54 protein-coding genes, 1 tRNA gene and 1 riboswitch (1 of these 56 only partly in view) are annotated in these 56,400 nt (G+C 65.6%); of the genes, 25 read left to right on the top strand and 30 right to left on the bottom strand.

Going from position 1 to position 56,400, the window contains the following annotated elements:
- From AC27VE_RS08845 to AC27VE_RS08905, 13 genes are all read right to left on the bottom strand, one after another.
- Positions 1-453 (bottom strand): biotin/lipoyl-containing protein (locus AC27VE_RS08845; RefSeq protein ID WP_488703628.1); only part of this gene is annotated, 453 nt, incomplete at its 3' end.
- A 1-nt stretch (position 454) separates the two neighbouring features.
- Positions 455-1,498 (bottom strand): alpha-ketoacid dehydrogenase subunit beta, encoded by a 1,044-nt coding sequence (locus tag AC27VE_RS08850; protein ID WP_006227340.1) that lies wholly within the window; start codon positions 1,496-1,498, stop codon positions 455-457.
- A 2-nt stretch (positions 1,499-1,500) separates the two neighbouring features.
- Entirely contained in the window at positions 1,501-2,733 is a 1,233-nt protein-coding gene (locus AC27VE_RS08855) for a 3-methyl-2-oxobutanoate dehydrogenase (2-methylpropanoyl-transferring) subunit alpha (RefSeq protein ID WP_006227339.1), read from the bottom strand.
- A 204-nt stretch (positions 2,734-2,937) separates the two neighbouring features.
- The gene (locus tag AC27VE_RS08860) at positions 2,938-5,331 is read right to left on the bottom strand and encodes a TonB-dependent siderophore receptor (protein ID WP_488703629.1); all 2,394 of its coding nucleotides are present in this window, start codon (positions 5,329-5,331) and stop codon (positions 2,938-2,940) included.
- A 61-nt stretch (positions 5,332-5,392) separates the two neighbouring features.
- On the bottom strand, positions 5,393-6,364 hold the full coding sequence (locus AC27VE_RS08865; protein WP_488703630.1) for a FecR family protein: 972 nt from the start codon (positions 6,362-6,364) through the stop codon (positions 5,393-5,395).
- The gene (locus AC27VE_RS08870) at positions 6,361-6,873 is read right to left on the bottom strand and encodes a sigma-70 family RNA polymerase sigma factor (RefSeq protein ID WP_006224076.1); all 513 of its coding nucleotides are present in this window, start codon (positions 6,871-6,873) and stop codon (positions 6,361-6,363) included. The genes AC27VE_RS08865 and AC27VE_RS08870 overlap by 4 nt, the downstream gene beginning before the upstream one ends.
- 99 nt (positions 6,874-6,972) lie before the next feature.
- A complete protein-coding gene (locus tag AC27VE_RS08875) occupies positions 6,973-7,566 on the bottom strand; it encodes a nitroreductase family protein (RefSeq protein WP_006224077.1) in 594 nt (197 codons plus the stop codon).
- Positions 7,567-7,653: 87 nt separating this feature from the next.
- Positions 7,654-8,637: a Bug family tripartite tricarboxylate transporter substrate binding protein gene (locus AC27VE_RS08880; protein ID WP_488703631.1), complete on the bottom strand. Its 984-nt coding sequence runs from the start codon at positions 8,635-8,637 to the stop codon at positions 7,654-7,656.
- 180 nt (positions 8,638-8,817) lie between these two features.
- Positions 8,818-9,633: an enoyl-CoA hydratase gene (locus AC27VE_RS08885; protein ID WP_488703632.1), complete on the bottom strand. Its 816-nt coding sequence runs from the start codon at positions 9,631-9,633 to the stop codon at positions 8,818-8,820.
- Positions 9,630-10,376, bottom strand: a complete 747-nt coding sequence (locus tag AC27VE_RS08890) for a FadR/GntR family transcriptional regulator (RefSeq protein ID WP_488703633.1) — start codon at positions 10,374-10,376, stop codon at positions 9,630-9,632. The genes AC27VE_RS08885 and AC27VE_RS08890 overlap by 4 nt, the downstream gene beginning before the upstream one ends.
- Positions 10,377-10,439: 63 nt before the next feature.
- Positions 10,440-11,621, bottom strand: a complete 1,182-nt coding sequence (locus tag AC27VE_RS08895; RefSeq protein WP_488703634.1) for a CaiB/BaiF CoA transferase family protein — start codon at positions 11,619-11,621, stop codon at positions 10,440-10,442.
- A gap of 162 nt (positions 11,622-11,783) precedes the next feature.
- Positions 11,784-12,218, bottom strand: coding sequence for a Cd(II)/Pb(II)-responsive transcriptional regulator (gene cadR / locus AC27VE_RS08900; RefSeq protein WP_006224078.1), 435 nt, complete (start codon positions 12,216-12,218; stop codon positions 11,784-11,786).
- A gap of 122 nt (positions 12,219-12,340) precedes the next feature.
- Positions 12,341-12,592 (bottom strand): hypothetical protein, encoded by a 252-nt coding sequence (locus AC27VE_RS08905; RefSeq protein WP_488703635.1) that lies wholly within the window; start codon positions 12,590-12,592, stop codon positions 12,341-12,343.
- A gap of 9 nt (positions 12,593-12,601) precedes the next feature.
- Between AC27VE_RS08905 and AC27VE_RS08910 the strand changes: the two genes are divergently transcribed.
- Positions 12,602-14,767 (top strand): heavy metal translocating P-type ATPase, encoded by a 2,166-nt coding sequence (locus AC27VE_RS08910; protein ID WP_488703636.1) that lies wholly within the window; start codon positions 12,602-12,604, stop codon positions 14,765-14,767.
- Positions 14,768-14,823: 56 nt separating this feature from the next.
- Here AC27VE_RS08910 and speG read toward each other — a convergent pair whose 3' ends face one another.
- Positions 14,824-15,408 (bottom strand): spermidine N1-acetyltransferase, encoded by a 585-nt coding sequence (speG, locus tag AC27VE_RS08915; RefSeq protein WP_006224082.1) that lies wholly within the window; start codon positions 15,406-15,408, stop codon positions 14,824-14,826.
- A 314-nt stretch (positions 15,409-15,722) separates the two neighbouring features.
- Here speG and AC27VE_RS08920 point away from each other — a divergent pair, with 314 nt between their 5' ends.
- A complete protein-coding gene (locus AC27VE_RS08920) occupies positions 15,723-17,219 on the top strand; it encodes a M81 family metallopeptidase (RefSeq protein WP_488703637.1) in 1,497 nt (498 codons plus the stop codon).
- 43 nt (positions 17,220-17,262) lie between these two features.
- Here AC27VE_RS08920 and AC27VE_RS08925 read toward each other — a convergent pair whose 3' ends face one another.
- The gene (locus AC27VE_RS08925; protein WP_006224085.1) at positions 17,263-17,967 is read right to left on the bottom strand and encodes a riboflavin synthase; all 705 of its coding nucleotides are present in this window, start codon (positions 17,965-17,967) and stop codon (positions 17,263-17,265) included.
- Positions 17,968-18,079: 112 nt separating this feature from the next.
- Positions 18,080-19,516, bottom strand: coding sequence for an aldehyde dehydrogenase family protein (locus AC27VE_RS08930; RefSeq protein WP_167390054.1), 1,437 nt, complete (start codon positions 19,514-19,516; stop codon positions 18,080-18,082).
- A gap of 272 nt (positions 19,517-19,788) precedes the next feature.
- On the opposite strand from AC27VE_RS08930, the gene AC27VE_RS08935 reads away from it, so the two are divergent.
- The 3 genes from AC27VE_RS08935 to AC27VE_RS08945 all read left to right on the top strand — a co-directional run bounded on the left by AC27VE_RS08935 (position 19,789) and on the right by AC27VE_RS08945 (position 22,034).
- Positions 19,789-20,592 (top strand): FadR/GntR family transcriptional regulator, encoded by an 804-nt coding sequence (locus AC27VE_RS08935; protein WP_488703638.1) that lies wholly within the window; start codon positions 19,789-19,791, stop codon positions 20,590-20,592.
- Positions 20,593-21,108: 516 nt separating this feature from the next.
- Positions 21,109-21,891 (top strand): exodeoxyribonuclease III, encoded by a 783-nt coding sequence (gene xth / locus AC27VE_RS08940; RefSeq protein WP_006224089.1) that lies wholly within the window; start codon positions 21,109-21,111, stop codon positions 21,889-21,891.
- A 67-nt stretch (positions 21,892-21,958) separates the two neighbouring features.
- Positions 21,959-22,034 (top strand) — tRNA-Ala (locus AC27VE_RS08945).
- Between the two features lie 69 nt (positions 22,035-22,103).
- Here the strand turns inward: AC27VE_RS08945 and AC27VE_RS08950 are convergent.
- Positions 22,104-23,555, bottom strand: a complete 1,452-nt coding sequence (locus AC27VE_RS08950; RefSeq protein WP_088588432.1) for a sodium:solute symporter family protein — start codon at positions 23,553-23,555, stop codon at positions 22,104-22,106.
- Positions 23,556-23,659: 104 nt separating this feature from the next.
- A riboswitch (TPP riboswitch) is annotated at positions 23,660-23,767 on the bottom strand.
- Between the two features lie 108 nt (positions 23,768-23,875).
- On the opposite strand from AC27VE_RS08950, the gene AC27VE_RS08955 reads away from it, so the two are divergent.
- Positions 23,876-24,658: a 3-oxoacyl-ACP reductase gene (locus AC27VE_RS08955; RefSeq protein ID WP_488703639.1), complete on the top strand. Its 783-nt coding sequence runs from the start codon at positions 23,876-23,878 to the stop codon at positions 24,656-24,658.
- Positions 24,659-24,663: 5 nt separating this feature from the next.
- Complete coding sequence (locus AC27VE_RS08960) at positions 24,664-25,950, top strand: LLM class flavin-dependent oxidoreductase (protein WP_488703640.1); 1,287 nt, start codon at positions 24,664-24,666, stop codon at positions 25,948-25,950.
- Positions 25,951-26,013: 63 nt separating this feature from the next.
- On the opposite strand, the gene AC27VE_RS08965 is transcribed toward AC27VE_RS08960, so the two are convergent.
- Positions 26,014-26,211 (bottom strand): hypothetical protein, encoded by a 198-nt coding sequence (locus AC27VE_RS08965; RefSeq protein ID WP_488703641.1) that lies wholly within the window; start codon positions 26,209-26,211, stop codon positions 26,014-26,016.
- A 163-nt stretch (positions 26,212-26,374) separates the two neighbouring features.
- Between AC27VE_RS08965 and AC27VE_RS08970 the strand changes: the two genes are divergently transcribed.
- Entirely contained in the window at positions 26,375-27,013 is a 639-nt protein-coding gene (locus tag AC27VE_RS08970) for a TetR/AcrR family transcriptional regulator (RefSeq protein WP_488703642.1), read from the top strand.
- Positions 27,014-27,025: 12 nt separating this feature from the next.
- Here AC27VE_RS08970 and AC27VE_RS08975 read toward each other — a convergent pair whose 3' ends face one another.
- Together AC27VE_RS08975 and AC27VE_RS08980 are read right to left on the bottom strand one after the other, a co-directional pair.
- Complete coding sequence (locus AC27VE_RS08975; protein WP_488703643.1) at positions 27,026-28,078, bottom strand: Lnb N-terminal periplasmic domain-containing protein; 1,053 nt, start codon at positions 28,076-28,078, stop codon at positions 27,026-27,028.
- Complete coding sequence (locus tag AC27VE_RS08980; RefSeq protein ID WP_006224096.1) at positions 28,065-28,748, bottom strand: MarC family NAAT transporter; 684 nt, start codon at positions 28,746-28,748, stop codon at positions 28,065-28,067. Before AC27VE_RS08980 ends, AC27VE_RS08975 begins: the two co-directional genes overlap by 14 nt.
- A 102-nt stretch (positions 28,749-28,850) precedes the next feature.
- Here AC27VE_RS08980 and AC27VE_RS08985 point away from each other — a divergent pair, with 102 nt between their 5' ends.
- Complete coding sequence (locus AC27VE_RS08985; RefSeq protein ID WP_488703644.1) at positions 28,851-30,233, top strand: lysozyme inhibitor LprI family protein; 1,383 nt, start codon at positions 28,851-28,853, stop codon at positions 30,231-30,233.
- Here AC27VE_RS08985 and AC27VE_RS08990 read toward each other — a convergent pair.
- Both AC27VE_RS08990 and AC27VE_RS08995 read right to left on the bottom strand, forming a co-directional pair.
- On the bottom strand, positions 30,230-31,615 hold the full coding sequence (locus AC27VE_RS08990; protein ID WP_488703645.1) for an amidase: 1,386 nt from the start codon (positions 31,613-31,615) through the stop codon (positions 30,230-30,232). The two genes, AC27VE_RS08985 and AC27VE_RS08990, sit on opposite strands and share 4 nt — an antisense overlap.
- Complete coding sequence (locus AC27VE_RS08995) at positions 31,612-32,961, bottom strand: MFS transporter (RefSeq protein WP_088588441.1); 1,350 nt, start codon at positions 32,959-32,961, stop codon at positions 31,612-31,614. Before AC27VE_RS08995 ends, AC27VE_RS08990 begins: the two co-directional genes overlap by 4 nt.
- A 141-nt stretch (positions 32,962-33,102) precedes the next feature.
- On the opposite strand from AC27VE_RS08995, the gene AC27VE_RS09000 reads away from it, so the two are divergent.
- Positions 33,103-34,146 (top strand): LacI family DNA-binding transcriptional regulator, encoded by a 1,044-nt coding sequence (locus tag AC27VE_RS09000; protein ID WP_035212922.1) that lies wholly within the window; start codon positions 33,103-33,105, stop codon positions 34,144-34,146.
- Positions 34,147-34,161: 15 nt separating this feature from the next.
- Here the strand turns inward: AC27VE_RS09000 and AC27VE_RS09005 are convergent, their stop codons facing one another.
- Together AC27VE_RS09005 and AC27VE_RS09010 are read right to left on the bottom strand one after the other, a co-directional pair.
- Positions 34,162-34,959, bottom strand: coding sequence for a class I SAM-dependent methyltransferase (locus tag AC27VE_RS09005; protein WP_315135031.1), 798 nt, complete (start codon positions 34,957-34,959; stop codon positions 34,162-34,164).
- Positions 34,960-35,145: 186 nt separating this feature from the next.
- The gene (locus AC27VE_RS09010; RefSeq protein ID WP_488703646.1) at positions 35,146-36,378 is read right to left on the bottom strand and encodes an MFS transporter; all 1,233 of its coding nucleotides are present in this window, start codon (positions 36,376-36,378) and stop codon (positions 35,146-35,148) included.
- Positions 36,379-36,486: 108 nt separating this feature from the next.
- Here AC27VE_RS09010 and AC27VE_RS09015 point away from each other — a divergent pair, with 108 nt between their 5' ends.
- The 3 genes from AC27VE_RS09015 to AC27VE_RS09025 all read left to right on the top strand — a co-directional run bounded on the left by AC27VE_RS09015 (position 36,487) and on the right by AC27VE_RS09025 (position 39,433).
- On the top strand, positions 36,487-37,440 hold the full coding sequence (locus AC27VE_RS09015; RefSeq protein WP_488703647.1) for a LysR family transcriptional regulator: 954 nt from the start codon (positions 36,487-36,489) through the stop codon (positions 37,438-37,440).
- A gap of 142 nt (positions 37,441-37,582) precedes the next feature.
- The gene (gene hutG / locus AC27VE_RS09020; RefSeq protein ID WP_006224105.1) at positions 37,583-38,386 is read left to right on the top strand and encodes an N-formylglutamate deformylase; all 804 of its coding nucleotides are present in this window, start codon (positions 37,583-37,585) and stop codon (positions 38,384-38,386) included.
- Between the two features lie 33 nt (positions 38,387-38,419).
- Entirely contained in the window at positions 38,420-39,433 is a 1,014-nt protein-coding gene (locus tag AC27VE_RS09025; RefSeq protein ID WP_006224107.1) for a LysR family transcriptional regulator, read from the top strand.
- A gap of 7 nt (positions 39,434-39,440) precedes the next feature.
- Here the strand turns inward: AC27VE_RS09025 and AC27VE_RS09030 are convergent, their stop codons facing one another.
- From AC27VE_RS09030 to AC27VE_RS09045, 4 genes are all read right to left on the bottom strand, one after another.
- The gene (locus AC27VE_RS09030) at positions 39,441-40,370 is read right to left on the bottom strand and encodes an electron transfer flavoprotein subunit alpha/FixB family protein (protein ID WP_488703648.1); all 930 of its coding nucleotides are present in this window, start codon (positions 40,368-40,370) and stop codon (positions 39,441-39,443) included.
- Complete coding sequence (locus AC27VE_RS09035) at positions 40,370-41,119, bottom strand: electron transfer flavoprotein subunit beta/FixA family protein (protein WP_315135037.1); 750 nt, start codon at positions 41,117-41,119, stop codon at positions 40,370-40,372. Before AC27VE_RS09035 ends, AC27VE_RS09030 begins: the two co-directional genes overlap by 1 nt.
- 62 nt (positions 41,120-41,181) lie before the next feature.
- Positions 41,182-41,694, bottom strand: coding sequence for a HutD/Ves family protein (locus AC27VE_RS09040; protein ID WP_488703649.1), 513 nt, complete (start codon positions 41,692-41,694; stop codon positions 41,182-41,184).
- Positions 41,695-41,698: 4 nt separating this feature from the next.
- On the bottom strand, positions 41,699-42,886 hold the full coding sequence (locus tag AC27VE_RS09045; protein ID WP_424625253.1) for an NAD(P)/FAD-dependent oxidoreductase: 1,188 nt from the start codon (positions 42,884-42,886) through the stop codon (positions 41,699-41,701).
- A 266-nt stretch (positions 42,887-43,152) separates the two neighbouring features.
- Between AC27VE_RS09045 and AC27VE_RS09050 the strand changes: the two genes are divergently transcribed.
- The 11 genes from AC27VE_RS09050 (at position 43,153) to AC27VE_RS09100 (ending at position 53,975) form a co-directional block, all read left to right on the top strand.
- Positions 43,153-44,166 carry an aliphatic sulfonate ABC transporter substrate-binding protein gene (locus AC27VE_RS09050; RefSeq protein ID WP_167390041.1) on the top strand — a complete coding sequence of 338 codons (1,014 nt, stop codon included), beginning with the start codon at positions 43,153-43,155 and terminating at the stop codon, positions 44,164-44,166.
- Between the two features lie 18 nt (positions 44,167-44,184).
- Positions 44,185-44,955, top strand: a complete 771-nt coding sequence (locus AC27VE_RS09055; protein ID WP_035212924.1) for an ABC transporter permease — start codon at positions 44,185-44,187, stop codon at positions 44,953-44,955.
- Entirely contained in the window at positions 44,943-45,731 is a 789-nt protein-coding gene (locus tag AC27VE_RS09060) for an ABC transporter ATP-binding protein (RefSeq protein WP_167390042.1), read from the top strand. Before AC27VE_RS09055 ends, AC27VE_RS09060 begins: the two co-directional genes overlap by 13 nt.
- Before the next feature lie 199 nt (positions 45,732-45,930).
- On the top strand, positions 45,931-47,112 hold the full coding sequence (locus AC27VE_RS09065; RefSeq protein ID WP_488703650.1) for an ABC transporter substrate-binding protein: 1,182 nt from the start codon (positions 45,931-45,933) through the stop codon (positions 47,110-47,112).
- A gap of 12 nt (positions 47,113-47,124) precedes the next feature.
- Positions 47,125-47,982 carry a branched-chain amino acid ABC transporter permease gene (locus tag AC27VE_RS09070; protein ID WP_488703651.1) on the top strand — a complete coding sequence of 286 codons (858 nt, stop codon included), beginning with the start codon at positions 47,125-47,127 and terminating at the stop codon, positions 47,980-47,982.
- On the top strand, positions 47,979-49,001 hold the full coding sequence (locus tag AC27VE_RS09075) for a branched-chain amino acid ABC transporter permease (RefSeq protein ID WP_488703652.1): 1,023 nt from the start codon (positions 47,979-47,981) through the stop codon (positions 48,999-49,001). Before AC27VE_RS09070 ends, AC27VE_RS09075 begins: the two co-directional genes overlap by 4 nt.
- A complete protein-coding gene (locus AC27VE_RS09080) occupies positions 48,998-49,753 on the top strand; it encodes an ABC transporter ATP-binding protein (RefSeq protein WP_488703653.1) in 756 nt (251 codons plus the stop codon). Before AC27VE_RS09075 ends, AC27VE_RS09080 begins: the two co-directional genes overlap by 4 nt.
- Positions 49,750-50,457, top strand: coding sequence for an ABC transporter ATP-binding protein (locus AC27VE_RS09085; protein ID WP_488703654.1), 708 nt, complete (start codon positions 49,750-49,752; stop codon positions 50,455-50,457). The genes AC27VE_RS09080 and AC27VE_RS09085 overlap by 4 nt, the downstream gene beginning before the upstream one ends.
- Positions 50,454-51,692, top strand: a complete 1,239-nt coding sequence (locus AC27VE_RS09090; protein WP_488703655.1) for a thiolase family protein — start codon at positions 50,454-50,456, stop codon at positions 51,690-51,692. The genes AC27VE_RS09085 and AC27VE_RS09090 overlap by 4 nt, the downstream gene beginning before the upstream one ends.
- Positions 51,693-51,720: 28 nt before the next feature.
- On the top strand, positions 51,721-53,250 hold the full coding sequence (locus tag AC27VE_RS09095; RefSeq protein ID WP_488703656.1) for an AMP-binding protein: 1,530 nt from the start codon (positions 51,721-51,723) through the stop codon (positions 53,248-53,250).
- A complete protein-coding gene (locus tag AC27VE_RS09100; RefSeq protein WP_088588458.1) occupies positions 53,247-53,975 on the top strand; it encodes a GntR family transcriptional regulator in 729 nt (242 codons plus the stop codon). The genes AC27VE_RS09095 and AC27VE_RS09100 overlap by 4 nt, the downstream gene beginning before the upstream one ends.
- A 16-nt stretch (positions 53,976-53,991) precedes the next feature.
- Here AC27VE_RS09100 and AC27VE_RS09105 read toward each other — a convergent pair whose 3' ends face one another.
- Together AC27VE_RS09105 and AC27VE_RS09110 are read right to left on the bottom strand one after the other, a co-directional pair.
- The gene (locus tag AC27VE_RS09105) at positions 53,992-54,507 is read right to left on the bottom strand and encodes a DUF4952 domain-containing protein (protein ID WP_488703657.1); all 516 of its coding nucleotides are present in this window, start codon (positions 54,505-54,507) and stop codon (positions 53,992-53,994) included.
- Positions 54,504-55,493 (bottom strand): LysR substrate-binding domain-containing protein, encoded by a 990-nt coding sequence (locus tag AC27VE_RS09110; protein WP_088588460.1) that lies wholly within the window; start codon positions 55,491-55,493, stop codon positions 54,504-54,506. Before AC27VE_RS09110 ends, AC27VE_RS09105 begins: the two co-directional genes overlap by 4 nt.
- Before the next feature lie 93 nt (positions 55,494-55,586).
- Between AC27VE_RS09110 and cydC the strand changes: the two genes are divergently transcribed.
- Positions 55,587-56,400, top strand: the start of a protein-coding gene (gene cydC / locus AC27VE_RS09115; RefSeq protein WP_488703658.1) for a thiol reductant ABC exporter subunit CydC. The gene runs 2,801 nt beyond the window's last position; only the first 814 of its 3,615 coding nucleotides appear in the window; it begins with the start codon at positions 55,587-55,589; the stop codon falls past the right edge of the window.

A 56,400-nucleotide genomic window follows, 5' to 3' on the forward strand; every position in this document is an offset into this window, starting at 1 on the left:
TATTTTTATAAGAGACAGGGCCGGAGGAGACGCGGCCTGCGGCTTGGCCGGCGCCGGACTAGCCGGCTGCGACACGGATGCCGCGATCTGGCCGGCGATGCCGCCTGCAGCCGCCTTCGCGGCCCCGTCCTGCTTGGCAGGCGCGGGGGCATCGGCAGCGGCAGGCGCCGCCTTCTGCGGCGCCGCCGAACCGGCGCGGACGTTGCCTTCGCCTTCGACTTCCAGGCGGATCAGTTCTCCGCCCACGGCCATGACCTGTCCTACGTCGCCACCCAGCGCGACCACCTTGCCGACCACGGGCGACGGGATTTCCACCGTAGCCTTGTCGGTCATCACATCGGCCAGCGGCTGGTCCTCGGCGACGGTGTCGCCCACCTTGACGTGCCAGCCCACCAGTTCGACCTCGGCAATGCCTTCGCCGATGTCGGGCATCTTGATGATATGGATCCCCATCTCACACCTCCATCGCGCGTTTGAACGCTTCGCCGACCCGGCGCGGGCCGGGGAAGTACGCCCACTCCTGCGCATGCGGGTAGGGAGTATCCCAACCGGTCACGCGCTCGACGGGCGCCTCCAGGTGATGGAAGCAGTGTTCTTGCACCAGCGAAATCAGTTCCGCGCCATACCCGCAGGTGCGGGTCGCTTCGTGCACCACGACGCAGCGGCCGGTCTTCTTCACTGAATTCACGATGGTTTCCAGATCCAGTGGCCACAGGCTGCGCAGATCGATGACTTCGGCATCAATGCCGGTCTCTTCCGCGGCGGTCAGCGACACATACACCGTGGTGCCGTAGGTCAGCACCGTCAGCGCCTTGCCCGGCCGCACGATGGCGGCGGTATCCAGCGGCACGGTGTAGTAGCCGGTGGGCACCACACTACCCGGCCGCCCGGTCCACGGCGTCACCGGACGGTCGTGGTGGCCGTCGAACGGGCCGTTGTAGAGCCGCTTGGGCTCCAGGAAAATCACGGGATCATCGTTCTCGATCGAGGCAATCAGCAAGCCCTTGGCGTCATAGGGGTTGGACGGCATCACCGTGCGCAGCCCGCAGACCTGCGTGAACATGGCTTCGGGACTCTGGCTGTGCGTCTGCCCGCCATAGATGCCGCCGCCGCAAGGCATGCGGATGGTCATCGGGGCGATGAACTCGCCCACCGAGCGGTAGCGCAGGCGCGCGGCCTCCGACACGATCTGGTCGGAGGCGGGATAGAAGTAGTCGGCGAACTGGATCTCGCACACGGGCCGCAGGCCATAGGCGCCCATGCCCACCGCCACGCCCACGATGCCGCCTTCCGAGATCGGCGTGTCGAACACGCGCGAGCTGCCGTATTTGGTCTGCAAGCCCTCGGTGCAACGGAACACGCCGCCGAAATATCCGACGTCCTGCCCGAACACCACCACGTTGTTGTCGCGCTCCAGCATCACATCCATCGCGGAGCGCAATGCCTGGATCATGGTCATCGGCGCAGAGGCCGGACCAGCGTTGTTATCAATTGCCATGATCAGACTCCGAGCTGCTGACGCTGCCGGCGCAGATGCTCCGGCATGTCTTTGTAGACGTCTTCAAAGATGCTGGCCGCACTGGGGACGTGTCCGTCGACCAGCGTGCCGTAGCTTTCCGCTTCCTTCTGGGCTGCAACGATCTCGGCGTCGAGCTCGGCGCGCACCGCCTCGTGTTCGGCGTCGGACCAGATGCCCAGCGAGATCAGGTGCTTCTTGAAGCGCTCGATCGGGTCGCCCAGCGGGAAATGCGCCCAGTCGTCGCCCGGGCGGTACTTGGAAGGGTCATCGGAAGTCGAGTGCGGACCGGCGCGGTACGTCACCCATTCGATCAGGGTCGGGCCCAGGTTGCGGCGGGCGCGTTCGGCGGCCCAGCGCGAGGCGGAATAGACCGCCAGGAAATCGTTGCCGTCCACCCGCAGCGACGCGATGCCGCAGCCCACGCCGCGGCCCGCGAAGGTCGCGCCTTCGCCGCCGGCGATTGCCTGGAAGGTGGAAATGGCCCACTGATTGTTGACCACGTTCAGGATGACCGGCGCGCGGTACACATGCGCGAACGTCAGCGCGGTGTGGAAGTCGGCCTCGGCGGTCGCGCCGTCACCGATCCAGGCCGACGCGATGCGCGTGTCGCCCTTGATGGCGGATGCCATCGCCCAGCCCACCGCCTGGATGAACTGCGTGGCGAGGTTGCCGGAGATCGTGAAGAAGCCGTTTTGCCGGTCGGAATACATCACCGGCAGCTGACGCCCCTTGAGCGGGTCGCGTTCGTTGGACATCAGCTGGCACATCATGGTGACCAGCGACACGTCGCGCGACAGCAGGATGCTTTGCTGGCGGTAGGTCGGGAAACACATGTCGCCCTGCTCCAGCGCCAGCGCATGGGCGGAGCCGATCGCTTCCTCGCCCAGGCTCTGCATGTAGAACGAGATTTTCTTCTTGCGCTGTGCGGTCAGCATGCGCCCGTCGAAGATGCGCGTTTTCAGCATGGCCCGCATGCCGGCGCGCAGCTGATCGTTGCTGATCTCGGGCGCCCACGGACCCACCGCGCGGCCGTCGTCATCGATCACCCGGACCAGGCTGTACGCCAAGGCGCCAGTATCAACTGCGGCAACATCAATGGGGGGTTTGGGCACCTCGCCGGGCGGCGACAGATGCAGATAGGAAAAGTCGGTCTTGCAACCCGGACGCCCTGTGGGCTCGGGGACGTGCAACTTCAACGGCCCATATTGGCTCATATATTGTCTCCACGCTTGATCGTGTCATGCGTTTTCTTCCTACCAAGACATTGCCAAAGGCGTGTGACCTCAAGCGCTGCCATCGTCGGCCCGCGCATAGGGATAAATATGCGTGGCCGTCGACGAGATTAGCACAGGGGACGGGGTCGTTGAGGCGGGCCAGCATTCATGCGGGCCCGCATCCCACTAGGGGTTTTCCAGCGTTTACCAGCGGTAGCTCAGGGTGGCATACAGCGTGCGCGGATCGCCGTAGCGGCACCCGGTCGCACCCGCGCAAGCCAGGTAGCCGCGGTTGAACAGATTGCGCGCATTCAACGTCAACGACAGGCCGGACATGGCCGGGTCCAGCGCGCCAAAGTCATAGGCGGCCAGGGCGTCGACCAGGAACTGGCCGGGCACGTTCGCGGGATAGCCAGGCAGGTTCGTCGAGCTGGCATAGCGCACGCCCGCGCCGAGGGTCAGGCCGGGCACGCCGGCGGCGGTCAGGTTGTAGTCGGCCCAGACGGAGGCGCTGTGCAGCGGCACCAGCGCAATGCGCTGGTCAACCAGCGAGGGGACTGTGCTGCGCGTGGTGCGAGCGTCGGTGTAGGCATAGCTGGCCGTCAGGTTCATGGCGGCCAGGCGCGCCTTGGCTTCCAGCTCCAGACCGCGCGACCGCGCCCGGCCGGTCTGCACGGAGTACGTCGCGTCGGCCGGATCGCTAGTCAGTGCATTGGTCTGGGTCAGGTCATAGACCGCCGCGCTGTACAGCATGTTGCCGCCCGGCGGTTCGTAGCGCAGGCCCAGTTCGTACTGCGTTCCTTTGGTCGGTTTGAACGCGTTGCCCGCGCGATCCACGCCGATGGTCGGCGCAAACGACTGGCTGGCGCTTAGGTAAGGCGCCAGGCCGTTGTCGGCCAGGTACACCAGGCCCACGCGGCCGGTCGTGGCGCTGTCGCGAAGACGCGTCGTGGCGCCGTTGGCGTAGTTCTTTTGGTCGGTGTCCGCCCAATCCTGGCGGCCGCCCAGCACCAGCACCCATTTGTCCTGGATCTTGATCTGGTCTTGCAGATACAGGCCCAGCGAATCGGAACGCGTATTGATGCCGTAGTCGGCGGCGGTGTTCAGCACCGGCACCGCGCCGTACACGGGGTGGTAGATGTCCGCCAACGCCGCCACCGTGCCGGAATGCCGATGCGAGTCATAGCCGCTGCGGTAGTAGTCCAGCCCAGCCAGCACGGTGTGCTGCAGGGGGCCGCCGTCCAGCTTCAGCTCCAGGGAGGTATCGGTTGCGACGCCATACGAGTGTTCGCTGCGGCTGACCACGCCGCGCCGCAAAGTCTGGCCGTTGGCCTGCAAGCCGCCAAAACTCAGATAGTCCCACGTGCCGTCCGCCGTGAAGTACCGGGCGCTCTGGCGCAGCGTCACCCGGTCGTTGAACGCGTGCTCGAACGCGTAGCCGACGGTGTAGGTATCGGTGTCGTAGCGGTCGAAATCCGGTTCGCCGATGAAGAGGTCGCGGGGGATCTGGCCATTCAAGGTATTGGCGGCCGGCATGGGCGCGGCAAAGCGCGTGCGGATGCGCTGATAGCTGGCCAACAGCGTCAGCGAAGTCGCCGCCGAGGGCTGCCACGTCAAGGCTGGCGCCAGATAGGTCCGGTCGTCCGGCACATGGTCCACCCAATTGTCGGCGTTGCGGGCAAGGCCCGTCAGACGGTACGTCCAGGCGCCGTCCTCGGACAGCGCGCCGGTGAAGTCGCCCGACACCTGCCGGCGGCCATAGCTACCGGTATCCAGGTTCAGCTCGCGCAGGGCGTCGGCCGAGGGGCGTTTGCTGACGGTGTTGACCACACCGCCCGGACTCAGTTGCCCATACAGCACCGACGACGCGCCGCGCAGCACTTCCACCCGTTCCAGCCCATACGGTTCCTGCCCGCCGTCGTAGACGCTGGACTGCAGTTTCAAGCCGTCGCGCAATTGCCCGGAGTTCCCCGCGGCCACATTGAAACCGCGCAGCATCAGGTCGTCCACCATGCGGCTGAAGGCAGGAGACTGCGCCGATACGCCCGGCGTGTAGCCCAGCGCGTCTGCCACCGACCCTGCCTTGACCGCGCGGATCTGATCGCTGGTGACGACCGACACGGATTGCGGCGTTTCGATCAGCGGCGTGTCCGTCTTGGTGCCCGACAGCGCGCGCTGCGCCACGTAGCCGTCCACATGCCCGGTGGGCGATTCGATGGAACCGTTCACGCGGACCGGCTCAAGCAGCGTCGCGCCTTGGGGGGCGCGGCGCGCACTCAGCGTGCCATTGGCGGTGACGGCCAGTTCCAGGCCGCTGCCGGCAAGCGCGCGGCGCGCCGCATCTTCGGCCGTGAAATCGCCGGCGATGGCCGGCGCAGTGCGCCCCGCCACCAGGGCGGGATCGACGGACACCGCGCGCCCGCTCTGGCGTGCGATGCGGGTCAGCGTATCGCCCAGAGCGCCTGCGGGCAGATCGAAGCGCAGCACGGCGCGGGCGGCGGCTGGGCCACCCGGCGGGGTTTGGGCATGGACCGCGGGCACGGCCAAGGCGATGAACAGCGCGGCGGCCAAAGGCCGGAGCGGGCGACGATGAAACATGGATTCTCCTGCAACAGTTTGGTGTTTCAGGAGGGATGTCCAACGACGCGGACAAAAGTGATCATTTATTTTCAGTGCGGGGGTCGCGTACATCGATGCTGACGAACCACCCGCCCAGCGACGTGACGTCGATCGGCAAGGTCTGGCGCAGCGACTCCAGCGCGCGGCCGGTGTCGTCCAGCGGAAACGCCCCCAACACGCGCAGCCGCGCGGCGGCCGGCGTGATGCGGATGAGGCCGCGCCGATAGGGCCGCAGCGCTTGCACCACCGCGCCCAATGGCTCGTCATGCACGACCAGCATGCCGCTTTGCCAGGCGGCAGCGTCAGCCAGTACGGTTTCCGGCTGGCCCAGGCCTTGCGCATCGAACCGCAAGCCCTCGCCTGCCTGCAGCACGCGGCGCTGGCCGGCCGCACGCACTTCGACGCGATGTTCAACCACGCTGGCAACGCAAGCCTCTTCCCCGCGCGCCACGCTGAACACCGTGCCCAACGCCTGCACCTCGCCTTCGGCGGTCGAGACGATGAACGGCCTCTCGGCGTCAGGCGCCACACGCGCATAAACCGCGCCCGCTTTCAGGCGCACGCGCCGAACGCCAGCGCTGAAATTCAGATCGACGGCCGAGCGCGCATTCAGCGTCAATTCGCTGCCGTCCGGCAAGGTATAGGTGTGACGTTCGGCCGTGCCCGTGCGCAGGTCGGCGGTCAGCGTACCGAGCGGGGTCTGGCGGTCGACCAGGGCGGCCAGTCCACCCGCCGCCAGCGCAACGCCCAGCACGTTGCGCAGCATCCGCCGCCTGGCTGGCGGGGTCAGCAGGGCGCGGCCGGCCGCCTGGCGCTGCTCGCCCCCGCCCAGCGCCGCAAAGGAATCCTTGACGGCGGCATTGACCTGATCCCAGGCCGCGCCATGGCGGGGATCCGCCAGCCGCCACTGTTCGAACCGCGCACGGTCGGCCGCGGCCACGCTGCCCGACGACAACAGCACCATCCAATCCACGGCCGATTCCAGATCGGCCGGCAGCAACGGCGCGGTCATTCAGCCAAGCGCGCCGCCACGCATAGCGTGATGGCCTGCTTCATGTAGCGCCGCACCGTGATGACGGATACGCCGACACGCACGGCGATCTCGGCATAGCCGAGTCCGTCGAGCTGGCTGTACAGGAAAGTCTGGCGCGCCTTGAGCGGCAGGCGTTGCAACGCGCGGTCAATATGCATCAGGGCCTCGACCACCAGCGCGCGGCTTTCTTCGCTGGGCGCGGTGGCGGGCGGCAACGCGCCCAGGCTGTCGAGATACGCGCGCTCCAGTTCACGGCGGCGCCAGAAGGTGAACAGCGTACGCTGCGCTAATGTGGTCAGAAACGCGCGAGGTTCGCGGATGGTGTCGGCCTGTCGGCCGGCCAGGACACGCACGAACGTATCGTGCGCCAGATCGGCCGCATCATGGCGGCACCCCAGCCGGCGACGCAGCCACTCCTGCAACCAGGAGTGATGCGCTTCATACAGCTCGGCAGCGGAATGCTCCGTGGGCTGTGCGGATGAGGACATGGAAAGGCGCCGGGCTAATTAACAATAAGAATTATTGTCATTTATTGCCTGGCGCGCAAGCGCCCTGTTTCGGGCGCCCCCAACATGCTTGGCTTGCGGTCAGACCGGACCGGTCCACTCCGTGACGAACTCGCGGTAGTCGGGGCGATTGGCCGGCGGTACCGCGCAAGCGGGCGTGCCGATCGCCAGATAGCCCAGGAAACGGTAGTCCAGCGAGTCCAGGCCCAGCGCGTTCTGCACGTCTTCGACGTAGGTGCCGACGCCCGTGCTCCAGAACGCGCCGTAGCCCAGCATGTGCACGGCGTTCAAGATGTTCATGACCGAGCAGCCCGTGGCCAGCAGTTGCTCGTGTTCGGGGATCTTGGTGTTGTCGTGCGCGATCTTCTGCGCCACGGCGACGAACAGCGGCACGCCGGCCATCCATTCGCGCACCGATTTTTCCTTTTCAGGCGTCATGCGCGGGTCGCCGCTGCGCTTGACCGCTTCCAGCGCGACATCAGCCAGCTTGCCGATGGCCTCGCCCTGGATGACGACAAAACGCCACGGACGCAGCGCGCCGTGATCTGGGGCCGACATGGCGGCTTGCAGGATTTGTTCGAGTTCGTCGGGCTTGGGCGCCGGACCCCGCAAAAACTTCACGGAACGGCGCGTGGTCAGGGCGTGCAACGGAGTGGCGGTAGTGGTTACGGTCATTGATTCGGGCGCAAATGGGAAAGAAACAGATTCTCATATTACGCCAAGTCATCGGCGGCGCCCTGCTTCCCCCCGCCGGGCCAGAGGTCATTCGATCTGGATATTCACCTCTTTGATGACCGCCGCCCACCGCGTCAACTCCGTATCCACGAATTGCCCCAGCTCCGCCGGACTGCTGGCGCCGGGCGTGGCGCCCTCGCCTTTGAAGCGCGTCTGTAGCGCGGGCACGGCCAGCGCCCGCGCGACGGCCTGGTTCAGCACGGCGACGACTGCGTCCGGCGTGCCCTTGGGCGCCATCAAGGCGTTCCACGTATTGATTTCGTAACCCTTGAACGCGGTCGTTTCCGCGACGGTGGGCACGTCCGGCAGCTCGGTGGAACGCTCCCGCGTGGTGACCGCAAGGGCGCGCAGGCTGCCCGCCTTGACCTGCGGCAACGCCGCCGGCAAGGTCGCGAAGCTGAACTGCGTTTCGCCGCTCATGACGGACGAGTTGGCCAGCGCGCCGCCGCGGTACGGCACGTGCTGGATCTTCACATGCGCTTCGGACGCGAACATCGCGCCCGCGACATGCACCGGCGAGCCGTTGCCGCTGGACGAATAGTTCAGATCGCCCGGCTTTGTGCGCGCCAGTTCGACCAGGTCTGCTACCGAGTTGACCGGCAGCTTGGGATTGGCGACCAACACCAACGGAATCGACGCGATCATGCTGACTGGCGTGAAGCCACCCACCGGGTCATAGCCCAGCGACTTCCGGTAGACCGCAGGATTGATGCCGTGGCTGGAAACTGTCGCCATGAACAGCGTGTACCCGTCGGGCGCCGCCTGCTGCACGGCGGCGGCGGCGATGTTGCCCGCCGCGCCTGCCTTGTTCTCGATGATGATGGGCTGCTTGAGCTCCTTGCTCAGCTGTTCGCCCAACGCCCGCGCCAGGATGTCGGTGGTGCCGCCTGCGGAATAGCCCACGATGATGCGTATGGGCTGGCTCGGATAGCTGTTTTGGCCATGGGCCGGCGCCACGGCGCACGCCACCGCCAATCCAGCTAAGGCCACGCTCAGGAAAGTCGCTTTCATCTCTGTCTCCTCGTCGCCGCGCTTGTGTGCGCGATCTGTGGCTCCGCCGCCGGGGAAATGGGACGGATACCGGGGGTGAACCGGATCCAGGACGAATTCAGGACGCAACCGTCCCCGGAGCCGTGCCGGAGCAGCGCGCGGCCCTGGGACCTGCAAGGGGAATCCGGCCTGGCGCCGGGGTCAGGTGCCGGTAAACACCGGCGCTCTCTTTTCTGCGAACGCCTTGCGGCCTTCGCGATAATCATTGCTCTCGAAGCACTCCATCACCAGCCGGCGCATGCCTTCGATGTCGACTTCGGGTCCAAGCTGCTGCATCTGACGGATCATCCGTTTGCCCGCTCGCAGCGTCAGCGGCGCGTTGGCCTGGATCTGAGCCAGCATCTTGTCCAGCGTTCCCGGCAGGTCGGCAACCGGAGCCACTTTACTGATCAGGCCCAGTTCCTTCGCCTCGCCCGCCGTGTAGCGCGCGGCCGTCAGGAAAATCTCCAACGCATTGGCGGGGCCGACCGCCGTGACGAGGTTGCGGATCGCAGTCAGCCGGTAACCCAGGCCCAGCTTGCCGGCGGGAATGGCAAACGTGCTGTCGTCCGAGGCCACGCGAATATCGCAACACAGCGCGATGTTCAGTCCGCCACCGATGCAATATCCCTGGATGTACGCCAGCGTGGGCTTGTCATAGTCATAAAGCGCCAGTTGCGCCGCTTCGGCGACAAGCTCGTATTCCTGCACGGCCTCTTCCCCGCTGCGCAGGGTGTCGAACTGCGAAATATTTGCGCCGCTGACAAACGCCTTGCCACCCGCCCCCTGCAAGACCACCGCGCGGATCTGCGGATCCTTCGCGAACGCATCCAGCACGACGGGAATGGCCTGCCACATCGCATAAGACACGGCGTTGTGCCGCTGCGGATCGTTGAATGTCAGCCAACCCACCGCACCGCGCTTCTCGGCCACGATGTGTTCGGTAATCTCGTCTTGCAGGATGCGTTCAATGTTCACGGTTGCTTTCCTTGTATGACTGTCTGATGCCGTTCAATGCCGTTGGTCAGATGCGTGCGCATAGCCAACCGGGCGGCGTCGCTGTCGCCCGCCACGATCGCATCGAAAATAAGGTGGTGTTCGCGTTCGATCTCGGCGACGCGCTCCGTGCCCGCGCTGGTGTAGCGCAGCGTGCGGACGGCGCTGCGGAACACATGCCGCAAATGCGCCAGCAAGCGGACGAAATAGGGGTTGTTGGTGGCTTCGCCCACGGCCATATGGAAATCCAGGGCGTGATCAGCGCCTGCCTGCCAATCGTTTCCCGCCGCGTCCACCCGCAGCAGCGCCTGACGCAAGGTCTCGATTTGCTCGGGCTTGCGGTGCAGCGCCGCCTGCGCGGCCGCTCCCGACTCCAGCTCCACGCGCAGCCAGAAGATGTGCGCCAGCGGTTCCGGGGAAAGCAGGTCTTCGGGTGCGATCTCGAAATTGCGCGTGCCCACGTCAAGCGCAACGAAGGTACCCACGCCGCGCCGGGTATCCACGTATCCCGACAGCTTCAGCCGCGCAATCGCTTCGCGCACGACGTTGCGGCTAACCGCGAACATCTGCGCCAGTTCGAATTCCGTGGGCAGGCGTTGGCCGGGCTCGAACTCGCCCGAGACGATCTTCTGGCGAATCTGCGCGGCGATTTCGTCGGGCAGATTGTCAGGACGTCCCAGGCTGGAAAACACGTGGTCGGCGGCGGGGGTTGGGGCGTTCATCATGGGGGGTCTCCGTCAGGGCTGCCTTGTTTCCGGCAGCCATGGCGGCGATATTAGCCTTGTGTGTCAGATCACGCCGTCCAGGGCCAACTGACGCAAGTCGGCTGGCGCAAGACCCAGCATGCCCCCGTAGACGTCGCCATTGTGTTCGCCGCGCTCCGGCGCAGATTTCATCTCGCCCGGCCCCGTACGGCTAAGGATCATCGGCTGGCCAACCACCGAAATCGGCCCCAGCGCGGGATGCTGAATTTGACGGCTCAGGTTCAGATGGCGCACCTGCGGATCCTCGAACGTCTGGTCCATGCCCAGGATGGGTCCGCAGGGCACGCCTTGCTCGTTCATCCGCGCGATCCAATCGGCGGTGCTGCGCGTAGCCGTGCGCTCACCGATGGCGGCGTTCAACGCAGCACGGTTCCTGGCGCGCAAAGGCACCGTCAGGAACCGTTCGTCGTCAATCAGCGCCGGGATCTCCAGGACACGGCATAGCCGCGCATAGATGTCGTTGCCCATCGCAGCGATGTTCATATAGCCATCGCGCGTGGGAAACACACCGGTGGGGCTGCTGGTGGGATGGTCATTGCCGCTCTGCCCCGGCACCTCGCCATTCATCAACCAGCGCATCGCCTGGAAATCCATCATCCAGACCTGGGATTGCAGAAGGGACGTCTGGACCCACTGCCCTTGCCCGGACACTTCACGCTCCAGCAACGCGATGAAAATGCCGATCGCGCAGAACAGGCCCGAGGTCAGGTCCGCTATCGGTATGCCCGCCCGCATCGGCCCCCGGCCCGGTTCGCCAGTGACCGACATCAAGCCGCCAATGCCTTGGGCGATCTGATCCAGCCCCGGACGCCCGGCGTAGGGGCCGTCCTGCCCGAATCCCGACACGCTGGCATAGACGATGCGCGGATTGATCTTGTGCAGCGACTCGTAATCAATGCCCAGCTTGAATTTCACGTTGGGGCGGTAGTTTTCAACCACCACATCCGCCTGGCGGACCAAGTCCATGAACAGGGCCCTGCCCTTCGGGTGCTTCAAGTTCAGCGTCACGCTGCGCTTGTTCCGATGCGTGTTTTGGTAGTCGGCAAACTGCGCCGAGCCGCCCGGCTTGTCATCCTGCTCGTCCCCCGGCTCTTCGATCTTGATCACCGTCGCGCCCCAATCCGCGAACTGGCGCACCGCGGCCGGGCCGGAGCGCACCCGGGTGAGGTCCAGGACCGTGAAACGGCTCAAGGGTTTGGAATCCATGATTGTCTGTCTCGCGATTTATGGGGCGGAAGATGCGCCGGCAACCGCTGACGTCTAACGCTATTTGTTGGATGTTGGACATCTTACATCTTGATTTTGGCCAAAACAATCCGCCGATCCGTTTCCCACGGATCGGGCTTTCCCTAATTAGATGGGGGGCGGTCAGCCCAGGTGCGTATGCCGTTCCTGGCGCTCTTCGACCTGCATTTCGGACAAGCCGTGCAGGATGCCGCAGTCTTCCGCGTCGGGCCGTGCCGACAGGCAGCGCTGGCGCAATTCGGTCAGTTGCGTCTTCAACTGCGTCAGTTCGGCGATGCGTTCATCCACGTGGGAAATGTGCTCGTCGAACAGTTCATTAATAGGGCCGCATCCCGTTTGATGATTGTCGGCCAGGGACAGAATGGCGCGGATCTCGTCCTGCGTCATGTCCAGCGCCCGGCAGTTGCGGATCAGGCGCAGCCTTTCCAGATGGGGCTGCCCATAGCTGCGGTAGTTGTTCAGGCCGCGCTCCGGCGCGGGCAGCAGCCCTTCTTTCTCGTAGTACCTGACGGTTTCGACCGTGGTGCCGGCCGCCGTGGCCAATTCGCCAATACGCATCGCGTCTCCCTGGATCGCATCCGAGTGAATTAAGGGGTTGACCCTATAGTAACTCCAAGGTGTGGAATACGGCCATCTGCTTACACAAGGCGAAGAAGATGTCCCTCCCACCAGTCAAATCCCTACAACCCCTGCCCGCCAAGCAAGAAGACGCCTGCTGCGCAGGCAGCGGACACGCGCGGGGCAAGGCGGGGCACGATCACGCGGCGCACGGCGCCGACCACGATCATTCCGGTCACGATCACGCCGGCCACGATCATGCGGGCCACGATCACGCCGACCACAAGCACGAGCACGCTCATGACCACAAGCATGACCATGCCCATGATCACGGCCATCGCCATGCGCAACCGGAAGCCGCCTGCTGCGGCCACGCCCACAGCATGGAGAACCTCTCGCTGTCGGGCGACGGCGGCGCCACGCTTGCCGCCGGCCCCGGCCAGTTGCTGGCCCGCCTGCGCATCGGGCAGATGGACTGCCCCACCGAGGAAACACTGATCCGCAAGAAGCTCGACGGCCTGGACGGCGTGCATGCGATGGACTTCAACCTGATGCAGCGCGTGCTGACGGTCGTGCACGCCGAGGGCGCGCTGGACCGCATCATGGCTGCCATCAAGTCGCTGGACATGACGCCGGAACCGCTGGCCGACGGGGCGCCCCGTACCCCTGCCCCCGCCGCCAAGCCCGTGAACTGGTGGCTGATCGGCGGTTCGGGCGTGCTGGCCGCCCTGTCCGAGTTTTCGCATTTCGCCGACTGGCCGCTGGGCATCACGGCGGCATTTGCCGTGGCTGCCATTCTGGCTTGCGGGGTCACCACCTATCGCAAGGGCTGGATCGCCGTGCGCAACGGCAATCTCAACATCAACGCCTTGATGAGCATCGCCGTGACCGGCGCCGTGCTGATCGGCCAGTGGCCCGAAGCGGCCATGGTGATGTTCCTGTTCAACGTGGCCGAACTGATCGAAGCCCGGTCGCTGGACCGAGCGCGCAACGCCATCCGCGGCCTGCTGGACCTGGCGCCGGAAACGGCGACAGTACGCCAGGCCGACGGCCGCTGGCTTGAAGTGCCTGCCGCGCAGCTGCAGGTGGACGACGTGGTGCGCGTGCGTCCGGGCGAACGTATCGCTGCCGATGGCATCATCGTCAGCGGCAGCTCGGCCGTGGACCAGTCGCCCATCACCGGCGAAAGCCTGCCCGTGGAAAAGGGACAGGACGATCCCGTCTTCGCCGCCACCGTGAACGCGTCCGGCTCGTTCGAATACCGCGTAACCGCGGCCGCCGGCAACACAACACTGGCCCGCATCATCCACGCGGTCGAGCAGGCCCAGGGCGCGCGCGCCCCCACCCAGCGCTTCATCGACCGCTTCTCGCGCATCTACACGCCCGCCGTGGTGGGCGTGGCGCTGCTGGTCGCCGTAGTGCCTCCCCTGCTGTGGGGCCAACCGTGGTTCGACGCGATCTATCGCGCCCTGGCGCTGCTGATCATCGCCTGCCCCTGCGCACTGGTGATCTCCACGCCGGTCAGCATCGTCAGCGGCCTGACCGCGGCATCGCGGCGCGGCATCCTGGTCAAGGGCGGCGTCTATCTAGAAGAAGGTCGCAACCTGAAGTGGCTGGCGCTGGACAAGACCGGCACCCTGACGCACGGCAAACCGGTGCAGACCGATCTGCAGGATTGGGACGTGTCCGACCAGACCCGTCAGCCTGCGGCCCTGATCGCCGCCAGCCTGGCCGCTCGTTCCGACCACCCCGTCTCGTTGGCGGTGGCCAATGCGGCACGCGATGAAGGCAAGATCTTGCTGGACGTCGAGGCTTTCACGGCCCTGCCCGGGCGCGGCGTCAGCGCGCAGATCGACGGCGTGACCTATCAATTGGGCAACCGCCGCCTGATGCGCGAACTGGGCGTGTCCAGCCCCAAGCTGGAAGCGCGCCTGGATGAACTGGAACGCCAAGGCAAAAGCGCGATCGCGCTGACCGATGGCCTTCGCGTGATGGCGTTGGCCGCCGTGGCCGACACCGTGAAGCCGACCAGCGCGGCCGCCATTGCCGACCTGCATGCGCTGGGCGTGCGGACCCTGATGCTGACGGGCGACAACACCCCCACCGCGCAGGCCATCGCCAAGCAAGTGGGCATCGACGAAGCCCGTGGCGATCAACTGCCCGAAGACAAGCTGGCCGCCATCGAAAGCAAGCTGGCGCCCAGCGGGCGGGTGGGCATGGTGGGCGACGGCATCAACGACGCCCCCGCGCTGGCCCGCGCTGATATCGGCTTTGCCATGGGTGCGGCCGGCACGGGCACCGCCATCGAAACGGCCGACGTGGCCCTGATGGACGACGACCTGCGCAAGATCGGCACCTTCCTGCGCTTGTCGCGCGCCACGCATCGCGTGCTAATCCAGAACATCACGCTGGCGCTCGGCATCAAGGTGGTGTTCCTGACGCTTGCCATGACCGGCCAGGCGACGCTATGGATGGCGGTCTTCGCCGATGTGGGCGCCAGCCTGCTGGTGGTCGCCAACGGCCTGCGCCTGCTGCGCGCCGCGGCGTAAGCCGAAGCGCGAGAGGACGGGAAGTAATAAGACGGAAGACGAAAGACGGACGGGCCTCAGCCCGTCTGTTCTTCCTGAGGCCAGTCGCGCAGCACGGGCGCATCCGGCGCGCCGGGGCCGACATCACGCAGGTGCTCGTGCTGCAGCAGCGCCATGCGATAGGCGTCGCGATAAGCGCCGTTGGAGAAGAACTCTTCCTTCAACAGGCCTTCGATCTGGAAGCCGCAGCGTTCGTACACGTGCACGGCCGCGATGTTGTCCTTGTCCACCACCAGGTAGACCTTGTGCAGGTTCAGCACGCGGAACGCGTAGCCCACCGCGATGCGGGTCGCCGCTTTGGCGTAGCCCCGGCCCTGATAGCTGGGCGCGATGATGATCTGGAATTCAGCGCGGCGGTGGATGTAGTCGATTTCCACCAGTTCCACCAGGCCGGCCGGTTGGCCGGTGTCGTGCTCGATGATGAAACGCCGCTCGTTCTGGTCGTGCAAGTGGCGGTCATAGAGGGCAACCAGTTCGTCATAGGCCTCGTAGGGCTCTTCGAACCAATAACGCATGATGACGTCGTTATTGTTGATCTTGTGCACGAAGTGCAGGTCGCCGCGCTCCAGGGGGCGTATTTTGATATCGGATATTACCGACATAGAAACCTCCGAAAGTGCCGTCATTGTAGTCGAATCTGCCTCAAGACGCCCTTTTCATGGGTATTTTGGTATTTTATCGGCCGTTTATGCGGCTCTCAGACCATAATTGGCTTGAAAGCATTGCCATTGCTTGATCTGAAAATAAATAATCAACGAAAAAGTAACGCCATGCGACGCGCCGAACCCGGCACGGAACGCGGGAATCGTCTGTCCGGGCGGTAATGACCCTGGCCGTTTTTTTCGGTGCTTGCCTGCCTCTCTCATGCCACACTGCCGGGTGTTGCGCGCTATCACAATGAACAAGAGGAAAAGACATGCATATCCTGGTGGCAGGCTTTCAGCACGAGACCAATACCTTTGCGCCCTCCAAGGCGGGCTACGACAATTTCGTCCGGGGTGAAGGCTTTCCCGCCATGGTGCGTGGCGAAGACGTGCTGGCGCTGCGCGCAGTCAATATTCCCGCGGGCGGCTTCATCAACGCCATCGAGTCGCAGGGCCACACCGTGCATCCCGTGATCTGGGCCGGGGCCAGCCCGTCCGCCCACGTCACCCGCGACGCCTACGAGCGCATCGCCGGCGAAATCGTGGATGCCGCGCGCGACGGCCCTTACGATGCCGTCTACCTGGACCTGCACGGCGCCATGGTCACCGAACACCTGGATGACGGCGAAGGCGAATTGCTGGCGCGCGTGCGCGGGATCGTGGGGCCGGACGTGCCGGTCATCGCCAGCCTGGACTTGCACGCCAACGTCACGGCGCAGATGCTGCACGAGGCCGACGGGCTGGCGGCCTTCCGCACGTACCCGCATGTGGACATGGCCGACACCGGCGAACACGCCGCGCGCTTGCTACTGGCCCGTATCGCGGCCGGCAGCCAATGGGCTCGCAGCGAACGCCGCCTGCCCTTCCTGATTCCCATCAACGGCATGTGCACGATGCTGCAGCCGTCGCAGGGCGTGTACGAGGTGCTGGCGCAACTGGAACAGACGCCGGGCGTCGCCTCGATCTCGTTCGCGCCCGGCTTTCCGGCGGCGGACTTTCCGGAATGCGGCCCGGTGGTCTGGGCTTACGGCACGGATGCCGCGGCGGTGGAACAGGTCACCGAAGCGCTGTACCAGCGCGTGATGGAACTCGAACCGCAATGGTCGCCCGACTTCCTGGAACCGGCCGACGCGGTACGACGCGCGCAGGCCTTGACGGCGGGCGCATCGCGCCCCGTCGTCATTGCCGACACCCAGGATAATCCCGGCGCAGGCGGCGACGCCAACACAACGGGCATGCTGCGCGCGCTGGTCGAAGCGGATGCGCAGAACGCGGCGCTTGGCCTCTTCTATGATCCGGCAGCCGTGCAAGCGGCGACGGCCGCTGGCGTCGGCAAGACGGTGTCGCTACGCCTGGGCGGCCAATCGGGCGTCGCGGGCGACACGGCGTTCGAAGGCGAATTCGTAGTGGAAACGCTATCGCCCGGCAAGCTGCGCTTTGACGGGCCGATGATGCATGGGATGGATGTGGACCTGGGAGCGGTCGCGGGCTTGCGGATCGGTGGCGTGCGTGTCGTGGTCAGCGCCAGCAAGGCGCAGATGCTGGACCGCAACCTGTTCCGCGTGGGCGGCGTGCAGCCCGAAGACATGGCGATCCTGGTAGTGAAGAGTTCCGTGCATTTCCGGGCCGACTTCCAACCCATCGCGCAAGAGGTGCTGGTGGCCAAGGCGCCGGGCCCCATGCAGGCCGACCCGGCGGACTTGCCCTGGACCCGCTTGCAGCCGGGCATCCGCGTCCGGCCGCTGGGGCAGCCCTTCGCCAGCCGGTAGCGAGCCGGTAGCCAGCCGATAAACGGCGCCTGGCCCGGCAGGCTTACTTGAGCTTGCCCTGAGGGCTGACGAAATCTTCCAGCGTCAGCCCTTTCTCTTTCAGGATGGCCTCCAGCAGAGGTTGCAGCTTGCCCAGGCTTTCCTGCACCGTCTCGCGTACGGTGTCCACCACCACCTGCGTGCTGCGTTCGATTTCGATATTGACGAAGTCGCCCACCTGCTTGTCTTCGAAGACCGTCATGCGGCGGGTTTCGGGAATCAGCCAGACCTCGAACCAGCCTTCGGCGCGGTTCACTTCCGACACGGTCAGGCTGGCGCCGTTGATGGCGATATAGCCCTTGGCGAACACGTACTTGCGGAAGTCTTCAGGGATACTGAAACGCATCAGGCGATTGGTGTCGGACGACTTCACCATGACCACTTCGGACGTGAAGTCCACATGGCCGGACAAGGGGTGGCCGCCGATCTCGGCCCCGTCGCGGGCGGCGCGTTCGACGTTGGCGCGATCGCCTTCGACGTAGCTGCCCAGCGTGGTGATGGCCAGGCTTTGCAGCATGACATCGAAGGTCGCCTGGTTATCTGACAGCAGTTCCGTGACGGTCAGGCAAACGCCGTCCGTCGAGACGCTGGCGCCAATGGCCAGGTCAACGCAGAAACCAGGGGGGAAATCCAGCGTGAAGGTGCGCAGGCCTTCGCGATCCGCGATCTTCGCGATCTTCGCGGTGCCTTGAACAATACCGGTGAACATACGGATCCTGAATACGGGGCGGCAGGCCCCTGAAGCAAAACATCAACGTTAACCGATATTTTGCCAGGAGCCGCCCCGCAAGGCCGGGTGGCGGACGCCACCCGCCGCGCGATCAATGACGGATCGCGATGGTCTTCAGCGTGGTGAAGCCGTACAGTGCTTCGAAGCCCTTTTCACGGCCATAGCCGGATTGGCGCGAACCGCCGAACGGAAGCTCCACGCCGCCGCCGGCGCCGTAGTTGTTGACGAACACCTGGCCGGCGCGCAGCTTGCGGGCCAGGCGCATCTGGCGCGCGCCATCGCGGGTCCACACGCCGGCCACCAGGCCGTACAGCGTGCCGTTGGCGATTTCCAGCGCTTCTTCCTCGGTGTCGAACACCATCGCGGCCAGCACCGGGCCGAACACTTCTTCCTGCGCCAGGCGGCTGTCGGGCGGCACGTCGCGAAACAGCACGGGCGGCTGGTAGTAGCCGGACTCCGGCGTGCCGTCCTTCAGCTTGCCGCGCGCGGCAACCTTCAAGCCTTCGCTTTCGGCCTCGGCCAGGAAACCCCGCACGCGGTCATGCTGGCGAGCGCTGATCAGCGGGCCCACGTCCAGGTCTTGCGCGGCCGGGCCGGTGACGGTGGCCGAGAAGGCCTCCGACAGACGCTTGATCACGGTTTCATACACGCCGCGCTGAATCAGCACGCGGCTGCCGGCCGAGCAGGTCTGGCCGGCGTTCTGGATGATGGCGGCCAGCAGCACCGGCATGGCGGCATCCAGGTCGGCGTCGTCGAACACGACCTGCGGCGACTTGCCGCCCAGTTCCAGCGTGACCGGCACATGGTTTTCCGCGGCGGCGTGCGCCACCATCTTGCCCGTCTGCGGCGAACCGGTGAACGAGATGTGGTCGATGCCCGGATGCGCGGTCAACGCAGCGCCGGCTTCATGGCCGTAGCCGGTGACGATGTTCAACGCGCCGGCGGGCAGGCCCACTTCGGCGGCGATCTCGGCCAGCTTCAACAGCGACAGGCACGCGTCTTCGGCGGGCTTGACCACGCAGGCGTTGCCCGCGGCCAGCGCCGCGCCGACGCTGCGGCCGAAGATCTGCAGGGGGTAGTTCCAGGGCACGATGTGGCCCGTCACGCCATGCGCTTCGCGTACGGTCAGCACGGTGAAGCCCGGGGTGTAGGGAATGGTCTCGCCATGCAGCTTGTCGACCGCGCCGGCATAGAACTCGAAATAGCGTGCAACTGCCGCGGCGTCCGCGCGGGCCTGCTTGATGGGCTTGCCCGTATCGGCCGATTCCAGCTGCGCCAATTCTTCCTGCCGGTCCAGCAGCGCAAACGCGATGCGCATCAGCAACCGGCTGCGCGCGGCGGGCGCCATCTGGCCCCACTCGCCTTCAAACGCCTGGCGGGCGGCCTGCACGGCGCGGTCGATATCCGCCTCGCCCGAACGGGCGATCGCCTCGAAGGCCTTGCCATCGGACGGGTTCAGGACGGGAATGGTTTCACCGGCGGCAGCAGCCACCCATTCATTGGCGATAAAGTTCTTCTGAGTCACGATGTGCGGAGTAAAGTAGCGGCCGAACGGCCCGTTGCGGAAAAGGCGCCGACGCGCATGCAGCGTCTCGGGCAGGAATCCATGAGGTTTCAAGCAAGGTACGAGAGGCCGCCGCAACTTGTCAATTGAATTGACAGCTTTTGTCCCAAGCTTCAGGACATTTTCCTGACGCCTCGGGTAATCCCTAATATTTCAGGGATTTAGACTGGAATCCCACCCCGCCGCGGCTTGTCATCACGAATGACAAACCCGGCATATTCATCAGGAGCGCGCCGATGAGCGACGTGCGTGACCCGCAGCTGGAATCGTTGTTGGAAGCCGCCGCCCGCCCCCGTCCCGAACTGGACGTGCTGGCCGAAGTGGCCTCTGGCCTGGGCTATGTGCGCGCCGAGCGCTTTGCCGAACGCGTCTATGAAAGCCTGTTCTACGCCATCGCCACCGGCAAGATCGCGCCCGGCAACAAGCTGCCCACCGAACTGGAACTGGCGGCGCTGTTCGAGGTGTCTCGCCCTGTGGTCCGGCAAGCACTCGACCGATTGCGCGAAGACCAGTTGGTCGACTCCATCCGCGGATCAGGCACCTATGTGCGCGCCAAGCCCGACCTGATGGGCGGCATGCCCGCCGTGGACCCTGCGCGCCGCGTCGGCCACATTCTGGAAGGCCTGGAGCTGCGCATGGTGATCGAGCCCGAATGCGCCTACCTGGCCGCCCTGCGCCGCACCACCGACGACCTGCACGAGATGGACCGCATGCTGACGGGCTACGAAGAGGCCGACGCCTCAGGCGCCATCGCCCACCACCACGACTACGGCTTTCACCGTGCCATCGCGGCGGCCACCAGCAACCAGCGCTTCGTCCAGGTCCTGAAATCGCTGGAGTACGACGTCAGCCACGCCGTGAACGTCATGCGCCACCTGGTCCACAGCGAACCCTGGAAGCGCACGCGCGCCGCAATCGACGAACACCGTCACATCTACCGCCTGATCCGGGACCAGGACGCCGACGGCGCCCGCAATGTCATGCGCGCGCATATCGAAAAGGCCAAGAGCCGGATGCTCAACAGCGGCTCGGAGCATTGACCCGCTTGCGCGGCGGGTTTGCGCCCATCAATTCCGCGTCCACCCAGCCTTGGGGTCCCGCTTGTCGTGCAAGTAGTCCCATTCGGTATCGCAAACCCCGCAGACAAAAGCTTCGTGGTTCGCCTTGCGGCTGACGGCCGCCAAGCTGCGCACGGCCCCAAGGCTGATCAGCCCGGCATGGCCGGCCGCCCCGCGCGTTTGCTGCACGATGCCCTCGCATTCACTGCAAATCGCCATTTTCTCCACCTTTCATTATTCTTTCAGTGGAGATACTACAAAATGATACGGGCGATAATGTTCAGCAATTCTCACTAGATTGTTGCGTCAGTGTTTGCCGCGCGGGCCCGGCAAACGGAGCGCGGCGCCCGCTACACCCAGGGCCACGCAAGGTATCATTCGTCGTTCGCCCGGATGGCCCGCCACGGCCAGTCGCGCATGCTGCATCCAAGCCAGCGGCGTCTTTCCGGAACTTGCTGGCGCAAGCGCCGCAGCACTCGTCAACGACCGATAAGAACCATGAAATTAGCCACCTGGAACGTGAACTCCCTGAACGTGCGCCTGCAGCAAGTCCTGGATTGGCTGGCCGCCAATCCGGTCGACGTGCTGTGCATCCAGGAACTGAAGCTCACCGACGACAAGTTCCCCGAGGCCGCCTTCAAGGAAGCCGGCTACCACGCGGTCTGGGCTGGCCAGAAAACGTACAACGGCGTCGCCATCATTTCGCGCGTGCCTGGCACATCCATGGTGCGCAATATCCCCGGCTACGAAGACCCCCAGCAACGCGTCCTGGCACTGACCTTTCCCAGCCCCGAAGGCGACGTGCGCGTCGTGTGCGCCTACTGCCCCAACGGCCAGTCGCTGGATTCGGACAAGTACGTCTACAAGCTGGCGTGGTACGAGGCCATGCACAACTGGTTGGCCGAAGAGATCAAGCAGTACCCGCGCCTGGCCGTGCTGGGTGACTACAACATCGCCCCCGCCGACGAAGACGTGCACAACCCCGAGAAATGGGAAGGCCAGGTCCTTGTGTCCGAGCCGGAACGCGCCGCGCTGCGTGCTTTGCTCGACCTGGGCCTGACGGACTCCTTCCGCCTGTTCGAACAGCCGGAAAAGTCGTTTTCGTGGTGGGATTACCGCCAGTTCGCCTTCCGCCGCAACGCCGGTCTTCGGATCGACCACGTCCTCTTGTCGGCCCCGCTGGTCAAGCGCTGCGTCGCCTGCGTGATCGACAAGGAACCCCGCCGCAACGAGCAGCCATCGGACCACGCGCCGGTGATCGCCACCCTGGAATTCGTCTGAAAATTTTTGTCTGGCGGCGTGTTGCGCGCCGCCAGATTGTTCCTGTATAGTTTTGGTCTTGCTTCATGGGGCGGTAGCTCAGCTGGGAGAGCGTCGCGTTCGCAATGCGAAGGTCGGGAGTTCGATCCTCCTCCGCTCCACCAAATTCCAGACAAAAGAGCCTTGGACACGTTTGTGTTCCAAGGCTTTTTTGTTTTACCGCCGCGTTTGCCCTACACCGCGTCCTGATCCAGCCGGCGCACGGCCGCGCTCAGCGTCGCGAAATCGAATTCCTGGCGGCCGCGCCGCAACAAGCGCATCAACACGGTCGTTGCGACCGGCACGAACGCCGCCAACAGGAAGGATTCCAACAGGAACGTCGGCTTGTCGCCGGGCGCGGGGAAGAAGAACAGGCCCGCCACCAGGCCAGAGACCGTCGCGGTGGTCGCGGTCAGGCCGTCATGCTTGCGGCTGAACAAGCCGTAGAACACCGGGAAGGCGGCAGCCGAGCACAGCAGGTCCGCCAGCAGGAACAGGTACAGCACGCTATAGCCCTGCGAGGCCACGATCATGACCGGGATGGCCAGCAGCAGCACCGCCCAGCGGGCCAGCCGCTTCATGTCCATGCCGTTGGCGTTGGGCATCAGGCGGCGCATGTCCACCGCGACGATGCTGGACACCGCGCTGATCGCCGTGTCGGCCGTGCTCATCACCAGCGACAGGCCCAGCGGAATCAGCGCGATGACAAACCACGCGGGCGCATGCGGCATGATCACGCTGAACAGCGCGATCGAACTGTCGCCCGCCGGGGCCAGCCCCACAAAGGCCAGGCCGAACAAACCCATCAGGAAGATGAACGGGGCGGCCAGGATGCCACCCAAGAGGAAGCCGTTGCGCATCGCACGCGCATCTTTCGCGGCATAGATGCGCTGCCAGTTGCCCTGGTGAAAGATGCCCGTCAGCAGGATCGCCACGAAAAACGTCAGCCCGGCCTTCACGCCGCCCGGATCCGTCACGTCCAGCAATTGGGGCGCCTTGGCCTGCAACGCTTCGATCGTCGGCAACGCGCCGCCCGCCGCCTGCCAGCCGACCACGCACAGGATCACGAGCAAGGGCACGATGACCATCATCTGCACCTGGTCCGTGAAGATCGACGAACGCAACCCGCCGTACGTGGTGTACAGCAGGGTCGTGCCCATCACGATGGCCGCGGTCGCCCACAGCGGCACCGGCGCCAGCATGGTGACCAGTTTGGCGATCGCGGTCACTTCGGCCGACAAGGCGATGAAGAGATAGAACAGCATGATGAAGAGCGCCAAGCCGTACATGGGCCGCCCATAACGCGCCATCAGAAATTCAGTCAGCGTGTGCCCGTGCGGGATCAGTTCGCGCATGCGCCGCCCCAGCGGAATCATGACCAGGCGCGGCGACATGGAACCCAGCGCATAGCCGATCACCGCGGCCAGGCCGCCCCAAGTCGCGGCCTGTGCCGGCGAGAACAAGATCCAGGCGCCCAAGGTGGACGCCATCAGTGTCAGGATGGTGCCGAAGGCGCCCTGGCTGTTGCGGGCCACGATGTAGTCTTCCAGCGTGCCGCGCTTGCGCCGCGTGTAGAGCACGCTGGCCAGCGCGAAACCGCCTGAAAACAGCAGCAGCCACATCAAGGCGGTGGATTGGGTCAACATGGTGGTACAGCCCTCCCGCGACCGGCCGGCAGCCGGGCGCGCGACAAAGCGGCCCGACTGGATGCAGGGGCCGCAAGATGGATGAAAAGCTAGGGAGGGCGCACGAGTCGTGCGATGTCCTTCCCTTCGCCGGCATTACCCGGATCAGGTTCAAAGGGTTACCGCGATGACGCGGAGTCTCAGCCCGAAACAGGGCTCCCCCAGGAATTGCCGCAAGATTAGGAGAGCGGCGAGGCAATGTCAACGCATGGTTTCATGCTAAGTTCGCCCGCTTGCGGCACCCGTTTGCGTGCCTGCCGATGGAAACGACGAGCCCGATCATGTCACCTGCACACTCCGCCCCCGCCCTGAACGAACAACTGGTCATTGTCACGGGCGGCCCCCGCGGCCTGGGCGCGCACATCACGCGCGCCTTCCTGCGCGAAGGCGCCCGCGTGGTCATCAATTACCTGAACAGCGCCGACGCCGCGCAGGCACTGGCCGCCACCGAGCCGGGCCGCGCACTAGCCATCCAGGCCGACGTGCGCGACGCGCAAGCGGTGCAAGCGATGGTCGCTCAGGCGCAAAGCCACTTCGGCATGCCGGTCACGACCGTCGTCAACAACGCCCTGCCCGCCTTCCAATTCAATGGCGACGCCCGCCCGCATGCCGACACGCTGACCTGGGACAACCTGAACCAGCAGATCGAAGGCAGCGTGCGCGGTGCGCTGAACACCACGCAGGCAGCATTGCCCGGGATGCGCGGCGCCGGCGTCGGCCGCATCATCAACATTGGCACCAACCTGGTCCAGAACCCCGTCGTGCCCTACCACGACTACACGGCCGCCAAGGCCGCCCTGCTGTCGTTCACGCGCACGTTGTCGCAAGACCTGGGCCCCGACGGCATCACCGTCAACATGGTGTCGGGCGGTTTGCTGCGCACGACCGACGCGTCGGCCGCCACGCCCGAAGCGGTGTTCGACCTGATCGCCGCCAGCACGCCGCTGCGCGCCGTCACCACGCCCGAGCAATTCGCCGACGCCGTGCTGTTCTTCGCCAGCCCCTGGTCGCGCAGCGTGACCGGCCAGAACCTCGTCGTGGACGGCGGGCTCGTCAAGAATTGACCGTCATGATGCACCTGAACCTGTTCATCTTCGGCTGCGGCCACCACCGCGCAGCGTGGCGCCACCCGGATTCAGCGGCCGAACGCCTGGGCGACATCAGCTATTACGAAGCGCTGGCCCGCACCGCCGAGCGCGGCAAGCTGGACGCCATCTTCTTCGCCGACGGGCAGTCGATGGACAACATCGGCGATGGACCGCGCTGGTATCTGGAACCGCTGACCACCATGGCGGCCATTGCGCGGGCCACGACCCGCATCGGCCTGATCAGCACCGTCTCCAGCACCTTCTTCACCCCCTTCCATGCCGCCCGCATGGTCGCGTCGCTGGACCACATTTCTGGCGGCCGCATGGGCTGGAACGTGGTGACCTCCATGTTCGACGCCGAGGCGCGCAACCATGGCTACGAAGCCATGCCCGGACACGACTGGCGCTATGCCCGAGCCGAAGAATTCGTGGATGTCGCGCTCCGGCTGTTCGACTCGTGGGAAGACGAGGCGTTGGCGATCGACCGCGAGGGGGTGTACGGCGTGCCTGAACGGGTTCATCCGATTCACCATCACGGCGACCATTTCCTGGTCGACGGCCCGCTGACCGTCCCGCGCCCGCCGCAGGGCCACCCCGTGCTGTTCCAGGCCGGCGCCTCCGACCAGGGTCGCGATCTGGCCGCCCGGCGCGCCGAGGCCATTTACGCCGTGGCGTACGACCTGCCCGCGGCGCAGTCCTATTACCGCGACATCAAGCAGCGCGTGCGCGCCGCAGGCCGCGACGCCTTTGTCCCGATCATGCCGGGCCTGGTCGCCTATGTCGGCTCGACCGAAGCCGAAGCCCGGGCCAAGCAACGCGAGCTGGACGTACTGCTGCCCAGCGATGCGTCGCTGCGCCAACTGGGGACGTTCGTGCCGCAGGACTGCTCGGGCTGGGAACTGGACGCGCCGGTGCCGGCGCTTCCCCCCTTGGCCGATTTCAAGGGACCGAAAGGCCGGTACGCCACTATTCTGCGAATCATCGAGACCGAACAGCCCACCGTGCGCCAGTTGCTGGGCCGGCTAGCCGCTGGCGGCGGCCACTGCACCATGGTCGGCACGCCCGAGCAGATTGCGGATCAGATGGAAACCTGGTTCAGAAACGAAGGGGCGGACGGCTTCAACTTGATGCCCCCTGCCTTGCCGAGCGGCATCGACGACTTTGTCGACCACGTCGTTCCCGTCCTGCAGAAGCGCGGGCTATTTCGCACCGACTATGAACACAGCACGCTGCGCGGCCATCTGGGGTTACAACGACCACGCCGCTAAGCCCGGTTCGATAACTCGATCCGCCGCCGATACCCACCTGACCAGCGGGGGGACGGCCTTTTGCTATCCCGCCAGGGCGGCGGGTTCGGCGTGCTTGGCGGGGCGGGGCTGCGCCTGCGGTGCGGGCATGGCAGGACGAGCGCGAGCGGCAGCTTGACGAGTGGCGATCCAGTCGTAAAGGACAACGCCGGGGTGGCGTAACAGGATCGCACCGATGGCGACCGCAATAATCAGGGCAATACTCAGGGCCAACCAGAACATCTTGGCGCCCTCCTTCAAAACAGCCCGGTTCTGATACCAGGCCCAAAACCCACGTAAGAAATGCGCACGCGTGACGCGCTCAAGAGTGTAATGTACTCTACATTACTAGTCCGAAGTGGAGTAAATTGGTCCGAAATCACGCTTCGGAAACAGGGAGAAACAGGTGATCTGTGATTCGACCGATTCGACGTCGCGCGCACTGACCAGCAAGGGCGAAGCCCGGCGGCTGCGGCTGCTTGAAGTGGCCAGCCAATCCCTGCTGGAACACGGTTACGCACAGACTTCCATCCAACGCATCGTGCAGCAAGCCGGTGGGTCTGCCGCGACGGCTTATCAGCTATTCGGCAACAAGGAAGGCATGCTGGCCGCGGTGCTGCAGTACGAATTGGACAATTTGCGGACCACGGTGTTCCTGGCGACCCCCTGCGGTCAAGCCGTTGGTGCGGCCCTGCACGATCTGGCCGTGCGCTTGCTCGCCTATGCCGTCCAACCCAGGTCGGCCGCCCTGCACCGCTTGCTGGTGTCGGAATGCCACCGGATGCCGCAACTGGCCGCGGCTTTGCAGGAGGCGGTGGACCGCCAAGTCCATTCGCCGCTGGAACAGTGCCTGCGGCACGCCTGCGAACGGGGCGAACTCAAGATCGACGACCCGCGCCAGGCCGCGCTGACCTTGGGCAACCTGATCAATGGCATTGCGTTCCATGCCCGGTTGGTCGGCGGTTATGCCGAGGGCCCGCACGCCGACCACCTGGCCACCTGTCATTACGGCGTCGACACCCTGCTGCGCGCCTATCAGGCGTAGTTGCCATCGGCGCTATGGCGTGGCGCCCGGTGGGGCATCATGCCGGCGGATCTGACGGGAAAACGCCACGGCGTCGCCGCCCGGGGCGGCAAGCGGGCCCACTGCGGCCCGCTGGCGCAACACCTCCAAGGGAACGCCGGCATCCAGACCGCCCTGCTCATACAGGTACTCAGGCAGATAGCCCGACAGCAGGATGCGGGTGTCTAGCGGCAAGCCTGGGACAATGGCGCGCACCATTTGATAGACCAGCGTCGTGCAGTTGGCGGTGACCGTGTGATAGAAGCGGGGCGTATCGACCAGCGCGTTGGCGGTGGTGACGTACGACAGGAACAGCTCGCGCATGGCGGGCACGGGCATGCGAACCGGATACAGGTAGACGCTTTCGCCGCGCGGACCTGCACGCACATACAGGATGTCGCGCTCTTCCGCGGCCACTACGCTCAGTTCGAACTGCTTGAAAAATCCGCCGATCTCCGAGAATTGCTCGCCGCGCTCTTTGCGGATCTCGACCGAGAACACCACGTGACGGCCGTCCGAGAAGCCGAAAGACACCAGCGTATGGGCGATCGCGGGGCCTGCCCAGTACGACAGCGCCATGTCCACCGACACCAGTTGGTCCAGGTCGTACTGGCGGGTTTCCCAGCGTACGGTGTAGTCGTTGTCAGAGCGCCAATCGAAATTGCGCACGTTCTCAAGCGTGACGATCGGCCCATGGACCGTGCCCCGCAGCATCTTCGCCACATCGTCCGCCCAAATGCGGTCGTTGGACGGCGCAAGCGTCTGCCACCATCCGCACAGCGCAACCAAGCCGGCCACGTAGGCCCATGCAGCTCGCCGGCGCCACGGGCCCGCCCGCCACAGGGCAACCAGCGCCCCGATGCACAGCACCGCCCAGAGCAGGATGGCCGCCGCCCTGCCCCATCGTCCGCCGGGCGCCTGATAAACCAGCGCCAAGACACCCCACACGGCGGATGCCGCGACCAGCAGGCTGCCGATGAGGCGTCCTGCGATGGAGGCGCCACGGCGCAGCCAACCGCCGCGGGCCGACTGGCTAGCCGCCTGCATGCTGGCTCACGATTTCCAGGACGCCGTTGATCACGAATTGGACCCCCATGCAAACGAGCAGGAAGCCCATGACGCGCGAGATCGCTTCGACGCCGCTTTGGCCGATCACGGCCACGATGCGGCCTGCTGAACGCAGGCACACCCAGAAGAAGACACCGAGCAACGCGAACACGATGATCGGCGTCACCGCGATCACCCACGGCGCGTAGTCGGGCGTGATCGCGGTATCGACGGACGCGGCGCCGCTGATGATCATGGCAATGGTGCCCGGCCCCGCCGTGCCGGGCAGCGCCAGCGGCACGAACGCGATATTCGGTGTTTGCCGCTGCTGCGCGTCGGCCGCCGCCTCGGATTCCAGCGTGCGCGACTCAGCAGGCGGAAACAGCATGCTGAACCCGATACTGACCACGATCAGGCCGCCCGCGATGCGCAGCCCCGGGATCGAAATGCCGAAGGTGTGCATGATCCACGCGCCCGCGTAATAAGTCACCAGCATGATGCCGACGACATAGAAGGCGGCCTGGGTGACCTGGCGTTCGCGCTCTTTGTAGGGGATCTGCTGGCCCAGGGACAACAGCAGCGTCATGGAAGTCAGCGGATTGGCCAGCGGCAGCATCAGCGCCAGACCAAGGCTGATCAGCTTGCCCAGTTGGATCAGGTCATCAATCATGGAACTCACAACAAAAATTGGCGCGGGCCGCAACGGGCGGCTTGCCTGGTTCAACGGTTCAATCGTGTAATGCACTCTACCTTACACACTTCTCGCCGAACTTTGACGCTGATCCCCAAACCCCTGCTTGGCGCTCTACTCGCGCTGGCGCCGCTTGCCCAGCCCGCGCTCGCCGCCGGCATGAATTGCGCGCAAGCCAAGACCCCCACCGAACTGGCCATCTGCGCCGACGCGAACCTGCTGCGCCAAGACAACGAGCTGTCGGCGGCATACGGCAAACTGGGGGCCGCCCGCCCGGACGGACGCGACACTTTGCGCCAGGACCAGCGCGACTGGCTCCGCGCACGCAACCGCTGCGGCGCCCAGGCCAGCTGCATCCGCGACCAATATCTGTTGCGCCTGAGCGCATTGCAGGACATGTTGCGCAGCGCCACTGCCTACGTGCCGGACGAGACAGATCGGTTAGCGCTGGAAGACCTGCGCCAGGCCGTGGAAGCCGCCAGCCGGACGAACGCCGAATTTCCCGTGGAAGACACGTTGACGGCGTTATCCATCAAGACCGGCGCGACGACCTTCGCCAATGTGCGCGAAAACGACGATGACGACCAAGCGCAATTCCCCACCAAGCGGCCCGAAGGCGTCACGCCGGACGAATGGCAGGCCTTGCAGGCCTCCGGCATTGACGCCGGTGGCGAGAACGGCGTCGCGTCTTATACCTTGATGGATCTGGATGGCGATGGCCAGCGCGACCTGGTGGTGGATTCGTACACGGGCGGCACGGGCCTGTTCTCGGACATCAGCGCGCTGCGCCGCAATGGTGGGCGCTATACCGAGGCTACTGGCGCGCACGGCGAAGCCGCGTCCGGCCTGTACACACTGAACGGCCGCGGCTCGAACCAGGCGGGCGAATGGATCCGCCTGCGCGGCCGCGTCTACGCGGCGTACCGCAACAGCACCTATGGCGTGGATCACATCCACCTGCTACGCCCCTTCCACGCGGTGGGCGAGGTGCCCACGCTGACCGTGCAATACCGCTATCAACTGCAGGTGCCGAAGGAACAGAAGCGTTCCGACAAAGCCCAGGTCGTGGTGCTGGATGACGCCATGCTTGCGGGCCTGACGCAGGCATTGGCCCGGATCGACCCCGAATCCGCGCGTGGCGAAGGCTCGACCAGCCAGCCCGGCGCGCCGGCCCGGCCGCTGTGCCCCATTCCCGCGGGCGTGAAAGAGGACGAGCGGGACCGCTACTACCAATACGGCCCGGGACACTATTCCTACGAGACCGTGGCCGATGTCGCGGTGCACGTCGGCGCGCGCTGCTATGTCGGACGGCTGATCGATTGGTTCGGCAGCTACGACGCGAAATCCGGCCTGTCGGCCATGATGTGGGTGCGTTCTTCCGAAGCGGACGGCGCCGAAGAGGAATTCTCCGTGCAGGGCAAGCGCCGCGCCATCCGTTTCGGGACCTCGGTCGGGCCGATTTAGAACGACGGCGCTTGCCAACGGCTGGCGGCCAGCGCCAGCAGGGCCTCGTCGGCGCCCGCCGCGGCCACCAGTTGCAAGCCCACCGGCATGCCGTTCACCCAGCCCGCAGGCAGGCTGATGGCGGGCAGGCCCAGCACGTTCCACGGGTTGGTCAAGCCCAGCAAGGTCTCGCGCACACCGGCGCTGCCGGGGCCCGCCACGCTGCGTTGCTGCAAGGCGGGCGCGGTGATGGCGACGGCGGGCAACGCCAGCACATCTACCTGCTGGAACAGCCGCGCGAATTCGGCTTGCAGGCGTGCCCTTTCCTTCAGGGCCCGCACATACTCCCACCCCTGCACCGGGCGCGAGGCCCGCAGGCGTTCCAGCACTTCCGGATCGAACTTGCCGGGTTCGGATTCGACGCGCTCGGCGTGCACCTCATAGGCTTCCGCGCGCTGAATGGCGCCCAGCGCGCTTTGCAAGGCACGCGCGTGCGGCGTGACCTCGGGCGCCGCTTGCACGGCACCGCCCGCAAAGCGTTCCGCTGCCGCCCGCACGCAGGCGGTGACGGCCGCGTCATCAATGGCAAAGGGAACGTTGGCCACCCATCCCATCCGCAGGCCGCCCGTGGCGGCGATGGCGGGAGTGGGAGCAATCGCGCCGCCGCTCAAGGCCTGCATGAAAACCTGCGAGTCTTCCACGCAGTTGGCCAGCACGCCCGGGTCTTCCAGCGTAGGCGCCAACGGGAACACGCCCGCATCCGAGACGCGGCCATGCGTGGGCTTGAAGCCCACCAGGCCGCATAGCGCGGAGGGGACGCGCACGGAACCGCCGGTATCCGTGCCCAGCGCCACCGGCACCATGCCGGCGGCCACTGCGGCGGCACTGCCGGCGCTGGAACCGCCCGTCATCTGAGAGGTGCGCCACGGGTTGCGCGCCGCGCCTTGCACGCTGCGGTCGCCGGTGGGACCGTAGGCGAATTCATGCGTCAGCGTCTTGCCGACGACGATGGCGCCGGCTTCGCGCAGCAGCGCCACGCAGCGCGCGTCCACCTGCGGCCGGTGGCCGAGGAAATGGGCGGCGCCCATCGTCGTGGGCATGTCGGCCGTATCGACGTTGTCTTTGATGGCGACGGGAATGCCGTGCAACGGCCCCCTCACCTTGCCGCTTGCCCGTTCGGCGTCGCGTTCGCGGGCGATGGCCAGCGCGGCGGCGATGTCGACGTGGACAAAGGCGTTGAGCTGCGGGTTCAGCCGTTCAATAGCGGCGCCCGCGTGGCGCACCAGATCCTCGGCGGTCAGGCTGCCGCTGGCCATGGCCTGCTGCAAGTCGGCGATGCGGCGCCCCCGGAAGAATCCGGGTTCGACGGCAAGTTGCGGGGAAGTCGGGTGGGTTTGGGTCATTGGGAAGCTCCGGAAGGCTGGGCCGGACTGGCGGGCATGCGCGGGCCCACGCCCGGGCGCACCTGAAGCATAGCGACCATGCCGACGGCTGTCGCCACCGATGCGGCGATGAACATCACCGAGTAGCCATGGCGCGCCGTGAGGTAGCCCGTCAGGGTCGGCGCCAGGATGGAGGCGATGTTGGCGAAGAAGTGCATCAGGCCGCTGAAGGTGCCCACGCGGTTGGAGGGCGCGGTGTCGATCACGACGGCCCAGTAGACGGAGTTGGGCAAGGCGTTCAGCGCATTGGCCAGGGTCATCAGCGCAATGACGGCAAACACCGATTGCGCTTGCGAGACCAGCAAGAAGCACAGGGTAGTGGCCAGCAGGCAAGCGGCGGCGAACCAGCTGCGGGCGATCTTCAGGCTACCCGTGCGCTTGAAGAGCAGGTCCGAAATGCGGCCGCCCAGCAGCACGGTAATGCAGGCGCCGGTCCAGGGAATCATGCCCATGTACCAGAGGGACGACAGGCTGTAGCCGAAGTTGTCCTGCAGGTACTTGGGTGTCCAGGTCAACAGCAGGAAGTTCACGTACATGAAGGCGAAATAGCCCAGCGTGTTCAGCATCAACGTCTTGCTGCGGAAGAAACTCCACCACGGCAGCACGGGTGCATCGGCGCCTTGGGCGCCAGTGGCCGATTGGGCGCGCGAGGATTGGATTTCGGCCAGTTCCTGCGGGGACACGCGCGGGTTCGTTTCGGGGCGATCGGTGAAGATGCGCATGAAGAACACCAGCACCAGCAACCCCGCGCCGCCCAGGATGAAGAACATGGCGCGCCAGCTGTCGGTCAGCGTCAGCAGGCCCACGGCCACCGGCGCCGTCAACAGGGCGCCCAGCGGCGTGCTGAGCAGGCCGAACCCGACCACAAAGCCGCGTTCGCGCGTGGTCGCCCAGTTGGCGATGGTCTTGTTGATGATGGAGTACGCCGGCCCTTCGGCCGCGCCGAACAGGATGCGAATGGTGGCGAAGCCGGCCAGCGCCGAGCCGCCCAGGAACGCCAGGCCGAAATCCCCCGCCCAGGCGGTGGCGATTTCGAACACGGACCAGGCGACACCGGCCACGATCCAGACTTTGCGCGGGCCGTAGCGGTCGGCCAGCATGCCGCCGAACAGCGCGCCGACCATGTAGCCGTAGCCGAAGTAGCCCAGCACCGAGCCCCAGGCCCCGCGGTCCAGCCCGTACTCGCCGGTGATGTGCGCGGCTGCGTAGGACATGGCGCCGCGGTCGATGTAGTTGATCAGCGCCAGCAGCACGACCATGGTGAAGATCCGGTACCGGAACCGGGAATTCTGGCTTTCAGTTGTCATTGCGATTCGATCCAGTCGTTTTACCCAAACGTTTGGGTTGCGCAATGCTAAGGGGTCCAAACGCAAAAATCGATTCAGTGAAAACCCTAGGTTGCCGGGATATGCCCTGCTGCGCTATTTCCGCGTGTATCCTCCAGCCCCATGAATAGATCGCGCCCTGTCACGCTGCAAAGCCTGGCGCGGCAGCTCGGTTTGAACGTTTCCACCGTGTCGCGCGTCCTGAACGGATCCGCAGACGATGCGCGCGGCGCCGCGGCGCCGGACACGGTGAAACGCATCCGGGCGCTGGCCGCCGAGTTGCACTACCAAACCAATCCCCACGCGGCCAGCCTGAAGACGCGGCGCAGCCGCACGATCGGCGTGCTGGTGCCGCGCTTGTCGGACATGGTGCTGGCCACCATTTACGAAGGCATCGACGAGGCCGCGGCCGAACACGGCTACCTGACTTTCGTGTCCAACACGCAGGACGAACCGGACAAGCAGCGCAAACTGATCGACATGGCGCTGGCGCGCCGCGTGGACGGCCTGATCCTGGGTGACGCGCACAGCGCGCCCGCGAACGCGACGCCCAATCCGCTCCTGGCCGAGCTGGCGCGGCGCGATGTGCCCTTCGTGCTGGTCAGCCGCCATGCCGACCACCATTGCGCGGTCACCTGCGACGACCTGGAAGGCGGCCGGCTGGCCGCCAAGCACCTGTTGGACATGGGCCACCGCCGCATCGCCGTGATGGTGGGCGAACCCTTCGCCAGCACCGGCCGCGACCGCTCCGAGGGTTTCTTCGGCTACTGCGCGCAGCACGGCGTGGAGGTGCCTGCGCACTGGCGCATTGAAAGCCCGTTCGACACGGACGCCGGCCGCGATATCGGCGCCAGGTTGCTGTCGCCCGCCGACCGCCCCACCGCCATCTTCGCCGTCAACGACTTCCTGGCCGTGGGCGTCATGGGCGCTGCCCGCGACCAGGGCCTGGAAGCCGGCCGCGACGTCGCCATCGTGGGCTACAACGACACGCCGCTTGCGGGGGCCCTGCCCATCGGCCTGACCACAATCCATTCGCCCATGCACCAAATGGGCCGGCTGGGCCTGGAACTGCTGCTGCAGAAATTGGCTGGCGGCCAGCCGGACAGTCTGCGGCTGGCGCCCGAACTGGTCGTGCGCGACAGCAGCAACCGCAAGATCGCGGGCTGAGCCGCGCGTCGACGCCTAGCCGGGCTTGACCGCGTAAGTGGCCAGAAAGGTCGGCACGTAGCGGTCGATCAGGAAACGGGGATTGGGCTGGTGGTCTTCGTGAAAGCCCGCAAGCAGGAATCCTGCTTCCAACTGCCCGCCGATCTGGTCGGCCAGGCTGTGCCCGAACACCACCGCCTCGCCGCGCGCCAGCTTGGCCGCCAGCGCCGCGGCATCCAGGTCGCGGGTGTCGGCATAGGGCAAGGCATAGGCCGGCCGGATCACACCCTGCTTCGCGTAGGCCGGGTCGCGGTCCCCCACGAACACGATCGGGTTGTAGAAGCTGGACAAGAGACGTCCGCCGCGGCGCAAGACGCGGTGACACTCGCGCCACACGGGGCGCACGTCCGGCACGTACAGGTTCGAGATCGGGTGGAACACCACGTCGAATGACGCGTCGTCAAACGCGGACAAGTCGCGCATGTCGCCCTGCACCGCGTCCAGCGCAAGTCCGTCGCGCGCGGCGACGCGGCGGTCCTGGTCCAATTGCTTTTCCGACGCGTCGAACACGGTCACCTGCGCGCCGGCCGCAGCCAGCACCGGCGCCTGCTGGCCGCCCGCCGAAGCCAGGCAAAGGATGCGCAGGCCTTGGGGTTGATCGAGCCAACCTTGGGGCAACGGCCCCGGCGTCAGGCGCACCGACCACTTGCCCGCGCGCGCGGCGGAAATGGTCTCGGCCGTGACGGGGCGCGACCACTCGCAGTCTTGCGCGGCAAGCTGGTCCCAGGCGGCCTGGTTGTGGGCAAGAAAATCGAAGGAAGAAGAGGCAGTCATGAAGGATCCTGTAAAGCAACTGGCGCGACGCCGCACGGGGCGGCAGGCACGCCTGAGAATGACGGCCGGCTCCGTGGAGCAGGCCTGAGGCGACCGCGGCCCGCAGCGCAAAGGCCGGGCACGGCAGTCTGATTCTTGTCGGCTTTAGAGGATCACTTCGATGCGCTCCTTGAAGATGCGGGGATTCTACCGAAATGCCGAACCGGCTTCACGCGCCCGCATTGGCTGTTGCCGCCACCACCACAGCGCGCCCGCCGGCAGCAGCATGCATGCGGCCGCCAGCCACAGGTTTGCCCGCAAGCCCAGCGCGTCCACGCTGGGTACGCCCAGCAAGGAGCCGGCAGCGATACCCAGATTGAACATCGCCACGAACAGCGCCGTGGCCGCTTCGACGGCGTCCGGGGCCGCTCGCATCATCCAGGCCTGAAGCGATACCGACACGCCGCCGTACGCCAGCCCCCACGCCACCAGCAAGACACCGCCGGCAAATCGCAGATGCCCCAATGCGGCCAGCAACGCCAGCGTCAGCAGCAAGGCAAGCGTGATCGTCAGCAGGACGCGGCCCGGCTGGCGCGCAGCGGCCTCCCCCGCCACGAAATTGCCCGCCACCCCGGCCGCGCCATAGGCGAACAACAGCGGGCCGATCCACGGCTGGCCAAAGCCCGCATGCGATTGCAGCAACGGCCGGACGAAGGTGTAGGCCATGAAATGCCCCGCCACCAGGAACAGGGTGATCGCGAGGCCGAGGCGCACCGCCGGATTGGCCAATTGCGCAGCCAGTTGGCGTGCGGACAAGCTGCGCGGCGCAGGCAGCGGCGGCAAGGCCAGCGCGACCAGCAACAGCACGGCCGCGCACCCTGCCGCCATCGCGCCGAACGCGGCACGCCAACCCGCCAGGTCGCCAATGAATGCGCCTAGCGGCACGCCCAGCACCGAGGCCACGGCCACGCCGCCGAAGATGATGGCGGTCGCCGTTCCCACCGACTGGGGCGGGACGATCCTGCCCGCCAGGCCACCGGCGATGGCCCAGATGCCGCCGATGCAGATTCCCACCAGCATCCGCGCCCCCAGGAGCCAGGGCATGGACGGCGCCAGCGCGCTGGCCAGATTGGCGGCGGTCAGTATCGCCAGCAGACCGCAAAGCAGCCAGCGGCGGTCAGCGCCTTTGGCGCCGACAACGACCAGAGGTGCAAACAGCGCTGCCAGGATAGCGGGTACGAATAGCATCAGCCCGCCCTCGCCCACCGACACGTGCAGGTCGCCGGTGATGGGCACCAGCAGGCCCACCGGCAGCATTTCGGTGGTGACGACGCTGAACGTGGCCAAGCCTACGGCGAGGACGCCTAGCCAGGCGCGCCGGGAGGTCTGGATGAGCGGGTCGGAACGGGAGTCAGACGACGAAGGTGTGCTGCGGGACATAGGATGACGCTATCCGGAAAAGGCCCGTTGCCAGGCCGACCCCTACGCAGTCTACTGTTTCCATTCTGCTGATAAAGTAGGCGTATAGCGATACACAAGGGACAATTCGTGGACAATAAAGCCGCCCCTTCCAGTCGTCTGGATCACATCGGCGATCTGCTGGCGTTCGTGCGCGTGGCCGATGCGCAGAGCTTCACGGCAGCCGCCGAAAAGTTGGGCCTGTCGCGGTCGGCCATCGGCAAATGCATCGCGCGGCTTGAGCAAAACCTGGGCGCCCGGCTGATGCACCGAAGCACGCGCAGCGTCAGCCTGAGCGACGACGGCCGGATCTTCTACGACCATGCGCAGCGCATCCTGTCCGAAGTGGACAACGCCACCGATGCCATGGCCAGCCGCAAGCAGGCCCCGCGCGGCCGCCTGCGCATCGATCTGCCAGTGTCGCTGGGCAGGCTGCACCTGATGCCGCTGCTGCGCGACTACCTGCGACGCTGGCCCGACGTGGAGGCGGACGTCAGCTTTTCCGACGACTACACCGATCTGGTGCGCGACGGCATCGACGTGGCGATCCGCATCGGCGGCGACGTGGACAGCCGGCTGGTAAGGCGGGTGCTGGCGCCGCACCGGCTGATCACCTGCGCCGCGCCGGGCTACCTGGCACGCCATGGCGTACCGGCCACGCCGGATGCATTGAGCCAGCATCAGACGCTGGCCTTCACGCACGCGGGGCAGTTGGTGCCATGGCGCTTTGCCGTCCAGGGGGAGGAACGCCACGTGCCCTTCGCCGGCCGCCTGCGGCTGGGTCATACCGAAGCCTTGCGCGACGCCGCGCTGGCAGGCGACGGGATCGCGCAACTGGGCGCGTTCCTGGTTGCCGACGACTTGCGCGCGGGCCGGCTTATGCCCGTGCTGGAAACCGTGGCCCCGATCGGCTCCCCGGTGTGCGCGGTGTATCCGCACCGACGGCATCTGTCGCCAAAGGTGCGCATGCTGATCGATGAGATCGCCGGCGTCTGGAACACGGCCCCGCCATGGGGGCCCTATGCGCAGCCGTCACGTCCATAGTTCTTTGCATCAGCCAGCCTGATCATCAATATCCATTAAACTGATGCAATTACCGCGACGGGCCATGCTGCCTAGCATACAAGCGCCCATCGCCTGCGGCAGCACCCCGCAGCGCACCGTCTTTGTTATCCGGAGTTTTCCCTTGAGCGACATCTATCATTTCAGCCGCGGCACCGCCCCGCTGCTGATCTCCATTCCCCATTTGGGCAGCCAGATCCCCGACACGCAGCGCGCGCAGATGACGCCGCTGGGCCTGGAGTCCGGCGATACCGACTGGCACCTGGACACGCTGTACCAATTCGCCCAGGCGCTGGGCGCGTCGGTGATCGGCGCGCGGTATTCGCGCTATGTGGTGGACCTGAACCGCCCGCCTAATGACGAAAGCCTGTACCCCGGCCAGACCAAGACCGGCCTGTGCCCGACCCAGACGTTCCGCGGCGACGCGCTCTACCAGAACGACGCCGTGCTGACGGACGCCGAGCGCGCGCACCGCCTGCAAACCTATTGGCAGCCCTATCACGCCAAGCTGCGCGAAGAGCTGGATCGCATCAAGGCCGAGCACGGTACGGTGCTGCTGTGGGAAGCGCATTCCATCGCCAGCGTGCTGCCGCGCCTGTTCGAGGGCAAGCTGCCCGACCTGAACATCGGGACCTCCGACGGCGCCGCCTGCGCACCGGACATCCTGGCGGCGGTCAAGGAACAGCTGGACGGCTGCCGCGACTACACCTGGGCCATCAACGGCCGCTTCAAGGGCGGCTACATCACGCGCCACTACGGCGCGCCGGCCGACAACATCCACGCCATCCAGCTGGAAATGTGCCAGTCCACCTATATGGACGAAACGCATCCCTACGGATGGCGGGCCGACTTGGCCGACAAGGTCATCCCGGTGGTCGAAGGCATGGTGCAGGCCGCCCTGCGGCAGACCACGGCGCGCCAGCGCTGATCCCTCGCACTTCCGTCCAGGACAGGCCAGGCAATGAACCGATTTTCCTTCACCACGACGGAAAACTATCCGGAATGGAGCCTGCTGCTGACCTGGGTGGCGGTGGTGGAAGCCGCGTCCGTTTCCGGCGCGGCACGCCTGCTGGGCCTGTCGCAAGCGGCCGTGTCGCAGCGGATCAAGCAGTTGGAAGGCGCCATGTCGACCGAACTGCTGGACCGCAGCACGCGGCCGGCGCGTCCCACGCCCGCAGGCGAACTGTTGTTTGACCATGCCGCGCGCCTGCTGGCCCAGGCAGGCGACATGACGGAGAGCGTGCGCAACCTGAGCCGGGCCAAGCGCAACATCGTCCGCTTCGGCTGCGTGGATTCCTTCGCGGGCACCTTGGGGCCCACGCTGATCCACGGCCTGTCCGGCGCGTCGCGCCAGATCCGGCTGTGGTCGGGCATCACGCCCGTGCTGGACAAGCAGCTGGAGGACCGGCAACTGGACCTGGTGGTCACCACCAGCGCGTTGGCTGGCAAGCCCACCATCAAGAAGATCAGCCTGTTCAGCGAACCCTATGTGCTGATCGTGCCGCGCACGATGGACATGGACAAGATCGCCACGCTCAAGGAACTGGGCAAGCGCATGCAGTTCATCCGCTACAGCGCGCGTTCGTTCATCGGCGCCGAGATCGATCGCCTGATCGAATCGCACGACGTGATGATCGAGCGCACCTTTGAATTCGACAACACCGATCCCCTGCTGAGCCTGGTCACCGCGGGCATCGGCTTTGCGATCAGCACGCCGCTGTGCATCTGGCAGTCGCGCCATTTCGTGGACCAGTTGCGCGTGCTGCCGCTGGCGCCTTACCTGGGCGCCGCGCGCAGCGACGACGCGAGCCTGTCGCGCACGCTGTATCTGGCGGCGCGGCAACAGGAAGTGGGCAAGCTGCCCACCGAGGCGCGGGACGTGATCCTGATGGCGGTGGAACGCCTGATTCAGAAAGACATCGCCCCGGCCTTGGGGCTGCCGCCTGCCACGCTGTGGCGCAGCATGCGGCGTTGACGCGCCACTACAGCCCGGCGGTGAAGGCGGGAACCGCCTCGAACAGATCGCCGACCAGCCCGTAGTCCGCCACGCCGAAGATCGGCGCGTCGCCGTCCTTGTTGATGGCGACGATGGTCTTGGAGTCCTTCATGCCGGCCAGGTGCTGGATGGCGCCCGAGATCCCGACCGCAACGTACAGCGCCGGCGCCACGATCTTGCCGGTCTGCCCCACCTGCCAATCATTGGGCGCATACCCCGCATCCACCGCAGCGCGCGAAGCCCCAAGGGCTGCGCCCAGCTTCTGCGCCAACGGGTCCAGCAGCTTGAAGTTTTCGGCGCTGCCCAGGCCGCGCCCCCCCGACACCACCACGCGCGCGCCACCCAGTTCCGGGCGTTCCGACACCGCGAGTTCGCGGCTGACGAAACGCGCCCGGCCCACATCGGGCACGGCTGCCACCGTTTCGACCGGCGCGCCGCCGCCCTCGGCGGGTGCGGCGTCGAAGGCCGTCGGCCGGATCGTCGCCACGACGACGGGGTAGCCGCTCTTGACCGTGGCGATCGCGTTGCCCGCATAGATGGGGCGCTTGAACGTGTCGGCCGACACCACCTCGATCACATCGGACACCTGCGCCACGTCCAGCAAGGCAGCCACACGCGGGGCCACGCTCTTGCCTTGCGTGGTGGCGGCAAGGAACAGATGCGTGTAGCCGCTTGCTGCCGCCACCGCCTGCGCGGCCAGGTTTTCGGCCAGGCCATCCCCCAGATGCGGCGCGTCGGCCAGCAGCACTTTCTGGACGCCCGCGATACGTGCGGCGGCGTCCGCCACGGCTTGCGCACCCGCGCCCGCCACAAGCACGTGGATCGGCATGCCCAGCTTGTCCGCGGCGGCGATGGCGTTGCGCGTGGCGCCGGCAAGCCCGCAGTTGTCGTGTTCGGCAATAACCAGGACCGTCATCAGATCACCTTCGCTTCGTTTTTCAGTTTGTCGATCAGCGCGGCCACATCCGCCACCTTGACGCCGGGTGCGCGCGCAGCGGGTTCTTCCACGCGCAACGTTTCCAGCCGCGACCCCGGATCCACGCCCAGCGCCTCCGGCGTCAGGACATCCACCGGCTTCTTCTTGGCCTTCATGATGTTGGGCAGCGTGACATAGCGCGGCTCGTTCAGCCGCAAATCGGCGGTGACGATGGCGGGCAGCGTCAGCGCCAGCACTTCCAGGCCGCCGTCCACCTCGCGCGTGACGCGTGCCACGGCGCCGTCCACCTCGATGGCGCTGGCGTTCGTGGCCTGCGGCCAGCCCAGCAGCGCCGCGAGCATCTGCCCGGTCTGGCACGCGTCGTCGTCAATCGCCTGCTTGCCCAGGATCACCAGCGCGGGCTGCTCCTGTTGCACCACGGCGCGCAGCAGCTTGGCCACGGCCAGTGGCTGCAGCGCGACGTCGGTCTGCACCAGCACGCCGCGATCCGCACCGATCGCCAGCGCGGTGCGCAGCGTTTCCTGGGACGACGCCGTGCCGCAAGACACGGCGACCACGTCGGCCGCCGCGCCTTGCTCTTTCAAGCGCACGGCCGCTTCGACGGCGATTTCATCGAACGGGTTCATCGACATTTTGACGTTACCGATGTCCACGCCGCTCTGGTCGGCCTTGACGCGCACGTTGACGTTGTAGTCAACCACGCGCTTGACCGCGGCTAATACCTTCATGCGAACACTCCTGGATTAAGGAATCAATCAATGCCCCCGGCAGGAGGCGAAGAGAAGAACGGTCAGGCGGCAGGAATCGCCGCCACGCGCAAGTCCAGCAACACGGCGTCCAGCCCCGGCCCGACGTCCACCTCCACGCTCATGCTGAACGCCTGAACCAAAGCGGGGACGGCGGCAAGCGCGCCGACAATCAACGGGGCCGGTGCCGAGCCGGCACAGGACACCGTTGCTTGGGCCGCACCGCGCAGCACGAACAGGTTCAACACCCGAACGGGACCGCCCAGCAGACGGGACTGCAGCGCGAGGTCGCCGGCAAACGCGGTCGGCACGCCGGGCAGCAGATCGAGCCCGCCGCCCTCTCCTTGCAGCGCCACGCCCTGGCCCGACAGCACGACCGATACGCGGTCATAGCCCGGAAAGCGCGAATACGGTCCATCCCGCTCGATGTCCGCGATGCTGACACGCCAGCGCGGCTCCGCCGCCTGCCCGTCCACCGCCAGCGTGCGCGTGACTCCTCCGCCGTTCTTCCATGGCTCGAGCGGCAAGGCCTGCCAGGCGGTGTGAGTCCAGCGCATACGATCAGGAGACGGCGCCAAGGCCGTACTTCCCGGTCAGCAACGCGCCGCTTTCGAAGCGGCCGATGTCATAGGGCTTGAGCGACACGTCGGTCGGCAGGCCCAAGGCTTCTTGTGCCAGCACGCGCCCCACGGTCGGCGACAACTTGAAGCCGTGGCCCGAAAAACCGAAACCCACGATCAGGCCCTGCACGCCAGGCACGCGGCCCAGCACAGGGTTCCAGTCGGGCGTCACGTCGTACACGCCGGTCCAGGACGAGGCCAGCCCCGCGGTCTCGTAGGCGGGGAAGCGCGCTGCCACCTGCTCGCCCACTTCCGCCACGTAATCCAGCGGAATATCGCCCTGTTCGGCGTCGCTCTTTTGCAGGGCCTCGCCCACGATGCCCTCGCTGACCAGCATCTGGTTGCCGCCATAGCTGCGGCAATACAGCATGCCGGGGGACGCCAGGTCCTTATAGACCGGCATCGAATACGTGTAGGGCGCGGTGTCGCATTCCAACGCAAGCACCGCGTGGCGCTCGGGCACGACGGGCATCGCAACGCCCGTCCACGCAGCCAATTCCGACGTCCAGATGTTTTGCGTGCTGATCACCAGCGGGCTGGCGTAGTCGCCTTCCGAGGTCGACACGCCGACCACGCGACCATGCTCGATGAGCAATTTGCGGACGTCGACGTTTTCGCGGATGGTCACGCCCCGCCGGCGCGCGCCGCGGGCAAAGCTGGTGGCCACCAGATACGCGTCGGCAAACCCGGCTTCGGGTTCAAAGCCGATCAGCGCGGCATCGTCGAACGAAGCAATGGGCAACAGCTCGCGCGCCTGGGCGGCGTCCAGCAGTTCCAGCGCAATGCCTTGTGCGCGCTGTTGCTCGAGCGCGCCGCGCAACGGTTCCAGCTTGTCGTTGTCGGCCGCGCTGATCAGGTAGCCGCACTTGACCAGGCCGCAAGAGGCTTCCTCGTCGCCCACATAGCTGGCGAAATTGTTGAACACGTTCCACGAGCGCTGGGCCAGCTCTACGTTCTCGCGCACCGAATAGTGGGTGCGCAAAATGCCGGACGATTGAGAGGTCGTGCCGGCGCCGATCGTGGCCCGGTCAAGCACCAGCACATTCTTTGCGCCCAGCTCGGCCAGATGGAAGGCTACCGAACTGCCGATCACGCCGGCACCAATCACGATCACGTCAAAACTTTTCACGGACAAGGCTCCAAGGACAAGTGGCGCGAGTGTGAACCTGCCCTCTCCTGGCCGCCGCAATATAAGCAGCGCGAATACTTAATAAAAGCGGCCGATGAAACGGCGTCCGCAAAACCGGATTGCTTAAGCAGGACGAATTTTGACCATCGCCGCTCCTTATATTCACGCCGAGAAGCGGTGGCCGGGTGACAGTCTGGCCTGCCGCACCCCAGAGTGCCGGCGACATGACATCTATCGGTCAATCTACATTCCAGTAGGGGAAAAATATGAACATGACTCGCCGCGCCATGCTGGTGCGCACCGCAGCTTTGGCGGGTGCCAGCGCCCTGGGGTTTCCCATGGTCGGCCGCGCCGCCAACGCCTCGTACACCTACGGCGGTTCGGCATGGCTGGGCCACTATTCGGCCTACATCGCGATGAAAACGGGCCTCTTCGCCAAGCAGGGCCTGGACATCAAATGGCAGAGCTTCGCCACGTCGTCCGACCGCATGAGTGCCGTGATGGCCGGCAACATCGACCTGGCCGGCACTGGCGTCGTGTCGTCGCTGGCCCTGATGGCGGCCGGAGCCCGCCAGTTCCAGGTGATCGCCACGCCCAACAACTTCGGCCGCGCCGAAGGCGTGCTGGTGCGCGACGACGTCAAGTCGGTGACGGACCTGAAGGGCAAGAAGATCGGCGTGACCTACGCGTCCAGCGCCCACGTGCTGCTGCTGGACGTGCTGCGCCAGGCGGGTCTTGATCCCGACCGCGACGTCTCCATCATCAATCTGCCGGCCACCAACCTGCTGTCCGCCTACCAGGGCAAGCAGATCGACGCCGCGGTGGCGTGGACGCCGGCCTTCGACCGCATCAAGGCGGTGCCGGGCACGCACGTGCTGTTGGACGACACCGCGTTCTCGCTCTACAAGCAGTACGCCATCACCCCGGGGCCGGACGTGCTGCTGACGCATGCCAAGCTGGGGCGCGAAAACCCTGAAGCGGTGAAGAAATTCCTGCATGCCGTCTTTGAGGCCAACGCGATGCTAAGCCAGCAACCCGACGAGGCCGCCGGCGTGCTGCTGGAACTGACCGGCCTGTCCAGGGACGAGCAACTGGCCGTCATCAAGCAGACGCAGTGGTATTCCGCCGCGGATCAGAAGGGGCTGATGGTGGAACCGGGCAACTTCGTCACCGGCATGCAGCAACTGGCCGAGATGCTGGTGTCGCTCAAGCAGATCGACAAGGCGCCCCAGGTGAAAGACTGGGTCCAGGCTTCGTACCTCCCGGCCGCGACCCGGTAAGCACGGGACGCCTCGCCTATGTCCTCGCGTTCGTCTTCAAGGGAAACACGGCTGATCTGGGTCAGCGTGTTTTCGCTTCTTAGCTTCTTGTTGCTGTGGGAAGGTCTGTGCCGCGCCGGCGCGGTCGATCCCATTTTCCTGCCCGCGCCGTCCCAGGTCCTGGCGCGGGCCTGGTCCATGTCCGACCAGGGCACGCTGTTCTACAACGTGCTGGCCTCCACCCGCCGCGTGATGGTGGGCTTCCTGGCGGCGGTCATCGTGGCCATTCCGCTGGGCATCCTGCTGGGCACGTCGAAGGTGGCGCGCGCCGTGTTCGACCCCATCATCTCGTTCCTGCGCCCCTTGCCGTCCATGAGCTGGATCCCGCTGTCTCTGCTGTGGTTCGGCATCACCGAAACCCAGAAGTACAGCATCGTGTTCATGGGATCGTTCGTGCCGGCGCTGCTTTACGTGATGGAAGCGTCGCGCAGCATCGACCCGGTGCTGGTGCGGGCGGCGCGCAACCTGGGCGCCAACCGCTGGCAGGTCATGCGCGAAGTGCTGTTCCCCGGGTGCCTGCCGCAGATCCTGTCGGGCATGAAGATCATCCTGGGCCTGTCCTGGACCTGTGTGATTTCGGCTGAACTGGTGGCGTCCAAGGAAGGCCTGGGGTTCATGATCATGAACGGCAAGGAATTCTTCCAGACCGACACTGTGGTGCTGGGCATGGTGCTGATCAGCTTCACCGTGCTGGTGACGGATCTGTGTTTGCGGCTTCTTGAGCGATGGGTGCTGGCATGGCAACGATGAACGACACGATGATCCAGCTGAAGGGCATCTCCAAGTCCTATGGCGACGTGCCCGTGCTGGACCGCGTGGACCTTGAGGTCAAGCGCGGCGAATTCCTGGTGTTGCTGGGCGCATCCGGTTGCGGCAAGTCCACCTTGCTGAACCTGATGGCGGGCTTCATCACGCCCAATACCGGCACCGTCACCATCAACGGCCGCGCCGTCACCGACGTGACCGCCGCCTGCGGCATGGTGTTCCAGCAATATGCGCTGTTTCCCTGGCGTACCGTGCAGGAGAACGTGGAGTTCGGCCTGAAGATGCGCGGCATGTCCAGGCAGGAACGCGCGCCGATTGCCCGCAAGTACATCGAAATGGTCGGGTTGAAGGCGGCGGCGGACAAGTATCCGCACGCGCTGTCGGGGGGCATGAAGCAGCGGGTGTCGATTGCGCGGGTGCTGGCCAACGACCCGGACGTGATGCTGTTCGACGAACCGTTCGCCGCGCTGGACGCCATGACGCGCCAGGTGCTGCAGGACCAGTTGTTGTCGATCTATGAGCAAAGCGGCAAGACAATCGTCTTCATCACGCACTCCATCGACGAAGCGCTGACGCTGTCGACCCGCATGGCAGTGATGGGGTCCAAGCCCGGCCGCATCGTGCAGGACATCCACAACGACCTGCCCCATCCGCGCAGCGCAGACGTGCAGTTGTCGCCGCGCTTCGTGGAACTGAAGCGCTCCATCTGGGAACGCGTGCAGGAAGAGGTCACGCGCAGCATGGAGCTGGCAAGCGACTAAATCCAAAAGGGCTTCCCGCCGCCCCATCTCTCCGCTGAACGCTGAACCGCCCCAAATGCCTACTGGCTTTGGGGCGGTTTCTTTTCGTCCAGATGCAGCGGGTTTACCCCAATTATTCACATCACAGTGACCAACGTAGTATATCAATCAAGCTACGTAACACATTACGAGCAATAACGAAAAATACGAGGAGACGAAAATGAAGACATGGAGCCCCGCCGCCTGCGGCGCGCTGGCGTTATACGCCGCGCTCACGACGGGCGCGCAAGCGGCCGAACCTGACACGTTCAAAATTGGAGGCGTGGTGTCGCTGTCCGGCACCTATGGCATCTTCGGCGAAGACATGCGCAAGGGGGTCACCGTCGCGATCGAACAGCGCGGGGGCAAGGTGCTGGGCAAGCCCATCCAGGTCACATGGGAAGACGACGAGACCAAGCCGCAGCCCGCGGTGCAGAAGACCACGCGTCTCATCTCCGACGGGTCGCAGATGATCTTCGGCGCGGTCAGTTCGGCCAGCACGCTGGCCATCATGAACATCGCCAAACAGCGCAAGATCCCGCACCTGGTCACCATGTCAGCGGACGACAAGATCACGGTGCCCGGCGGCTCCCGCTATACGTTCCGCACCTCCAATACGCTGGGCATGGAACAACGCATGGCGCTGGCTTACACCAAGGAACAAAAGCTCAAGCGCATTTATGGCGTGACGGCTGACTACCAAGCCACGCGCGACAGCTGGGACTGGTACCGCCGCGAAGCCGAGAAGGCCGGGATCGAGATCGTCGGGGCGGACTTCCCGCCGCTGGGCAACCGAGACTATTCATCCGTCGCCGACAAGATTGCGCGTTCGAATGCGGACGGCGTGGCGCTCTTTATGACAGGCTCGGATGCCGTCACCATGGTCAAGCAGGCAGGACAGATCGACTTGGGCAAGACGCGCAAGATCTTCGGCCCTGTCATTGCCGACGAGACCATGGCAGCCGGCGTGGGACCCACCTCGATAGGCGTGCAATCCGGCGTGCGCTATCACTTCACCGTGGACAACGAACCCAATACGGCATTCGTCGAGGCGTTTCGCAAGAAGTACAACGAATATCCTTCCGCTGCGGCGGGCGAAGCCTATGACGGCATGAGTTGGTGGCTGGACGTGGTGGAAAAGACCGGCAGTTGGGATAAGGAGAAGTGGGTAGAGGCGTTTGCCGGCAGCGTCCGCGACAACTCCGTGGAAGGCAAGAAGATCATGCGCGCCTGCGACCACCAGGCGATGCAGAACGGGTTGTGGGGCGTCGTGAGCGCGGGCAAGGCTCCCCAGCCGGCCTATGTCATGGATATCGTCCGCGTCTTTCCGCCGGACCAAGTATTCGAACCCTGCGCAGGCTGACGGATAGCTGCCATGTCCACTGTGATCATCGGTCTGAGCTTGGGAATGCTGCTATTCCTGCTGGCGTCTGGCCTCACGCTAATCTTCGGCATGCTGGGCGTCATCAACTTCGCCCATGGCGCGCTGTACATGCTGGGCGCCTATCTTGCCTTCGACATCCATCTGCGCACCGGATCTTTCGTCGCCGGCCTGGTCGTAGCGACGGCCGGCGTGGGTCTGGTGGGCGTGGCAATGGAGCGCCTGGCCCTGCGGCCGCTTTACAACCGCCCCCATTTCTACCAGTTGATCCTCACGTTTGGCTTCATCCTCGTCATCAGCGAAGCCGTGAAGTTCGTCTGGGGCCTGGGCTATCAGGAAACGCCGATGCCGGCGTTGCTGGCGGGCACGGTGGATCTGGCGGGCAGCACCATTCCCATCTACCGGCTGTTTGTCATCGTTTTCGGCCTGCTGGTCTCGGTGGCGCTCTTCTTCGTGCTTGAGAAAAGCACCTTCGGCATGCTCGTGCGTGCCGCCAGCAGCGACGGCGAAATGGTACGCATCCTGGGGTTGCCCGCTGCCACCATCCGCAGTGCCGTGTTCGGCGTGGGCGCCGCGCTGGCAGGCCTGGCTGGCGCCATCTCCGCCCCCCTGTTTCCGATCGAGCTGGGCATGGCCACCAATACCATCATCGACTGCTTCATCGTGGTCATCCTGGGCGGGCTGGGCAATATCCGCGGCGTGGTCGCCGCGTCCGTACTGATCGGCATGGTCCGCGCGGTGGGCTACACCTTCATGCCCAGTTGGGTCGATATCCTGACATTCGCCATGCTGATCGCCACGCTGCTCACCCGTCCGCAAGGGCTATTTTCCCGCCAAGCGAGGTTGGCATGACGACTTTCCGCCAAGATGCCGCCATTGCCGTCGGCGTTGCCGCCGCAGTGCTGGCGGTGCCGTTTCTCACACAGAACGACTTTCTGCTCAACCTGACCATCCTGATCATGGTGTGGTCGATATTCGCCGTGGGCTTCGATCTGGTATTCGGCCTGCTGGGCATGGTGTCCTTCGGCCACGCCGCCTTCCTGGGCACCGGCGGCTACGCGTTGGCCCTGGCCACGCAACGCTACGGCTTGCCGTTCGAAGCAGGGCTCGCGCTTGCCATCCTGGCGGGCGCTGCATGCGCCTGGCTCTTCAGCGTGTTCGCGCTGCGGGTATCTGGCATCTTCTTCGCGCTGGTCACGCTGGCGCTATCGCAACTGATGTACATCCTGGCCGACAGCAAACTGCGCGAATGGACTGGCGGCGCGGACGGCCTGCCCGGCATCGGCCGACCGGAACTCGCCGGCATCGACTTCTTCGACACCGTGAACTTCTACTGGTACGTCGCCGCGGTCTTTGCCCTGGTGATGGCCTTCATGTCGATGCTGCGCGCATCGCCCTTCGGGCGGGCCGTCGCGGGAGTGCGCCAGAACGAGATCCGAGCCAGCCAACTGGGCTACAACGTGCAGCGCCTCAAGCAGGTCACCTTCCTGGTTTCCGGCGCTGTGGGCGGGCTGGCGGGCGGACTGCTGGCATCCGTCCTGATGTACATGAATCCGCAAATGCTGCACTGGACCACCTCGGGCGATGTCATCATCATGACGTTGCTGGGCGGCGCTGGCACGCTATGGGGACCGGTGGCCGGCGTGCTGCTGTTTGAGGTACTGAAGGAGTGGCTTAGCGGCTGGACCCCATATTGGTACGGCATCCTGGGGCTGATTTTCATCTTGGCCACGCTGTACTTCCCGCAAGGAGTCCTGGGCGCCCTTCAAACCCGCTTGCGCCTGGCCCACCGCGCGGCTCCAACGTCCCAACCTGCCCCCAAGACAGCATCCGACGCCCCCCTGGCGCCTGGCGAAGGGAGTCCGTCATGAGCCGCCTCGCCCTGCAGTGCGACAAAGTCAGCGTTACGTTCGGTGCTCTGCGCGCCATCGAGGATTTCAGCTATGCCTTCGAAACGGGCCGAGTCTATGGTCTGATCGGCCCCAACGGCGCAGGCAAGACAACCTTGCTCAACGTCCTGGCCGGACATCTTCCAGGCCATGGCGGACGCATCCTGTGCCACGGCGCGGACATTTCCCGTCTACGTGCCTATGAACGCGCCCGGCACGGTATCGGCCGAAGCTTCCAGATCACCAAGATCTTTCCCGAAATGACGGTATTGGAGAACATGCGCATCGCCGCGCAGATCAGCCATTCGCGCTTGCTGCCTTTCTGGCTGGCTCCACGCTACGACCGCCGGTTGGCCCCCACCATCGACGCCATGCTCGAACTGACAGATCTTGCGCCCTGGCGAAACACGATCGCCGGCACGCTGTCGTATGGGCTGCAGCGTGCGTTGGAACTGGGTCTGACTTTGTTGCCCAATCCGCGCATCCTGCTGCTGGACGAACCACTGGCCGGCGTGGGCCACCATGAGATCGCCGCGGCCACCCGCCTGATCCGTCATGCCGCTGCCGGCCGCACGGTGCTGCTCATCGAACACAATATGGATGTGATCATGACGCTGTCCGAGCATATCGTCGTGCTGTCAAACGGTCGCAAAGTGGCCGAAGGACCCCCAGAGGCCATCCGTGACGACGCCACCGTGCGGGCGGTCTACCTGGGCGAAGAGGAGGCAGCATGATCGAACTGCTGCATGCCGAGGTGCATTACGGCCAGGCACTGGCGCTGAAAGACATCACGCTGCGCGCGGCTCAAGACGAGATCGTCGCCATCGTCGGACGCAACGGCGCCGGCAAGTCCACCCTTCTCAAGGCACTGATCGGACTGCTGCCGCTGTCATCGGGAAGCCGGCGCAATGGCGGCCAGGATGCCACACGGCGCGCGGTCGAGCAGATCAGCCGCGACGGCATCGCACTGGTACCCGATACCCGCCGCATTTTTCCCAACCTGACCGTGCGTGAGAACCTGCGCATGGGTGCGCTGGCGCACCGGCCCGGCTATTGGACCCTGGATCGCGTACTGCAGGTGTTCCCACGCCTTGGCGAGCGCATCGGCTTTGACGGCGACCAGTTGTCTGGCGGCGAGCAGCAGATGCTGTCGATCGCGCGCGCGCTGCTGGGCAACCCCCGCATCCTGCTGCTGGACGAACCGACCGAAGGCCTGGCGCCCCGTATCGTTACTGACCTGATAGACGTATTCACAGAGGTACACCGCCAGGGCACGGGCATCGTCCTGGTCGAACAGAACCTGAAAGTCCCCGCGCGGCTGGCGCATCGCCAGTACGTGCTGGACCACGGCGAAATCGCCTGGAGCGGATCGGCGGCAGACGTCCGAGCCGACCGGGACATCATCGAATCCATCCTCACAACCGGGGTCAGAGCATGAGCGACGGCAAGACCTTTATCGCGGGCGTAGGCATCACCCGCTTCGACAAGCAACCTGAAAAAAGCGTCAAGGACCTGGTTCGGGACGCCGTCACACAAGCATTGACCGACGCCGGCTGCGACGCTGCCGACCTTCAAGCGGCCTACTTCGCGACGGCCGGCCAGGGGCCCATCGAAGGCCAATATATGGTCGCGGGCCAAGTGGCGCTGAAGGTGATGGGTATCGTCGGAATTCCAGTCACCAATATCGAGAACGCCTGTGCCAGTTCCAGTACCGCGCTGAACGCCGCGCACCTGTATGTGGCGTCCGGCGCGGGCGACATCTGCCTGGCCGTGGGCGTGGACAAGCTGTACGCCGAAGACAAGGCCAAGAGTTTCGCCGTGTTCGACGGTGCCTGGGACGTGCATGACGCACCGGCACAGATGGCGCGGCTGATGGCCCTTGCTCCTGACGTCACGCCGCCGCCCGGCTTCGAAGAGCCTGGCAAGCGCAGCGTGTTCATGGACATCTACGCTAGCTTGGCGCGCCTGCACATGAAGACATTCGGCACCACGCAGCGACAGCTTGCCGCCGTGGCCGCCAAAAACCACATGCACTCCACGCGCAATCTGCTCGCCCAGTTCCAGTACCCGCTGACCATCGATGAGGCGCTCGCCGCCCGTCCCGTGTCCTGGCCGCTGACGCTTCCGATGTGCGCCCCCATCAGCGACGGCGCGGCAGCCGCCATCGTCTGCAACGCGCAAGGCTTGAAGCGGCTTCGGGAAGCACGGGCGGTACGCTTGTACGCCAGTGTTCTACGCACCGCGACTGACCGCCCCGCGGACAAGTACGACCGCCACCTGTGCCACCTGGCCGCGCTCGAGGCTTACGAACGCGCCGGCGTCGGCCCGCAGGACATGTCTCTGGCCGAGGTCCACGACGCCACCGCATTCGCCGAAATTCAACAGACCGAAGCCCTGGGATTCTGCGCGTTCGGCGAAGGCGGCCTCCTGGCGGAATCCGGCGCCACCAGCCTGGGCGGCCGCATCCCTATCAACGTGTCTGGCGGGCTGCTGTCGCGCGGTCACCCCATCGGCGCCACCGGCTTGGCCCAGGTTCACGAAATGGTGGTCCAACTGCGCGGGGAAGCCGGCGCGCGGCAGGTCGACGGCGCGCGTTTCGCTATCGCGGAAAACGGCGGCGGCTTCAACGGCGTGGAAGAAGCGGTCACCTGCATCACGCTGCTTGGCCACTGATTGCGGCCTGTTCAACTTTTAGACAACCATGCATCTCAGCTCTCTTTTCCAACGCAGCGCCACGACGTATGCCGACCAGCCCGCGCTGGCCGCCGGTCTGCGCACTCCCCTTACATATGCCGACCTCCAAGCCCGAGTGCAAGCGCTGGCCGGCTGGTTGCGCGGCCCGATGGGCCTGCAAGCCGGCCAACGGGTCATGCTGGCGCTGCGCAATCATCCCAGCTATATCGAATCCATGCTGGCCGTCTGGCATGCCGGCTTGTGTGCCGTACCCGTCAACGCCAAACTGCACGCCACCGAACTGGAATACATACTGCGCGATTGCGACGCCCGCCTATGCCTGTCGCAAGGGGAGATCCACGCCGCATTGGCGCCCGTCGCCCGTAGCCTGGACGCGATGCGCGTGGTGGACGTGGAGTCCGACGACTACGCGGCGGCGACACGCGGCCCCGCGCTGCCCCTGGAGCAGCGTTCCCCGCAGGAGCTCGCCTGGTTGTTCTACACCAGCGGCACGACCGGCAAGCCCAAAGGCGTCATGCTCAGCCACGCCAACCTCGTTGGCATGTGCCTGAATTTCTATGCCGACGTGCAGGCAGTGCAGCCTGGAGACGCCATGGTCCACGTAGCGCCCCTATCGCACGGCGGCGGTCTCTACAGTATCCCGTACTGGCTGCATGGCGCCTTGCAAATCGTTCCGGACAGCGGCGGCCTGGATGAGGCCGAACTGCATGGGTTGCTGACGCACTACCGCAACGTCAGCCTGTTCGCCTCGCCGACCATCGTGCAGCGCATGGTGCGCCATGCTCGACAGGCCGGCGGGCCGCCTCCCGGCCTGCGCACCCTGATCGTTGGCGGCGCGCCGTTCTATATCGAAGACATCAAGGATGCCGTCGCCTGCTTCGGCGCACGTGTGGCGCAGATCTACGGTCAAGGAGAAAGCCCCATGTCGATATCCGCCCTGTCCGCCTCGCAGATTGCTGAAGCCGTGCGCACGAACGACGATGCGCTCTTGGGATCGGTGGGCTACGTCCAGACGTCGATGGACGTCGAACTGCGCGACGCCCGTGGCCAGGCCGTGGGGCAGGACGAACTGGGCGAGGTGGCCGTTAGCGGCCCTACCGTGATGCTGGGCTACTGGAACAATCCGCAAGCCACCGCTGACACGGTGGTCGACGGCTGGTTGCATACCGGGGATATCGGCCTCAGGGACGCGCGCGGACTGCTGCATCTGAAAGACCGCTCCAAGGACGTCATCATCAGCGGCGGCACCAATATCTATCCGCGCGAGGTGGAAGAGGCGCTGATGCACCACGATGCCGTGCGGGAAGTCTCGGTAGTGGGCGCTCCCGACCCGGAATGGGGGGAAGCAGTATTGGCTTTCGTGGTACTTAAACCAGGCGCCCACGTCCTGGAACGGGATCTGGATCAGCTGTGTCTCGCATCCATAGCGCGCTTCAAGCGTCCCAAGCGCTATGTCTTTCTGGACGAATTGCCGAAAAACAGCACCGGCAAAGTGTTAAAACGCGAACTTCAACAACACGCGCTTCCCACTCCATGAACCTGTCTTCCCCCCTCTTTGTCCGCACGGCAGTCAGCCAGACGGAAAAAGCCTACAGCGCGCTGGAGGAAATGATCGTTACAGGCGAGCTGCCTCCGGGCAGCCAATGGTCGGAAACGACACTTAGCGAGCGCGTGGGCATCGGCCGCTCGCCGGTACGCGACGCCTTGCAGAAGCTGGCATTCCAGCGGCTGGTGGAAATCGCCCCGCGCCAGGGCATCTTCATCTCGGAGATCGACTACCAGGGGCAACTGAAGATCATCCAGGCACGACGCGAGATCGAACGGCTGATAGTCGCCCAGGCGGCGCAATGGGCCGACGACTCGGAACGCGCCGAACTGGCCCGACTGGCGCGCGAGCTGGAAGAGTTGAAGGCGGTCAACGACATGCGCGTCTACATGCGCCTGCATTTTGCGCTGACTAGCCAGATCGGGGCCGCGTCACGCAACAGCTACGCGGCCGAGTTCCACGCCATGCTGCAGACGCTCGCGCGTCGCTTCCTGTATTTCCATCAGAAGCGTCATCCCGATCTGGTGCAAATCTGCGAACTGCACATTCAGCAAGTCAATGCCATCGTGGAAGGCTCGGTGGAACGCGCTATCGCCACCGCGGAAGCCCGCAACGACTACGCCGAGAATCTGGCCCGCAATATCCTGATGGAGCTGATCGTTACGTCGGCCGTGACCATCAGTACCCCACCCCGCGCCAAGGGCGGCGCGGACTGAGCCGGCCACCACTCGGCTACGGGCTCTTCCTGACCACGCCCACCCGGACGCTGAAGCTGGGAATTTCCTGCCACTGGCTGCGCGGGATCCGCAACGTTTCGACACCCATGCTGATTTCATAGCTGACGCTACCGGGCCCATCGCGCCAAAAGAACGGCCCGCGATTCGCCCAGCCGCAACAGACGTATTCCAGCGGCGGCATGCCGAAAGTCTGGCCTAGGTAGGCTTCCATCTCCGCCGCAAAGGCGCCGCTCACGCGATAACGGGCCTCCATGGGCTGGATGTAGGAATCGTCGTCCTGCTCGCATCCAAGGTATTCGACGTAGTCCGGCTTCTTTCCGAGGGTTTTGAGGAAGTCCTGGCAGGGCGTGTCGGGCCGCACCAGGCCTAGGGCACGGCCGTTGGCAACCCAGTCGGCCAGCGCGTCGCCCGGGGTCGACGTCTGCGCCGACGCTTTGCCTGCTGCCAGCGCCAACAGGCAAAGCGGCAATACCACCCAGGCCAGCCAGGCCGGGCGCAATATCACATTCATGGCAGCCTAGATATCGGGTCGACGGTCAGCGGCGTTACGTCCTGCCATGCCCCAGTGCTGCGCCCTTCTTCGGCCAGGAACTCCACCAGCGCGGGCAGCGACGCGTCCATCGGACGGTTGGCGTGGATGCGCATCACGTAACCCCAGGAACCCGGCATCCGCAACTGCGGCATCAGGGGCACGAGGCGGCCGCTGGCCAGGTCTTCATCGATCAGCGGCGCGCGGCCCAACGCGATGCCGACGCCGGCCGCCGCGGCGGCCACGACGGTGCTTAGACCGCTCAGCACCATGGGCTCCTGCCAGTCCGCGTCGGCCAGGCCCAGCCGGCCGTTCCACGTTCGCCAATCGGTCTCGGGGCTGTCGATATGCTTTTCCTCGAGCCACCGGTGACGCAGGAAGATGCGCGGGTCGTTGCGGTCGGCTTCGGCGATCAGCGCGGGGCTGCACACCGGCACGACGGTTTCGGTCATCAGCGGAATGTCGCCCGGCGCGGCCAGATGTGGCCCCTGGGTGCGCACGTGCAGAAAGGCCAGGTCGATGTCCTGGGCCTTCCAGGCCGGGTCCTGGCTGGCGTGCAGGTAGACCTGGACCCCGATGTCGGGGTGCAATTCAATGAAGCGGCCAATGCGCGGCGCCAGCCATAGCGCAGCCAGCGACGGGTTGGCCGACACGTTCAGCGTGTAACGCCGACGGCCGCGCGCGGTGGCCCGAGCATTGCGGCAGGCGGTGTCCAGTAGGGTCAAGGCCTGTTGTACGGAAGCCAGCAGATCGGCACCGGCTTCGGTCGTTTCGGCGCGGCGCACCGTGCCCCCGCGCCGCAAGAGCGGTACGCCCAGATCGGTTTCCAGCGCGCGCAGCTGATGACTGACGGCGCTCTTGGTGACGTGCAGTTCCGCGGCGGCGCGGCTCAAGCTGCCCAGGCGGGCAACGGCTTCGAAAGCGCGCAAAGCGGCCAGCGGTGGAGTATGGTTGGGAAGATCGGCCATGGGTTGAGTTTATCTCAACCCATGATTGAAAAACTATCGCTTTCGCACGTGCGTTGTATCAGTGACCATGCAAGCTCTGGATGGAGCATTGATATGTATTTCGACTCTCGATTGTGGCAACTGACGGCGGGGCTGCGCGCCGGTATGGCGGGCGGGATTTTCCTGGGCCTGCTGGCGCTGGCGGCCGGCATCGCGCGCTACGTTTTCCTGGGGCAGTTGCTGGCCCGCGTGTTCGATGGCGCGCCCTGGCAGGACTGGATCACCCCGGCGTTGTGCGTCGGCGCGATGGTGCTGTTGCGCGCCGTGTTCGATCACTGGCGCACCGTGCAGGCCAACCGCACCTCGGCATCGATCCAGCAGACGCTGCGCGGCAAACTGTACGACCGCATCGTCTCCCTGGGGCCGGCCTGGTTCGCCAACCAGCGCACCGGCGGCGTCATGCTGACGGTGGTGGACGGCGTCGAACAATTGCAGACCTTCTTCGGCCAGTACCTGCCGCAAGTCGCCATCGCGGCGGCGGCGCCCTTCGCCATTTTTGCCGTGATCGCATTCTGGGACGTGCCCACTGCGCTGGTCTTCCTGGCGGCGGCGCTCTTCGCGCTGTTCGGCCCGATGGCGGTCCATATGCTTGACCGCCGCGCCAGCCAGGCGCGCACCCGGGCGCTGAACGCGTTTGGCGAAGATTTCCTGGACGCGGTGCAGGGCCTGCCCACCCTGAAATCCTATGGCCAGGGCAAGGCCTGGGGCCAACGGCTGGCCGCCCGCGCACGCAGCCTGTCGGACAACACCTTCTGGGTGCTGTCGGTCAGCCTGCTGACGCGCGGCATCAGTGACCTGGGCGTGGCGCTGGGCGCCGCGCTGGCGCTGACGCTGGGCGCCTGGCGCGTGGCCGCCGGCGACATGAGCG

This window comes from Achromobacter sp. 18P8.1.1 (assembly GCF_057799415.1).

Bases quoted from the DNA above. Each gene is read 5' to 3' on its own strand.
- AC27VE_RS09090 (WP_488703655.1), top strand. From the start codon at position 50,454: ATGAGCGACGGCAAGACCTTTATCGCGGGCGTAGGCATCACCCGCTTC.
- AC27VE_RS08925 (WP_006224085.1), bottom strand. From the start codon at position 17,967: ATGTTCACCGGTATTGTTCAAGGCACCGCGAAGATCGCGAAGATCGCG.
- AC27VE_RS09110 (WP_088588460.1), bottom strand. From the start codon at position 55,493: ATGGCCGATCTTCCCAACCATACTCCACCGCTGGCCGCTTTGCGCGCT.
- AC27VE_RS08890 (WP_488703633.1), bottom strand. From the start codon at position 10,376: ATGATGAACGCCCCAACCCCCGCCGCCGACCACGTGTTTTCCAGCCTG.
- AC27VE_RS09000 (WP_035212922.1), top strand. From the start codon at position 33,103: ATGAATAGATCGCGCCCTGTCACGCTGCAAAGCCTGGCGCGGCAGCTC.
- AC27VE_RS08850 (WP_006227340.1), bottom strand. From the start codon at position 1,498: ATGGCAATTGATAACAACGCTGGTCCGGCCTCTGCGCCGATGACCATG.
- AC27VE_RS09005 (WP_315135031.1), bottom strand. From the start codon at position 34,959: ATGACTGCCTCTTCTTCCTTCGATTTTCTTGCCCACAACCAGGCCGCC.
- AC27VE_RS09065 (WP_488703650.1), top strand. From the start codon at position 45,931: ATGAAGACATGGAGCCCCGCCGCCTGCGGCGCGCTGGCGTTATACGCC.
- AC27VE_RS08910 (WP_488703636.1), top strand. From the start codon at position 12,602: ATGGAGAACCTCTCGCTGTCGGGCGACGGCGGCGCCACGCTTGCCGCC.
- AC27VE_RS09080 (WP_488703653.1), top strand. From the start codon at position 48,998: ATGAGCCGCCTCGCCCTGCAGTGCGACAAAGTCAGCGTTACGTTCGGT.
- AC27VE_RS09040 (WP_488703649.1), bottom strand. From the start codon at position 41,694: ATGCGCTGGACTCACACCGCCTGGCAGGCCTTGCCGCTCGAGCCATGG.
- speG (WP_006224082.1), bottom strand. From the start codon at position 15,408: ATGTCGGTAATATCCGATATCAAAATACGCCCCCTGGAGCGCGGCGAC.
- AC27VE_RS08960 (WP_488703640.1), top strand. From the start codon at position 24,664: ATGATGCACCTGAACCTGTTCATCTTCGGCTGCGGCCACCACCGCGCA.
- AC27VE_RS08895 (WP_488703634.1), bottom strand. From the start codon at position 11,621: ATGGATTCCAAACCCTTGAGCCGTTTCACGGTCCTGGACCTCACCCGG.
- AC27VE_RS08965 (WP_488703641.1), bottom strand. From the start codon at position 26,211: ATGTTCTGGTTGGCCCTGAGTATTGCCCTGATTATTGCGGTCGCCATC.
- cadR (WP_006224078.1), bottom strand. From the start codon at position 12,218: ATGCGTATTGGCGAATTGGCCACGGCGGCCGGCACCACGGTCGAAACC.
- AC27VE_RS08920 (WP_488703637.1), top strand. From the start codon at position 15,723: ATGCATATCCTGGTGGCAGGCTTTCAGCACGAGACCAATACCTTTGCG.
- AC27VE_RS09025 (WP_006224107.1), top strand. From the start codon at position 38,420: ATGAACCGATTTTCCTTCACCACGACGGAAAACTATCCGGAATGGAGC.
- AC27VE_RS08865 (WP_488703630.1), bottom strand. From the start codon at position 6,364: ATGACCGCGCCGTTGCTGCCGGCCGATCTGGAATCGGCCGTGGATTGG.
- AC27VE_RS09010 (WP_488703646.1), bottom strand. From the start codon at position 36,378: ATGTCCCGCAGCACACCTTCGTCGTCTGACTCCCGTTCCGACCCGCTC.
- AC27VE_RS09060 (WP_167390042.1), top strand. From the start codon at position 44,943: ATGGCAACGATGAACGACACGATGATCCAGCTGAAGGGCATCTCCAAG.
- AC27VE_RS09030 (WP_488703648.1), bottom strand. From the start codon at position 40,370: ATGACGGTCCTGGTTATTGCCGAACACGACAACTGCGGGCTTGCCGGC.
- AC27VE_RS08875 (WP_006224077.1), bottom strand. From the start codon at position 7,566: ATGACCGTAACCACTACCGCCACTCCGTTGCACGCCCTGACCACGCGC.
- xth (WP_006224089.1), top strand. From the start codon at position 21,109: ATGAAATTAGCCACCTGGAACGTGAACTCCCTGAACGTGCGCCTGCAG.
- AC27VE_RS08995 (WP_088588441.1), bottom strand. From the start codon at position 32,961: ATGACAACTGAAAGCCAGAATTCCCGGTTCCGGTACCGGATCTTCACC.
- AC27VE_RS09035 (WP_315135037.1), bottom strand. From the start codon at position 41,119: ATGAAGGTATTAGCCGCGGTCAAGCGCGTGGTTGACTACAACGTCAAC.
- AC27VE_RS09055 (WP_035212924.1), top strand. From the start codon at position 44,185: ATGTCCTCGCGTTCGTCTTCAAGGGAAACACGGCTGATCTGGGTCAGC.
- AC27VE_RS09095 (WP_488703656.1), top strand. From the start codon at position 51,721: ATGCATCTCAGCTCTCTTTTCCAACGCAGCGCCACGACGTATGCCGAC.
- AC27VE_RS08990 (WP_488703645.1), bottom strand. From the start codon at position 31,615: ATGACCCAAACCCACCCGACTTCCCCGCAACTTGCCGTCGAACCCGGA.
- AC27VE_RS09085 (WP_488703654.1), top strand. From the start codon at position 49,750: ATGATCGAACTGCTGCATGCCGAGGTGCATTACGGCCAGGCACTGGCG.
- AC27VE_RS08975 (WP_488703643.1), bottom strand. From the start codon at position 28,078: ATGCAGGCGGCTAGCCAGTCGGCCCGCGGCGGTTGGCTGCGCCGTGGC.
- AC27VE_RS09075 (WP_488703652.1), top strand. From the start codon at position 47,979: ATGACGACTTTCCGCCAAGATGCCGCCATTGCCGTCGGCGTTGCCGCC.
- AC27VE_RS09105 (WP_488703657.1), bottom strand. From the start codon at position 54,507: ATGAATGTGATATTGCGCCCGGCCTGGCTGGCCTGGGTGGTATTGCCG.
- AC27VE_RS08955 (WP_488703639.1), top strand. From the start codon at position 23,876: ATGTCACCTGCACACTCCGCCCCCGCCCTGAACGAACAACTGGTCATT.
- AC27VE_RS08950 (WP_088588432.1), bottom strand. From the start codon at position 23,555: ATGTTGACCCAATCCACCGCCTTGATGTGGCTGCTGCTGTTTTCAGGC.
- AC27VE_RS08855 (WP_006227339.1), bottom strand. From the start codon at position 2,733: ATGAGCCAATATGGGCCGTTGAAGTTGCACGTCCCCGAGCCCACAGGG.
- AC27VE_RS08980 (WP_006224096.1), bottom strand. From the start codon at position 28,748: ATGATTGATGACCTGATCCAACTGGGCAAGCTGATCAGCCTTGGTCTG.
- AC27VE_RS09070 (WP_488703651.1), top strand. From the start codon at position 47,125: ATGTCCACTGTGATCATCGGTCTGAGCTTGGGAATGCTGCTATTCCTG.
- AC27VE_RS08870 (WP_006224076.1), bottom strand. From the start codon at position 6,873: ATGTCCTCATCCGCACAGCCCACGGAGCATTCCGCTGCCGAGCTGTAT.
- AC27VE_RS08860 (WP_488703629.1), bottom strand. From the start codon at position 5,331: ATGTTTCATCGTCGCCCGCTCCGGCCTTTGGCCGCCGCGCTGTTCATC.
- AC27VE_RS09100 (WP_088588458.1), top strand. From the start codon at position 53,247: ATGAACCTGTCTTCCCCCCTCTTTGTCCGCACGGCAGTCAGCCAGACG.
- AC27VE_RS09050 (WP_167390041.1), top strand. From the start codon at position 43,153: ATGAACATGACTCGCCGCGCCATGCTGGTGCGCACCGCAGCTTTGGCG.
- AC27VE_RS08935 (WP_488703638.1), top strand. From the start codon at position 19,789: ATGAGCGACGTGCGTGACCCGCAGCTGGAATCGTTGTTGGAAGCCGCC.
- AC27VE_RS08880 (WP_488703631.1), bottom strand. From the start codon at position 8,637: ATGAAAGCGACTTTCCTGAGCGTGGCCTTAGCTGGATTGGCGGTGGCG.